Below are 55299 nucleotides of genomic sequence, written 5' to 3' on the forward strand. Positions count from 1 at the left end.
AAACTACAAGGCATTGAGATTAAATTCAAGGAAGAAAGCTATACAAGTGGTTGCAGTGCCTTTGACTTAGAGCCGATAACTAAAAAGACATATGATAAATCTCGTAGAGTAGTAAGAGGACTATTTAAGTCAAGTTTTGGATTGGTAAATTCGGACGTGAATGGTAGTCTAAACATATTAAGAAAAGAAGAAAAATGTATTCCCAAGTTAGTTGAGACTATGAGGGATAAGGGCAAGTGTTCTCGCCCGTTAAGAATAAGGGTTGCCTGCTAAGGTCGAAAGTTAAATACCAAACTTCTTACAAAGAAGCCACCGTTGCTTGTCTCGGTGGTAAGTTCACTAACAATATAGATATGATATTTTTAGTATAAATCACAAAGCCCCATACCAAGGAATATGAAATGGTGGATATTAATCTATTCCCTCTTTGAAAATACATATATGTTATAATGTAGAAAGAAATAATACTTGTATACAAATACGAATAGTAAATAAAGGGGGCATCAATTTGTTTATAGCATCGACTGCTATAACATTATTGTTTACAGGGATAGCAGGATATCTAGGGAAGTTAAAAATACAGAATTCTAAAGACTTTATATTTGGTGGAAATAAGCTGGGAGTAGCAGGAGTTACCAGTATGCTAATGGGGTCAATTATTGGTGGAGCATCTACTGTTGGTACGGCTCAAATGGCATTTACACAGGGCATAAGTGCCATATGGTTTATTATGGGGGTTTGTATTGCCAGTATTATATTGGGACTCATATATGGAAAATATATAGAAAATAAAGAGGTAGAGACTATACCCCAAATTATAGGGTATAGCTATGGTAATTCTGCAAGAACAGCATCAAGTATATTATTGTCCATAGGTATGTTTATACATATAAATGGTCAAGTGATAGCAGTTATAGCTATTTTTACTGCAGTTTTGGGAATGAGCTTTGAAAAGGCTGCAGGAATTGTCATTGTATTATTAATTGTATATGTAGTATTTGGAGGTATGTGGAGTAGTGCAATTGTAGGAGGAATAAAGACTATACTTCTCTATGGAACTAGTTTGATAAGTGGATATATTCTTATACATAATTTAAATGCATTATTAGAAATAAATTCTTTTTTTCCAAAGGAACCATGGTTTAATCTCTTTAGTGATGGGGTCGGACAGGATTTAGCTTTAGGAGTTAGTACTATTACAGGGATATTGTCTACACAGACATATTTTCAAGCTGTAATGGCAGGAAGAAATAAAAAGATATCGAGAAATAGCGGTTTCTTAACGGCATTTTTAGTACTGCCAGTAGGGATTGTATGTACCCTTATAGGGATGTATATGAGAATACATCATCCTTATATACCTCCAAGAGAGGCATTTCCTTTATTTTTGATGGAATATCTGTCTCCTGCAATAGGGGGCATATCTATGGCTACAGTATTGATATCCTCCACAGCAACTGGAGCAGGACTTACATTGGGTATAGCTACCATGTTTGTAAGGGATGTGTACAAAAAGATTATAGATAAGGATGCCAATGATAAGAGGCAATTATTGATATTGAGATTAGTGATTGTATTGATAGGGATATTTACTTTTATAGTAGTGATAAATAATAAGGGATCCTTGATTTTGGAATGGGGATTTTTATCTATGGTGTTTAGGGCATTACCAATATTTATTCCTGTTATGGGGGCTATACTCTTTAAAGAGAGAATAAATCCCAAGGCAGGTATATACAGTATAATAGGAGGGCCTGTAGCCAGTATACTATGGATTGCCTTGGGATATGATAAGTTGAATTCCATATATATAGGGCTTTTAGTGGGGATATTGCCCATTTGTATAAAGGGTCATTCGCAAAGGATTACTAATTCATAACTGATAGATATTCATCTTTTATTTTTTTTAGTATATCAGGGTATTCGATTATATCCATAGCTGTAAGTACCAATGCAGCTATGGTTTTTTTCATACTTTCATAGGCGTAGGGAGTACAAGTGGCATTGGCAAATTCTTTAGTGTGTCCTACCAATTCATTTTCACTTATGGAGAAATAGGGATGTATAGTAGGACATACATGACTTACATTTCCTACGTCAGATGAACCCTTAGGAGGACCTGCGGGATATATTTTTTCTATTCCCAAGTCTTTTAATTTATCTAAATACAGATTAGATAATGTACTGTTAGTAATGAGATTGTCATTAGAATATTCGTAATTTTCTATTTTCACAGTGGAACCAGTAGCCAATGCAGCGGCATTTGCACAATTTTTGACTTTATTACTGGTCTCTATCATGTAATCTTTAGTGGCAGAGCGTATATAGAATTGAGCTATAGCCAATGCAGGTACAATATTGGCAGCTTTGCCTCCCTCTTTTATGATGCCATGGATTCGAGTATCTGATTTTATATGCTCCCTTAGGGCATTTATATTGTTAAATGTCAATATTGCAGCATCCAATGCGTTGATTCCTTTATCAGGGTTAGATGATGCATGGGCGGATTTTCCCTTGAAAGTAAATTGTATAGCCTCCATAGCCAATGTTTTACCGCTTTCCATAAATTTATCACTGGGGTGTGATATCATTGCAATATCTACATCATTAAAAGCACCCTTTTCTGCTAATATTACCTTAGCTCCGTTGGTTTCTTCGGCAGGAGTACCAAATAATATTACAGTGCCTCCTAAATCATCTATAACTTTACTCAATGTGATAGCAGCCCCCGAACTTGTAACCCCTAATATATTGTGTCCGCAGCCATGACCTATACCTGGAAGTGCATCATATTCTGCCAGATATCCAATGGTAGGACCAGACTTTTTGCTTGTATAGGTAGCTTTGAATGCAGTAGGTATATCCATATAATTTTTTTCTATATGGAATCCATATTCTTGTAATAAATCCATATGGGCAGCAGCTGATTTATATTCCATATTTCCCAATTCGGGATTATTAAAAATAAATTCATTTAGTTTAATTAATTCTGATTCTAAAGAATCAATAATAGTCTTGATGTCTTTCATAAAAATTCCTCCTTTAATTTTCCTTTGCTAAAGCCTTGGCATCTGCAATAAATTTTTTAATCATATCTTTTTCTACCAATCTATCTATAGTTTTATTTATCTCATTGACCAGTTGAGTATTTCCTTTTTTGATTGCAACAGCAGAGCCTTCATATGTATTCTCAACTTTTATACTAGATATAGCTAATTGAGGATTTTCTTTTACATAGGATATAGCTACATCCTTTGGAATAATAATGGCATCTGCTTTATCATTGTTTATTAATAAGACTAAATCTGTTACCTTTCCTAACCCCTTTGGCGTACTATCGGGAAGCTGGTTTTTAGCTATTTTTTCCTGTATAGCCCCTTTTTGTACCCCTATTATCTTTCCTGCTAGATCTTCATTAGATGTATATTTTTCTTTATTCTCTGCTTTTATCACTATACATTGTTCTCCATAATTATATACCTTAGAGAAATCCACACTTTGTTTTCGTTCTTCTGTTGGAGTCATTCCAGCCAATACGAAATCCACCTTATTGGTATTTAATGCAGCCAATAGACCATCAAATCTCATATCTTTAATTTCCAATTCAACTCCTAAATCTTTTGCGATCTCTTTAGCTATTTCTATGTCATAACCTACTATGGTGTCCACTCCATTTATGTTTTTGTGAAATTCATTTGGAGGGAAATCTGCACTGGTACCTAAAACGATCTTTCCAGATGCCTTAATTTTTTCTACAGCATTTAATTCTTCTGCTGATGATTCTTTGGCGTTACCATTGGAGTTTGAGCAGCCCGTTGATAAAATTAATATTAATGACAGTATAACAAGGATGAATTTACATTTTTTCATAATATAACCTCCCTATTGATTTTTAAATATTATACAGAAAAAAGAATAAAATTGCAATACTATTTGCAAAAATAATCATAAAAAAATATAAAAATACATAATTGGTAAAGGCTATGGACAGAAATACGATCAAATTCAGTGTTAAAAACAGACAAATTTATGTATAACATATATGGGACTAAAGTATAAATATGCAAAGTCTGAAATATTATAATATTAGAATCTTTTTATAAAATAGGCTTGAAAATCTGATATAATATTTGTAAAATGTAGAATAAAATTAAATCATAGAGGTGCTGATTATGAAGATTATAGTAATTAATGGACCCAATATAAATTTATTGGGCATAAGAGAGAAAGATATATATGGCAGTATGACATATGAGGGTATATTGGAATTAATATACAGAGAATCTAGGTCCATGGGCATTGATGTGGATGTATTTCAAAGTAATAGTGAAGGAGATTTGATTGATAAAATCCAGGATGCAAGAAATATTTATGATGGAATAATAATAAATCCTGGGGGATATTCCCACTATAGTATAGCTATACATGATGCGTTAAAGGGTATAAATATACCTTCGATAGAGGTGCATATCTCCAATATATATGCAAGGGAAGATTTCAGACAGGTATCAGTTACTGCCAAGGCTTGTGAAGCTCAAATTAGTGGCATGGGTGTCTATGGATATATTTTAGCTATTTATGGAATAAAAAATATATTGAAAAATAGGTGAATTATATGAAACTAAGGAATAAAGATTTTTATAAAAATATGGCATCGATAGCTGTGCCTATAGTAATTCAAAACCTTATAACATCTTCTCTTAATATGGTAGACACAGTTATGATTGGTAGTTTGGGAAAATCTAATATTGCAGCAGTAGGGTTGGCTAATCAGTTTTTTTTCTTATTTGTATTATTACTTTTTGGTATCAATAGTGGTGCTGCCATATTTATATCTCAATTTTGGGGAAAGAGGGATATAGTAAATATAAGGAAGGTCCAAGGAATAGCAATGTTATCTGGATTGATATTGAGTATAGGGTTTGGAGGAGCTGCTTTTTTTCTACCAGAACAGATACTTAGAATTTTTTCTACTGATTCTGTAGTGATAGATTTAGGAAGTAGATATATAAAGATAGTATCTATAAGTTATTTTTTAACAGCAATAAGCTTTTCTTATTCATTTGCATCTAGGAGTATAGGACATGCAAAATTACCCATGATGGTAAGTGCCATATCACTGGGAATCAATACATTGTTTAATTATGTATTGATTTTTGGTAATCTAGGATTTCCTGAGCTTAAAATTATAGGAGCGGCAATAGCCACTTTAACAGCTAGGGCAGTAGAACTTACATTGCTTCTATTTATTATATATAGAAGTGGTAATGTGTTGGCTGCTAAAGTGAAGGAACTTTTTGATTTTTCCTATGATTTTATTAGAAAATTTTTCAACACTACATTGCCTGTTATATTAAATGAAGGATTCTGGTCTTTAGGGGTTACGATGTATTCTATAGCTTATGCTAGAATAAGTACAGATGCCATTGCGTCGGTTCAGATAGCTACTACTGTTCAAAATGTATTTATGGTAATTGGTAGGGGTCTTGCGAGTGCATGTGCAGTAATGATAGGAAATAAAATAGGTGCAAATGAAGAGCCTGAGGCTGTGAATTATTCTAAAAGATTTGCAATAATATCTACTGTATTAGGTATAATTTTAGGATGTTTATTATTTTTGTCATCTCATATGATATTGGGACTGTTTAATATATCTCAACAAGTATATATAAATGCTCAAAAGATATTATGGATTATGGCCTTGATTATGGGAGCTAAGATGTTTAATTTGATCCTTATAGTGGGCATATTGAGAAGTGGAGGAGATACAAAATTTTCATTGTTTCTTGAGGCGGGAAGTGTATGGATAGTGGGAGTGCCAATGGCTTTTATTGGTGCTCACTTATTAAAATTACCTATTCATTGGGTAGTGTTAATGGTATCATCAGAGGAGATTGTAAAGGCGTTGATAGGGATACCTAGAGTTATATCTAAAAAATGGGTAAAAAATGTGGTAAAAGATTTATAATCACATTTTTACCCTCTGTATCTATTTTGATTCATTTGATTTTATATACTCTTCTAATGCGTGACATAGTTGGTCGGGACAAGATGTATTTTTAAATCCACATCTAATACCTTTTAGTTTTTTTATAACATCTTTTATAGGCATGTTTTTGACTAGACTTGTTATGCCTAAAAGGTTCCCTGGACACCCTCCATCAAATTTGACATCTGTTAATATATCATTTTCAACCTCGAATGTGATTTTCCTAGAACATACACCTGTGGGAATATATGAGAACATAGTACACTTCCTTTCTTTGTATTAGTCCGAATAAAATATTATTGTATTTTTATTTTATTGTCAAGATATTTATTGGACATGTTAATATATTAAGTAGGTGATAAGGGAGATGAGAAAATGGATAGAAAAAAGAAGATTATGGTTATAGATGATGATAAAAATATAGTGGAACTTATATCATTGTATTTGGAAAAAGAAGGTTATAGTGTAGTAAAATACCATAGTGCTGTGGAAGCCCTTGAAAATTATTCTAAGGATACACCTGAGTTGGTTATATTGGATATTATGCTTCCAGAAATGGATGGGTATGAAATGTGTACTGAAATAAGAAAGATGAGTAATATCCCCATAATAATGATAACAGCAAAGGGAGAAACCTTTGATAAGGTATTGGGATTAGAACTTGGGGCCGATGACTATATAGTGAAGCCCTTTGATGGAAAGGAAATGATAGCTAGGGTTAAAGCTGTTCTCAGGAGATATAGTACAAATAATACGTCCAAAAAGCAATTGGTAATACCAAACCTTACTATAGATATGGCAGATTATTCTATAATTTACCATGGGAAAAAGATGGAATTGCCACCAAAGGAATTGGAACTATTATACACATTGGCTTCTAAACCCAATAGAGTATTTACTAGAGAACAATTGTTAGACAAGATATGGGGATATGATTATATAGGTGAAAGTAGAACAGTAGATGTTCATATAAAGAGAATAAGGGAAAAACTAAATAAAGATAATAATTGGGAGATAAAAACTGTATGGGGCGTAGGATATAAATTTGTTTTGTAAAAGTCAATGAGGTGAATTTATTTTGAAAACATTATTTGGAAAACTTGTAACTATACAGATTGGCGTATTGATTTTAGGATTTATATTATTGACTATGTTTATGTCCAATGGTATTGAAGATTATATGATGAAAGAGAGAGAAGATGAACTTATAAAGCAAGCCAAGAGGATAGAAAACCAATATCAATCAGTTTTTGATAGAGGGATTGTAGATTTAGATAAATTGGGAATGGAAATGGAGATATTAAACAAATATATGAATGCCGATATATGGTTAATAAATAGAAATGGTCAAATATATGTAAACTCAATGGTTGAAGACGTTTCAAAAATACAAAAAGAGTTAAAATTTAATGAAATAGCTAGAGTGTTTAAGGGAGATACTGTAAAACGAAGGGGATATTTTAAAAGTTTTTATAATGAACCGGTATTGACTGTTGGATATCCGATAAAGATAAATGGAGAAGTTGTTCTTGCATTATTTATGCATAAGTCTATACCAGAAATAAATAAGACAGTGTCAGGCATATATAAAATAGCCCTTTTAGCGTTGATTTTTTCTACTGGCATAGCGATAATTATGGTGTTTTTAATGTCGAAAAATATTACAAATAAGATTAGCCTTATAAATAGAGGGGCCAAAAGAATAGCAAAGGGTGACTTTGAGAGTACTATAGAGATAGATGAACAGGATGAATTGGGGGAACTGGCCACTAGCTTTAATGAGATGGCCTCCGAATTGGGAAAGGTCGAAGAGTTAAGGCAGAATATCATTTCCAATATATCCCATGATTTAAGGTCTCCATTGACAAGCATAAAGGGATTTATACAGGCTATGCTTGATGGAACTATAGAAGGAGAAAAGGGTAAGAAGTATCTAGAAATAACTTTAAACGAGACTGAAAGATTGACTAAATTAACTAATGATATATTGGAGATATCCAAAATGCAAGGGGGACAAATAAAATTAAATAAAGAAAAATTTAATATAAATAGTTTGATAATAAACGAATTAGATAAATTTGAAGATAGGATTGACAGTAAAGGCATAGATGTGGACATAAGATTATTAGAGGATAACTATATGGTGTTTGCAGATCAAAATGAAATAAATAGGGTAGTATATAATCTCCTTGATAATGCAGTAAAATTTGTGAAGCCCAATGGTTTAATAGGGATTAAGATGGAAAAGAAAAAAAATAAGATAGCTGTCTCTATTACCAATAGTACCGATCCCATATCTAGAGAGGAATTGAAGCATATATGGGATAGATTTAATAAATTAGATGTATCTAGGGGAAAAGATGTGACAGGTTTTGGTTTAGGGCTGTCAATTGTAAGGGAAATATTAAAAGCCCATGACGAGGATATAGAAGTTTTAACCCATGAAGGAGAATATATTGAATTTATTTTTACACTATCTACAATAGATAAAAAATGATATAAATTATGTTATATAATAGACAATTTGGGTATATAATAAATTAGGAAGTGTTATGAACTAACCTTATCTATAGGGTAATTCAAATATTAAATATAATTTGGAGGTGGTTTTATGTTTGGATTGACACCATATAGAAGGGGTAGAGACAGATTATCTAGGAGGTCAGATATAGGTGACTTTTTTGAAGAAATGTTTGACAATAGTTTCTTCAAACCGTTAGAATCTTTGGCAGAAGATAGTAGAATGTTTAAAGTAGATGTTAAGGAAACCGATGAAGCGTATATGATAGAAGCAGACTTGCCAGGGGTTGAAAAAGAAAATGTTGCAATAGAATATGAAAACAATTATTTGACTATTTCTGCTAAAAGAGAAGATGAATTAAAAGAAGAACGGCAAAATTTCATAAGGCAAGAGAGACATAGAGGAGAAGTCAGAAGGAGTTTCTTCATCGATAATGTGGATGAAGAAAATATAAATGCTAAATTCAAAGATGGTGTATTAAAAATACAGTTAAATAAAATAGATAAGGGCAATAACAAGAGAAAAATTGAAATTGAATAATATTATCATATAAAGACTTAAGGGTTGTCCTTAAGTCTTTATATGTTTTTCAAATGTTAACAAATAGTTCATAATTTATATAAATATATGCATTAATATAATAGATGTAAAGTTGATGAGGGGAAAACAGGAGGTGTACATAATGGATAAATTTGATAACAAAGGAAGCCATTTTTCTAGTTATTACTCTTATGAACACGAAAAGCCACAACAGAAAGTGGAAAAAGAAGAAGAGGTAAAGGAAAAAAAGAGATTTACCTTTAGACAAATAGTTATATTAGTACTTATAGTTTCTATAGTAGGTGGTGGAGCATTAGGAGCAGGATATGGAGTAACTAAGTATTTTCTAATAGATGAAAAAACTGAAGCAGAGGCTAAAAGTTTAGATGGATTTAACAATAAAGATATGTATACCAATTTAAATGATATATATACTCCTAAAAGGGAATCTGCCATAGTCAATATAGCAGAGGAAGTGGGCCCTTCTGTAGTGGCAATAACTAGTAAGGTGACAGTAAGTGATTGGTTTAACAATAAATATACAGAAGAAGGAAGGGGCTCGGGAGTAATATTTGATATAGATAAAGATAGGATATTGATATTGACCAATAACCATGTAATAGACAATGCCCAAGAACTGGTAGTAACGTTAAATGACAATGAAAAGGTCCCAGCAAATGTTATTGGTACAGATAGTGAGACAGATTTAGGTATTATAAAAGTGGATAGAGCTGATATACCTGATGAGGCATATAGAAAAATAAGATCTGTTTCCTTTGGAGATTCAGATGAGTTGAAGGCAGGAGAGACAGCTATAGCTATAGGAAATCCACTGGGATACAATAACACAGTAACTGTGGGAGTGATAAGTGCATTAAATAGAAAGGTAAAATTGCCAGATAAGAATTTGACATTAATACAGACTGATGCAGCTATAAATCCTGGTAATAGTGGAGGAGCCTTAGTAAATATAGATGGAGAGGTTATAGGTATAAATACTGTAAAGATAGCTGATACAGAGGTAGAAGGTATAGGATTTGCAATCCCTATAAACTATGCAAAACCTGTAATCAAAGAGTTAGTGGAAAAAGGATATGTATCTAGGCCATATCTGGGAATAATAGGTCAAAACATAGATGCTAAATCATCACAGCTTTTTGAGATACCCATAGGGGTAATAGTAGTAGATGTTATGAAAAATGGTGCAGCAGACCTATCAGGAATTAAAAAAGGTGATGTAATAATATCGGCAGATGGACAGAGTATAACATCTATGGAACAATTAAGTAATATAATAAGGAATCACGAAGTAGGAGAGAAGATAGAAATAAAAGTTGTAAGAAATGGTAAGGAGAAAAAGGAGTTTTCGGTAGAATTAAAAGAAAAACTTAATTAGCCCCCCACTATTTTAATATATAGTCTCCCTTTATCTATAAGGATAGAGGGAGATGTTTATATTTTTGATTAAGATTTTTGATGTTATAATGAGAGTTGGAATACAAATTTCATTATATAAGGGGGATAAAAATGGAACATAAGATAAAAAGGTCTATAAAGTATTTTATTTTAATTGTATGTATAGTAGCTATAACTATATGTATCTACTTCAAACTTTCTCTGTTTTATGGTTTTTATGTAAGTATTATTGTAACTTATATTACCTTTTTAAAGGAAGGATATTCCAATGGAGAGTTAGTAAAAATGATAAAAGAAGGAGTAATTTCTTGCTGGAGTGTATTTGCAATAATAGTGCTTATGGGTGCAATGATATCTATGTGGATTGCATCGGGAGTAGTTCCCACGATGATCTATTATGGTCTTGAATACATATCCAGATTTAATTTTTTGTTAATGGCTTTTTTGATAACTAGTATGACATCTATTTTTATGGGGACTGCATTGGGCACTGTAAGTACCATAGGAATAGCATTAATGGGTATAGGTATGGGACTTACTATACCTAATTATATATTATTAGGTGCCATAGTCTCTGGGGCATTTATAGCAGACAAGATATCCCCCATGTCTGCATTGGTGAATTTGAACTTAAAGACTACAGAAATTACATATAAATATGGAATAATACAGATGTTAAAAACCACCATACCTACATTGATAGTTACTTCTCTTTTGTATTATTTTTTAGGAAGGGAGTATGGTAATACTATAGATATAGATAGAGTTAATATGATAAAAGAATTTATGGAAGGATATTTTGAAATAAATCCTATACTACTATTATTTCCCACATTGGTAGTTTTTCTTGCAATATTGGGCATTAAAGTAGTTAATAATATGATATTGGGAACTGTAGCAGGTGCAGGTATCGCTATACTTTATCAAGGATTTACTTTAAATCAGATTATTAATCATATATTGTGGGGATTTTCAATGGATAGCAGTGGAGAATTATCTAGTATATTAAAAGGGGGCGGGATTATATCTATGGCAGAAGTGCTTATTACGGTGTTAGGAGTAGTGATTTTAAGTAGTTTATTAGATGGGGCAAATATAGTAAGCCCTATAATCATCAAGGTTACACAAAATATTAGGAATAAGGGAGCCCTTATTGCCAGAACTGGAATATTAAGTGCATTGTTGACTACCATGACATGTGATCAAACTATAGGTATAATAATCCCTGGGAAAATGTTGAAAGAAAAGTTTAAGAATATGGATTTAAGTACAGGTATATTGGCAAGGACCATATCAGATACTGGTAGTATAGTTGCTCCACTGGCACCGTGGAATGTAAACTCTATAGTGATAGCATCACTTACAGGAATAGCTACATTTAAATATGCACCATATGCTATATTTTGTTATATTGCACCTATAGTGACTATACTTTCAGGTTTTTTATTAGAAACGAGAGAAAAAAGAAGTAATGCCTAGAAAACACTATGGGAACTATAGTAATTGAATGATTGAGAATAACATTGCAAGTACTTTCCTTAGAAGGTATAATGAAATAAATAGATAGGGAATAATATATAGAGGATGTTTGTTATGGAGATAATTAAAAAACACCATATAAAGCAATTAATGATAATAGCTGTTATAGACTCTATTTCATCTCTTTTTTATCTTAATTTTCCCATTGAAGGATTTAGGATAACATTTTCCGTAGTATTTTTTCCATGGCTATTGGACATGTATGATGACCTAAATCCTGTTTTAGCATTGGGATTTGCAGCAGTAGTTGAGATTTTCTTTAGAAGTGTAGGTATATTTTTTCAAACAGGAGATTTTATCTATGCCTTTTTTAGCAGTTATCAGGAGATATTGTTTTATTTGATATATGGATTGATTTTTTATTATCTTTATTCAAAACATAATGGACATAAAAGTATAGTAGGCAATTTTATTATATTTTTCCTATGTGATTTTGCTGGCAATTTTGGCGAATTTATAATGAGGATATTTACATTGCCAGAAACAGTGACTTTAAAGACCCTTAAATTTATAATTTATGCTGCATTGATTAGAGCAGCCATAGCGCTATTGACTATAACATTTATGAAGTATTTTGAACTATTGATTGTGAAAGAAGAACATGAAGAGAGATATAAGAAGTTAGTGTCTCTAGCAACAGATCTAAAAGCAGAAACTTATTTTATGAATATGAATGTAGATTATTTAGAAAAGGTTATGAATAATGCATATGTATTGTATGGCAAGATGTCAAAGATGAAAGAAATGGATGATCTAAAAAAACTGTCATTAAATATAGCTAAAGATGTCCATGAGATAAAAAAAGATTATTTGAGGGTTATTAGAGGAATAGAAGAGATAATGAATAATAAAATAAAATATTCAAATATGGAAATTAAGGACATTTTTGAGATATTAAAGCAGAATACAGATAGGTTTCTAACCTTTTCTAATGAAGAAATAGATATAACATTTGATATAAAAGAGAATTTTTACATAAAAGAACATTATTCGTTTATGTCGGTATTTAGAAATTTAATAAATAATGCAATAGAAGCTATAAATGAAAAGGGAGAAAAGGGAGAAATTATAGTTAAACATAGAACTGATGGGGATATGCATATTTTTACCATTTCAGATAATGGTATAGGAATAAAGGAAAAAAATCTTGAATATATTTTCCAGGCTAGATTTTCTACTAAATTTGATAAAAGCACTGGAAATATAAGTAGGGGTATAGGGCTAACTCTTGTAAAGGCTGTAATAGAAAATAAATTTGGAGGTGAACTGGAAGTAGAGTCCCAATATAATCAGGGGACTACTTTTAAGATTATAATTCCAAAGAAAAGGTTAGGGGGTTAAAGTATTGTTAAAAGTCTATATAGTAGATGATGACATTTCTGTTGTAAAGATACTGGAAAATATTATTGAGGATTGTGATTTAGGAGATGTTGTGGGATATTCCCTTGGAGGAGAAGATACAGTAAACGACATATTATTATCAGATCCAGATATAGTCTTGATAGATTTATTGATGCCTGACAAAGATGGCATTGAAATAGTCAAAGACATAAGGGAAGAAGATAATAACATAAAATTTATAATGATATCTCAAGTGAATACTAAAGAGATGATAGGTAATGCCTATGAATCGGGGATAGAATTTTTTATAAACAAGCCTATTAATATTATTGAAGTTAAAAATATTATGGAAAAATTGTCTGAAAAGATAAAAATGGAAAAGATATTGACTCAAATTGAAAGTGTAGTCAAAAAAGATGATCAGAAATCTATTGAAAAGATTTCTAAAAATCCAGTACTTGACGTAATCACAAATATAAAGAAGATATTAAATAAATTAGGCATACTAGGAGAAAAGGGAGGAGAAGACATAATTAGGATATGTCAATATCTACTGAAAACAAAGACATCCATATTTGATTATAAGATTAAAGATCTATGTAATCTTTTGGCAGAAGATAACCAGAAGGCCATGGAGCAAAGGATAAGAAGGGCAATAAATAAGGGGTTAGTAAATTTGGCCAATATAGGTATGGAAGATTACATGAATTCTACATTTACCAAGTATTCAAACTCTATATATAACTTTCAAGATGTAAAGGCTCAAATGGATTATATTAGGGGTAAAAGGAAAACTGGTGGAAAGATAAACGTAAAGAAGTTTATTGATAATATCATGGCATATCAAGAAATAGGAGATATGTGAAAAAATAATCAATTCGTTCAAATGGAAATATTCTAAATATTACACAAATGCTTTAGAGCGTTTGTGTATTTTTTTGTATTTTTCTAATTTGTCGAAATATAATAAATGTTGAAAAGAAAAGAGGAGGAGATATAATGTCAGAAAGTGGCACGAAGCCCAGTGAAATGACTTTTGGTAGAGCAATGATTCCAGTATTATTTTTAATTGGAGCACTATTTGTGGGATTAAATATTTATGGATCAGATCCCCATATACCTATTTTAGCTACAGCTGTAGTTGCTGGGTTAGTAGGATTAAAGTCAGGATATTCGTGGCAACATATGGAAGAGGCAATAATGGATACAATAAAGGTTGCCATGCAAGCAGTTCTTATTTTAATGGTAATAGGAGCACTTACTGGGACATGGATATTGTCAGGGACAGTACCTAGTATGATTTATTATGGACTACAGATAATATCACCAGGGATATTTTTAATAGCTACTACTATTATTTCGGCAATCGTTTCCATAGCTACAGGTAGTTCATGGACTACGGCGGGAACAGTGGGTATAGCCCTTATAGGTATAGGAGAAGGATTGGGAATACCTCTACCTATAGTAGCAGGAGCTATTATATCAGGGGCCTATTTTGGTGATAAGTTGTCACCTCTTTCAGACTCAACAAACTTAGCACCTGCAATGGCAGGAGCGGAATTGTTTGAACATATAAGACATATGCTTTATACAACAGTACCAAGTTTGCTAATATCTTTAGTATTGTATGGAATAATAGGAATGAAATATTCAGGAAGTAGTATAGATACAGAGGGAATTGAGGTTATATTAAATGGACTTTCTTCACAGTTTACTATAAGTCCAATATTGTTAATTCCACCACTGATGGTAATATTAATGGTTATATTTAAGATACCTGCAATACCAGGACTAATTGGTGGAGTATTGGTTGGTGGAATATTTGCAGTTGTATTTCAAGGTCAAAATTTAGGATCTATAATTGATGCGGCCCATTATGGCTATGTTTCAGAAATGGGAATTCCTGCGGTAGATGACTTGCTTACTGGTGGAGGATTAGATGGTATGATGTGGACAGTGTCATTGATACTTTGTGCTATGTCCTTTGGTGGTATAATGGAAAAGACAGGTATGCTAGAGGCTATTGCCAGAAAGATATTGACATTGGCCAATAGTACAGGTTCATTAGTGTTATCTACAATATTGACTGCTATAGCTTCAAACTTTGTGGCAGGAGACCAGTATTTATCAATAGTTATAACAGGAAGAATGTACAAAGATGTATATGATGAAAAAGGGCTTCATCCTAAAAATCTTTCTAGAGTATTGGAGGATTCAGGTACCCTTACATCACCATTGGTACCATGGAATACATGTGGGGCATTCATGTATAAGACATTGGGAGTACATCCCTTTGCATTTGCACCCTATGCCTTCTTGAATTTATTGAATCCAATAATCTCTACTATATATGGATTTACAGGCATAACGATGGAGAAGGTAGAGAAGGAAGAAAAGTCAGAAAAACAAAAAAAGAAAAAATATTCCAAAGAGTCAATAGAAGGCACTATATAATATATAATTAGAATAGAGTTTAATATATTAAGGGAATAGTTAGTAGCTACGAACTACTAACTATTCCCTTATTTTGTTTTTTATTATCAAGTAAGGGTAAAATATAGATTAGAATAGGATTGCAAATGAAAAGGATGTGTTGACTATTGGATAAAAAAAGACAGGTGACAAAAAAAGAATACAATTTTTTAGCAAGTGAAATAAAGTTTATTGAAGAAAAAAATATAATAAATAGGGAACAAAAAGATAAGATATTGGGACTGTATAAAAGGCCAGATGAGACTAATTTTATTAAAATAATATCATTAATAGGTGCAATACTAGTGGGATTGGGGGTATTGACCTTTATAGCTAGTAATTGGGAGATAATATCTAAACCTTTTAAGTTTATCATTATTTTATTGGGATATTTGCTTACTTTCTTTGGGGGATATAAAAGTGAGGATCAATATCCTAAAACAGGTAGGGCACTGATATATATTTCTGTACTCATATTTGGATCGGGAATATTTTTAGTAGGACAGATGTTTAACTATGGAGGAGAGGTAGATAGGGCGTTTTTATTATGGACTATAGGTATATTACCCATGGGAATGTTTCTCATGGATAAATATATTTTAACTTTTTCTATTGGAACATCAATAATGTATTTAATTACTGGAATGGATACATATTTATCCATGGATTGGACAGTGATAGTTTTACTAGGAATAATAATATCTTTATACATATATAATAATAAATTGTTGAATTCAGCTTTAGTAACATTGTCAAATAATCTATTATTATTGCTGTATATCTTGTATTTAGTCATAGAATGGAGGATATCTGCTACTTATGTGATTATACTCTTTTTAGGTATAGGGCTATTTATGTATATCTTTCCTTTTAAAACCCATAATAAGGTATTGAAGATTCAAGGAAATATTGTATTTGGGTTTTCAGGACTATTATTGACTATACCAAATGTATGGGAAGAACTTTCTTATATAGACACAGGCAATATACCAGCATTGTTATTTGCTATATTATATATATTATTTTTGTTTTTCCTTACAAAGAAAGAAAGTCTGATAAGCTTGATATTTATATTTATCACTATATTTAGATATTATTTTGATAGAGCTTATGATTTCATGCCTAAATCTTTGTTTTTTATTATAGGAGGTATTTTATTAATAGGCTTTGGATATTATTTTGAAAGGGCAAGAAAAAGGATAGGTGAAAGAGATGAAATATAATAGAAAAAAAAGATATATATTTGCGGCACTGATACCAATATTAATACTTTTAGGTATGACCGTAATACCTATTTTAACACTGATCAATGGTGAGGAAGTCTTTCTTGAAGCCAATTATTTTACCCCTAGAGATATATTTAGGGGACAGTACCTGGACTTAAATTATAAAATAGAACAGGTAGATATAGACAAATTATCCGATGAGATAATAGAGAATCCAGAAGAATATGAAGATAGACAGTTATATGGAGTATTAAAAGGACAAAATGATTATCATGTACTGGATTATATAACCACAAAGAAACCTAAAGATAAATTATTTTTGAAATGCAGACTAGTATCATATTATCAATTAAAAAACATAAAAAATGATAAAAAACGTGTAAATGATAAAGTTCATATAGAGTATGCATTAGACAGATACTTTATATCAGAAGATGGGGAGTTTGAAGATATATTTAATAGTGGAGATTATAATGTTGTGGTAAAAATGAAGCTATATAGAGGCAGAGCACTGTTAGTAGATGTAATTGAAAAATAAGAAGGATATAGTAAAAAAATGGAGAATTATATAATACAATAAAGAAAATTTTGTGTAAGGAGAAAATTTCATGTTTAAACCTATAAAAAGTAAAAAAATATATGAATATGTTGTAGAACAAATACAACAGATGATTGTAAATGGAGACCTAAAAAGTGGAGACAAGCTGCCATCAGAAAGGGAATTGGCTGAGAGGCTTAAAGTTAGTAGAACCTCTATTAGAGAAGCATTGAGGGCATTGGAAGTGTTAGGATTAATAGAAAGTAGACAGGGAGAGGGAAATTTTATAAAAGAAAGTTTAGATAATGGTTTTTTTCAGCCCCTTTCGGTAATGTTTATGCTTAATAAGGATAATCCATCAGATATACTAGAGCTTAGAATTGCCATAGAGGTTGAGGCAGCATCTTTAGCTGCTAGAAGAATAAATGATGAAGATATACAAGAATTGGAAGAACTCATGGATAAATTAATAGAATCTGATGATGAAAAATATAGTGCCAAATATGATACCGAGATACATTATAAGATAGCCAGTGTCACTAAAAACTATTTGATTATAAATCTGTTAAATGGCATATCTTCATTGATAGAGACATTTATAAAGAATGCAAGGGAAAGTATATTGAGGGAGAATGAGGAGAAGGATATATTAATAAAACAACATAGAAAGATATGTGATGCGTTGATTGAACGGGATCCTGATAAAGCTGCTTCGGCAATGAGAGAGCATCTCATATTTGTCAATGACTATTTAAAAAATCTATAGAATCAGAAAGGGATAAGAGAGTTAGTAGTTTAATAAAGAAATCCATAGCATTTCCACCAAGAACTAAGAACTAAGAGCTAAGAGCTATATTTATACCTTTATAGGGTAAATTAGTAATAGGTTTAATATAAAATTAGAGAGGTGGTATTTTGGCTGATAAGTTTTATAATTTCCAAGATAAAAGGATGAAGATATTTGGAGAGCTAGTCAGAAGGTATTGGGACGGCAATTTAAAAGATAATACAGACTTGAATCAATTAGCCAATGAGATAAGAGATAAATATGGATTTGAAGATGCTGATATGAGTTTTATAAAAAATCATATTAGGATTGCCATGGGATTAAATCCTAATGAAGATGAAGAATTTACCGATGAAATACAAATGATAAATGGGATGTCTAGAGTTAATGAACCTATAGTAAACAAATTAGATGAACCCTGTGAATATTGTGATAATAGTGAGCAATGTGAAGATATATGTAAATATGATGCCCATATATATAGAAGGGGAAAGGGACCAGTTATAGTAAATGACAAATGTCTAAACTGTGGGAGATGCGTATCTCAATGTAGCTTTGGTGCCATAGCCGATAAGATAGAATTTTTACCTATGGTAAATTACCTTAAGGACAAAGATACAAAGGTATATGCAACAGTAGCACCATCTATAGTGGGGCAGTTTGGGGATAAAGTAAGTATGGGAAAGATAAGGACTGCCCTTAGAATGATGGGATTTGAGGATATGATAGAAGTGGCATTATTTGCAGATATATTGACTATAAAAGAGGCATTAGAATTTCATCATTTAGTAAAAGACAAAGATGACTTTTTCTTGACTAGTTGCTGTTGTCCAGTATGGATAAGTCTTACAGAAAAACATTATCCAAAGTTGTTTGAGCATATGTCTCCATCTGTATCTCCAATGGTGGCTTCTGGTAGGATACTAAAAGAATTTTATCCTGATGCCAAGGTAGTGTTTATTGGACCTTGTATTGCCAAAAAAGGAGAGGCTAAAAATGATATGTTTAAGGATGATATAGATTTTGTATTGACATTCAAAGAGCTAGAAGAGATATTTGATGCATTAGATATAGATTTTGAAAATATACCAGCAGATGAAAAGGATCAAGCATCTTATGGAGGTAGAGTATATGCCAGAACCGGTGGAGTAAGCTTTTCTGTAAAAACTGTAGTCAATAGAATTGCTCCCAGAAGGCTTGTGAAATTTAAATCAAAAAGAGTAGACGGTGTAATGGATTGTAAAAATATATTGGACTATATATCTCAAAATGATAATATAGATTTTAACTTTATTGAAGGCATGGGATGTGAGGGTGGATGTGTAGGAGGACCTAAGACCAATATCAATGTAGAAAAGGCTACAACTATGGTCAATGAGTTTGGAGAAGACTCTCTAATAATGACCCCATTTGATAATGGAAATATAATGAAGGTATTTAAGGAGCTAGGAGTGAAACATGTGGATGAATTAATTAATGATAGTAAAATATCTAGACTTCTAGCCAGAGAAAAATTGAACAAATAAGATAAGGAAGGGTTTAAACCCTTCCTTATCTTATTTGTAGGGGTTTTAAAGAATTGTTAACATTTAAACAATTATTGAAACTTTCTGAAAAATGTAATACAATATTGGACAGGTGGTCATACCAATAATGGGGGAGATGTATATATGAATACGTATTTATTATTTGCAATTGGGATTTTGCCAATTGTATTATTGATGTTTTTTTTAGGATTATTGAAAAAGCCAGCATACATAAGTTGTCCATTGGCATTATTATTGACTTTTTTATTAGCTATTATTATATGGGATATGCCACTGATATTTGCCCTTACTGCAGCTATAGAAGGCATAGTTGTAGGGCTATGGCCTATAATGATAGTAATTATAGCTGCTATATTTACTTATAATTTAGCAGTAGAGACGAAGAGTATGGATGTAATAAGAAAGATGTTATCTACTGTTACTACAGATGATAGGATACAAGTACTTATTTTGGCATGGGGATTTGGAGGTTTCCTTGAGTCTGTTGCAGGATACGGTACAGCGGTGGCAATACCTGCTAGTATATTAGCCTCTATGGGATTTGACCCTGTATTTGCTGCAATAATTTGTTTGGTCGCCAATACAGTACCCACTGCATTTGGTGCTGTAGGTATACCAGTAACCACTTTAGCAAAGGTGTCAAATCTAGATGTATTGCCGTTGAGTTATGCTGTAGGAGTGCAACTATTTATATTTATTATATTAATTCCTTTTATATTGATAATAATGACCAGAAGAAATATAAAGGGATTGAAAGGCGTATTTGGAATCACACTTGCTGCTGGACTGTCATTTGCAATACCTCAGTTAGTAGCTTCTAAGTATTTAGGTGCAGAACTACCTGCATTATTAGGAAGTTTATGCAGTATGACTGTCATTATATTTATGGCAAAGGTTTTTCACAAGGATAAGACTTCAAAGCTCGATGATACTATTTCAGCCAAAGAATGTATATTAGCTTGGATGCCATATATGTTGATATTTTTATTCATCATATTGACCAGTCCGCTATTTCCCGGCATATATGAGTTTTTTTCAAAAATAAAAAGTGTTATACCCATATATAGAGGTGAAGGAGCTAAAGCTGTCACAATAAAGTGGATATCTACACCTGGAATGCTGATTATTTTTGCTACTTTTATTGGAGGATTGATTCAAAGAGTAAGCATTGCCAAGATGTTACATGTTTTTGTAGATACTGTGAAGCAGCTTAAAAAGTCTATAGTGACAGTGCTTTCTATTGTAGCCATGGCAAAAATCATGGGATATAGTGGTATGATAGCCTCTATAGCAATAGTATTAGTCAACATAACAGGCAAATTTTTTCCATTCATATCACCTATTATAGGAGCAATGGGGACCTTTGTTACAGGTAGTGATACTTCATCAAATATATTATTTGGTGCACTTCAAAGAGAAGTTGCTGATTCCATTGGGGCCAATCCATATTGGTTAGTAGGAGCCAATACTTCAGGGGCTACAGCTGGAAAGATGATATCGCCTCAGAGTATTGCAGTAGCTACATCTGCTACAGGAATGATAGGAGCTGAAGGGAAAATTTTTAATAGTACTATTAAGTTTTGTATAAGTTATATTTTAGTATTAGGCGCATTAGTGTATATAGGAAGTTTATTTTTATAAGTTTATGATATGACCATAATACCTTTTAGGAGGGCAAATATGAAAAGTATAAAAATACCTTATCATAAGACGTATAAAGAAGTTCAGATATCTGAAAAAGATATTGCAGGGATTTTGGAGTCTGAGGTAAACCAGTATAGAACTGATTTAAATGAAATACAGTTGATAAACAGGGCGTTAGATAATCCCATATCAAGTTCAAAACTAGAAGATTTAGTAAAGGGTAAAGAAAGTATTCTAATAATAACCAGCGATCATACGAGACCAGTGCCCAGTAGATTGACAATGCCCTTATTGTTGGAAAGAATACGCAAAGGCAATCCTTCTATTGATATAAAAATTCTTATTGCTACGGGATATCATAGGGAATCTACTAGGGAAGAATTGATTGATAAATTTGGTCAACAGATAGTAGATAGAGAAAAAATATATATGCATAGGTCTAGAGATAAAGAGAGTTTGATAAATATAGGGACTTTACCCTCTGGAGGAGAATTATGGGTAAATAAGATGGTTAAAGAGTCAGATTTAGTAATTGCAGAAGGGTTTATAGAGCCCCATTTCTTTGCTGGATTTTCAGGTGGTAGAAAGAGTATTTTACCCGGTGTTGCAGGTGCAGAAACTGTATTGGCTAATCATTGCTCTGAGTTTATAGATAGTCCCTATGCACGAACTGGTATATTGGAAAAGAATCCTATACACAAGGATATGCAATATGCTGCTACAAAGGCAAATTTAGCATTTATATTGAATGTTGTGCTTAATGAAGACAAAAAGGTTATAAATGCCTTTGCAGGACATATGGAAGATGCCCATAAAAGAGGTTGTGAATTTCTGATGGATATTGCCAGTGTAAAAAAGGTAGAGGCAGATATAGTAATCACTGGAAATGGAGGATACCCTTTAGATCAAAACGTATATCAATCGGTAAAGGGAATGACTGCTGGAGAAGCAGTATGTAAAAAGGGTGGAGTAATTATTATGATTTCTGCATGTAATGATGGTCACGGGGGCAAGTCATTCTATGAGAATTTGGCTAAAGCGTCAGGACCTGATGAGGTATTGGAAAAGGTATTGAAGATACCTAGAGATAAAACCATACCAGACCAATGGGAGTTTCAGATTCTTGCTAGAATATTGAAGCATCATAATGTAATAATGGTTACAGATATGTGTGATCCTCAGATGATAGAAGATATGCATATGAAATGTGTAAAAGATATAAACCAAGCATTAAAGATTGCAAAGGATATAGTTGGTGATGACAGTAAAATAGTTGTAATTCCCGATGGTGTATCGGTAATTGTAAGATAATCTTTTCAAAAATATAAAAGTATGAGGAGGAAATGCATATGGATATTCTTGTTTGTATAAAACAGGTACCAGGTACTTCGGAAGTAGAAGTGGATGAAAAGACTGGAGTGTTAAAAAGAGATGGGGTGGATTCTAAGATGAATCCCTATGATTTATATGCCATAGAGACGGCATTAAAAATAAAAGAAGAAAAGGGTGGAACTGTAAATGTAATAACTATGGGTCCTCCACAGTCTGCTGAAGTAATAAAAGAGGCATATATGATGGGGGCAGATAATGGAACCCTTTTAACCGATAGAAAATTTGCAGGGGCTGATGTTTTAGCTACTTCATACACTATTGCACAGGGGATCAAAAAGACTGGCAATATGGACTTGGTAATATGTGGCAAAATGACTACTGATGGAGATACTGCCCAAGTAGGACCTGAAATAGCAGAGTTTTTAGGTATTCCCCATGTGGCAAATGCGAGAAAGATAATAGAGGTAAAGGAAAAATCCATTGTGGTAGAGATGGATATGCCCAATACTATTGAAATAGTAGATATACAATATCCTTGTCTCATAACGGTAGAAAAGGATATATTCCAACCTAGATTACCATCTTTTAAGAAGAAGATTGCTACAAAGGATAAAGAGGTAAAATTTTTATCATTAGAGGATTTTGAAGATAAGGACGAAAATAAATATGGTCTAAATGGTTCTCCTACCCAGGTGAAGAGAATATTTCCTCCAGAATCCAATACGGATAAGGAGATATGGAAGGGAACGGCTGAAAAATTAGCAGATAATCTATATGGAAAATTAGTAGAATTCAAATTTCTAGATAAATAGGGGGTAAAATTATGGCTAGTATTATAGTACATCAAGAAAAGGTTAAAAATCCAGAGGAACTTATTAAGATCTGTCCCTTTTCTGCAATAGAATATAATAATGGAGAGATTGAAATATCGGCAGCATGTAAAATGTGTAAGATGTGCATCAAGAAAGGACCTGCTGGAGTATTCGAATTTGTTGAGGGCAAAAAGAAGTCTATAGATAAAAGCAAATGGAAGGGTATAGCTGTGTATGTGGATCATGTTGAAGGGGATATACATCCAGTGACCTTTGAGCTTATAGGTAAGGCTAAAGAAATGGCAAAAAAGATTAATCAACCAGTCTATTGTATTTTTATGGGTCATAATATAAGGGATAAGGCAGAAGAGCTATTGTATTATGGTGTAGATGAAGTATTTGTATATGAAGATGAGGAATTAGAAAACTTTAGAATAGAGCCATATACTAAGGTCTTTGAGGAATTTATTAATAATGTAAAACCTACAATAGTATTGGTAGGTGGCACTACCATAGGTAGGTCATTGGCACCTAGAACGGCAGCCAGATTTAGAACGGGACTTACCGCAGATTGTACAATATTAGATGTACAAGAAAATACTGACTTAGATCAAATAAGACCTGCATTTGGTGGAAATATAATGGCACATATATATACTCCCAATAATAGACCACAATTTGCTACCGTAAGATATAAGATATTTTCAGCACCAGAAAAGATGGAAGATTATAATGGAAAGATTACTTTATGCAATATATCTAAAGAGGATTTAAAGTCAAATATAAAGGTCTTAGATGTAAAACAAAAAGAACAGGAACAGAGTATAGAAGATGCAGATGTAGTCATAGTTGCAGGCAGAGGTATAAAAAAAGAAGAAGATATGAATATGATACAGGAATTGGCAGAATCATTAGGGGCACAGATAGCAGGTACTCGTCCTCTAATAGAGGCAGGATGGGTAGACCCTAGAAGGCAGATAGGTTTAAGTGGAAGGACAGTAAAACCAAAACTTATTATAACCTGTGGAGTTTCAGGTGCTATTCAATTTGTTGCAGGGATGAATAATTCTGATGTAATAATAGCTATAGATAAAGATGAAAATGCAAGTATATTCAATGTTGCCCATTATGGAATAGTGGGAGATATCTACGAAGTTATCCCTAAATTAATGAATAAGGTTAAAGCTGTAAATTAGGAGGCTGCTAATATGTATAAAAAGATAGATAAAAAAGATATAGATTATTTAATTTCACTATGTGGTAAGGACAGAGTATTTACTGGAGATGAAATAAATGAGGATTTTAGTCATGATGAGTTGGCAGGAATAAAAAAATATCCAGATATATTGGTAAATGCGATAAATACTGAAGAAGTGTCAAAAATAATGAAATATGCATATGAAAATAATATTCCTATAACTCCAAGAGGTCAAGGAACAGGACTTGTTGGGGGTTCTGTGGCTATAAATGGTGGAATAATGTTAAATCTAAGCGAAATGAATAAGATATTGGAATTGGATGAAGAAAACTTGACATTAACTGTTGAACCAGGGGTACTACTTATGGAGATTTCTAAATATGTAGAAGATAAGGAGCTTTTCTATCCTCCAGACCCAGGAGAAAAGAGTGCCACTATAGGAGGAAATATAAATACCAATGCTGGTGGAATGAGGGCAGTAAAATATGGAGTAACTAGAGACTATGTAAGGGGATTAGAGATAGTTCTTCCCAATGGAGAAATTATGAATGTTGGAGGGAAGGTAGTAAAAAATAGTTCTGGATATAGCATAAAGGATTTAATAGTGGGATCAGAGGGGACATTAGGTATAGTAACTAAGGCTATATTAAAACTATTACCATTACCTAAAAAGGCTATAAGTCTATTAGTGCCATTTCCAGATTTAGAGATGGCCATAGAGACAGTGCCTAAAATAATAAAGTCAAAGGTAATTCCAACTGCTATAGAGTATATGGTAAAAGACGTAATATTAGATTCAGAAGAATTCTTAGGTAAAAAGTTTCCAGACTCATCTTCAGATGCATATCTGTTATTGACCTTTGATGGAAATAGTAAGGAAGAGATAGAAAATGCCTATGAAGGTGTTGCACATATATGTTTAGAATCAGGGGCATTAGATGTATTGATATCTGATACCTCAGAAAGACAGGAATCTATTTGGACTGCAAGGGGGGCATTCTTAGAGGCCATAAAAGCATCCACTACTGAAATGGATGAATGCGATGTAGTTGTACCAAGGAATAAAATAGCTGAATTTGTGAAATATGCTCAAGAATTAGAAACAAAATTTGATATAAGAATAAGAAGTTTTGGACATGCAGGAGATGGCAATCTTCACATATATGTATTGAGAGATGCATTATCTCAAAGACATTGGGAAGAAAAACTAAATAATGTATTTGAGGCTATGTATTGTAAGGCTGATGAGTTAGGTGGAATGGTATCAGGAGAACATGGAATAGGTTATGCTAAAAAGCCCTTTTTACAAGAATCCATGGGAGAAGATACTATGGAATTGTTAAAAAGTATAAAGAAGGCATTTGATACTAAGAATATACTAAATCCCGGTAAAGTCTGTTAATACAGAATAGCGTTGGTAGTTTTTAGGAGGATAGTGGAAGAGAATGCATTTCCTTTTGTTGTATCAAAAAACCAGTGGAAAATTTATTTTCCACTGGTTTTTTAAAAAGCTTAAAACTTTATGTATCCGAACATTATTAAAAATGCAAAGAAGATTTTTCGGCATAGAATTATGCATAAAATACATAATTATACAAAAAAAGAATAGCATTGTATACGAATTATTTAATATTAGTATATTGAAAATGTTTGTTTATTAGTATATAATAAAAATTATAATTACTTAATTATAATATAAACGTGGTAAATATGCAAATATTTTAACAATAATTAATATTTACAATAAAAGGGAGTGATGATAGTGGTCAAAAAATTCAAGAGAGTTTTGGTGGCCAACAGGGGTGAGATAGCAATAAGGATATTTAGGGCATGTACAGAATTAGGCATAAGAACTGTGGCCATATACTCCAATGAGGACAGATGCTCATTATTTAGGACTAAAGCAGACGAATCATATCTTATAGGCAAAAACAAAGGGCCAGTAGAGGCGTATTTGGACATAGATGAAATAATTAGCTTGGCTCTTAAGAAGGGTGTAGATGCAATTCATCCTGGATATGGTTTTTTATCTGAAAATCCTGAGTTTGCAAGGAAATGTCAGGATGCAGGTATAGAATTTATTGGTCCAACCCATGAGATGATGGAAAAAATGGGAGATAAAATCAAGTCTAAGATTGTAGCCAAAAAGGTAGGAGTACCTACTATTCCTGGAGTTGAAAAGCCTATTACTTCTGATGAAGAGGCCATAGAATTTGCAAAGGCTTCAGGATATCCAGTTATACTAAAGGCTGCTGCCGGTGGTGGCGGTAGAGGTATGAGGATAGTAAGAGATGAAAAAGATTTATTAAAAGAATTTCACAGTGCTAAAAGTGAAGCAAAAAAGGCATTTGGTATTGATGACATATTTATAGAAAAATATTTAGAAAGACCTAAACATATAGAAGTACAGATTTTAGGAGATAAGCATGGTAATATAGTACATCTTTATGAAAGGGATTGTTCTATTCAAAGAAGACATCAAAAGATTATAGAGTTTACACCATCTCTATGTCTAACTGAAGAGAAAAGGGAGGAAATTTGTAATGATGCCCTTAAGATAGCCAGAGGTGTTAATTATAGGAATGCAGGGACAGTGGAATTTCTAGTAGATGCCAATGGAAACCATTACTTTATAGAAATGAATCCTAGAATCCAAGTAGAGCATACCGTTACAGAGATGGTGACAGGGTATGATATAGTTCAGAGTCAGATATTAGTTGCACAGGGATATACATTGAATTCTCCAGAAATAGGAATATATTCTCAGGATGATATAAATACTAGAGGATATGCCATTCAGTGTAGAATAACTACAGAAGATCCCTCTAATAATTTTGCACCAGACACAGGAAAGATTGATGTATATAGAACAGGAGCAGGATTTGGCGTAAGACTAGATGGTGGTAATGGATTTACTAATGCAATAATAAGTCCATATTATGATAGTTTATTAGTAAAGACTACAGCATGGTCTAGAAATTTTGAAGATGCCATAAGAAAGGCTATAAGAGCTATAAAGGAAAATAGGATATCAGGAGTAAAAACTAATGAGGCATTTTTAATAAATGTATTGAATCATCAGACATTTAAACAAGGAAGATGTGATACAGGATTTATTGGTGATAACCCTGAATTATTCGAAATAACTCCTAAAGCAGATAAGGAGTTAAGACTTCTAAAATATCTAGGAGAGAAGATAGTAAATGAGACTCAAGGAGATAAAAAAGAATTTGATGTGCCTGTGGTACCCAATATAGAGATACCAAAGGAATTAACAGGTACAAAACAAATATTAGATGCTAGAGGTCCTGAAGGACTTGTACAGTGGATAAAGGAACAGAAAAAACTCCTTCTTACTGATACCACAATGAGGGATGCCCATCAGTCACTTATGGCTACAAGGGTGAGGACTAGAGATATGATAAAAATTGCCAAGGAAACCTCAGTATTGGCTAAAGACCTATTTTCTCTTGAGATGTGGGGAGGAGCCACTTTTGATGTGGCATTTAGGTTTTTAAAGGAATCTCCATGGGATAGATTAGAAGAATTGAGAAAGAGGATCCCAAATATTATGTTCCAAATGTTAATAAGGGGTTCCAATGGTGTGGGATATAAAAACTATCCTGACAATGTAATAAGAGATTTTATTGATGAATCCTCTAAAAATGGAATAGATGTATTTAGAATATTTGACTCTCTAAATTGGTTAAAGGGAATGGAAGTAGCAATAGACCAAGTATTGAAAAATAATAAGGTAGCTGAGGCATGTATATGTTATACAGGAGATATATTAGATGAGCGAAAGGATAAATATAGCTTAGATTACTATGTGAAGATGGCAAAAGCAATAGAGAAGACAGGGGCACATATATTGGGGATTAAAGATATGTCAGCATTGCTTAAGCCCTATGCTGCTGCAAAACTTATTAAGGCCCTTAAAAATGAGATATCTATTCCTATACATCTTCATACCCATGATACCAGTGGTAATGGTGTAGCTACTGCATTGATGGCAGCTGAAAGCGGTGTAGATATAATAGATACAGCACTTAATAGTATGTCTGGACTTACTAGTCAGCCAGCACTAAACTCTGTAGTTGCTGCGTTAGAAAATACAGGTAGAGATACAGGCATAGATTTAGATAACATACAAATGCTTTCTGATTACTGGGATGCTGTAAGACCAGTATATAGTAAATTTGAGTCTGGTCTTAAATCAGGTACAGCAGAGATATATAAGTATGAAATTCCAGGGGGGCAATATTCCAACCTTAAACCACAGGTTGAGAGCTTTGGACTAGGTCATAGATTTAAAGAAGTTAAAGAGATGTATAAGAAAGTAAATGAAATGCTAGGAGATATCATAAAGGTAACTCCATCTTCAAAGGTAGTAGGAGATATGGCAATATTCATGGTTCAGAATAATTTAACACCAGAAAATATATATGAGAAGGCTAAAGGAATGGCATTTCCCGATTCAGTAGTATCTTATTTCAAAGGAATTATGGGTCAACCAATGGGAGGATTTCCTGAAAAATTACAAAAACTTGTTTTAAAGGGAGAAAAACCTATAACATGTAGACCTGGAGAATTGTTACCAGCACAAGAGTTTGAAAAAGACAGAGAATATCTACAACAGAAATTTAATATGGAGCCTACGAAAAAAGATTTGTTGAGCTATGCACTATATCCTAAGGTATTTGAAGACTATCTAAAATATATTAAAGAGTATGGAGATTTAGGTAGGATGGGAAGCGATGTATTTTTCCATGGTCTAGCTGAAGGAGAGACTAGTGAGATAGAGATAGAAGAAGGAAAAATATTGGTAGTGAAACTCCATGAGATAGGAGATGTAGATAGAGAAGGATATAGAAATCTATTATTCGATATAAATGGCAATAGAAGAGAAATAAGAATAAAGGATAAAGCAGCAGGTGATATGGTAGTAGGAGAGTTTACTAATATGGCAGATCCTGACAATGAAAAGGAAATAGGTGCAGGAATTCCTGGAAAAGTTTCTAAGGTAGTGGTTAAAGAAGGAGATAAGGTTGAGGAAAATCAAACCCTTGTAATTCTTGAAGCTATGAAGATGGAGACTGATGTAAAATCAACTATTTCAGGAGAAATTGAATCTATATTAGTTGAAGAAGGACAACAAGTAAAATCAGGAGAATTATTAGTTAAGATTAAGTAATAAGTTCGTAGTTGGTAGTTCGTAGCATAATGAAAAAAATCTGCAGGATTTTTACAGACTGCTACGGACTACATGCTACCAATTACGGACTACTTATTTTTAGAAAAAATCTTTGTAATACCTTTGATTACTTCTACTACAATCTTTATATATGTAATTATATCATCAGAGGTGTCTTGGATTTTTGTAACTGTATCCGTCACACCATCTTCCACTGCTTCTACAGTGTAATTTACCTTTTCTACAGATGATTTTACATTATCTACTATAGCAGGAACGTTTTCTGAAACCTTGTCCATATTTTTTCTTACACTTGTAGTTATATTCTTAGCATTATCAACTATATCTGGAACGGTATCAATAGTTTCATTTATAGCCTTTTCATTATCTTCTATAATCTGATTTGTTCTTTTTAAGATATCGTTTATTTTTTTTACAACCATTATTAAATATATTCCTAATATTATACCTACTAATATCAACAAAAATAATAAATGCTCCATTTGAAAAGTTATATACATATGAAAAACCTCCTAGAATTTAGTAATAATTTAATTCCTCGACTATATGCCGAGGAAATATTAAATTTATTACTTGTCTTTTTCTACAATGTCGTCTTCTTCTCCTTCAATTATTTCTTCATTTTTTATATTTTCCATTTTTCCTTTAAGATTATCCTTTAATACTGCACTCTTTTCTTTAGCATTATCGACAGAGTCTTTTAGAGTAGTTTTGACAGTTTTCACTGTGTCTGTAGTTTTGTTGGCTATATCCTTTCTAGTTTCTGAACCTGATTTGGGGGCAAATAATAAACCTGCAAGTGAACCTAAAGCTGCACCTAAAGCCAATCCTGTTCCAACTTTTTTTACATTTTTAGCCCTTTCTCTTTTCTCTTTTTCTCTTCTAGCTTTTTCAATCATACCTTTAATTGCCATAAAAAAACCTCCTATAATAAATTTGAAATTGTCATAATGTATTATGAAAAATATGCATATACAAAAAATATTCCAGACCGTGGTCTATTTATACCCAAATACAATAAAAATATTTAAAAAAAATTAAAAGAATTGTATAGAATATAGTCGATTTGACGAGATATTGCATAAAAATTATACAGATTTATAGAAAAAAACATTTGATGATTTTGAAAAATTTGATACTATATACATATAAGATAAATTTTTTAAAAGGAGAATTATCTATGTTTAAAAATATGAGAAGACAAAATAAGCTTATGGAAGAGAAAAAAGCTAAACAACTTCTTGAAGATGGAGACTATGGTGTATATTGTACCATAGGAGAGAATGGGTATCCTTATGGAGTACCTTTAAATTATGTTTATATGAATGGTTCTATATATTTTCATTGTGCAACAGAAGGTCATAAGATTGATAATATGAACTACTGTGACAAGACTTCTTTTACGGTTGTTCATGATTATAATATTGTAGGAAAGGAGTTTGATACCCATTATGAAAGTATAGTAGTATATGGAAGGTCAGAAATAATAGATGGGGAAGAAAAAAGAGATGCATTAATAGGATTAATAAATAAGTATTCTAAGGATTATATTGCAAAAGGGATTAAATACATAGATAGAGCTATAAAAAATACTACTGTAGTAAAAATTAATATAGAACATATAACTGGTAAGCATGGAGAATAGTATTGTAACCTATTGGACAAAGTTATAAGGAGATGGTATCTATATATAAGGTAGAAGCTATAATAAAAAATAAGAGGGCCTTTGATGCGACCACTGTAGATTATTTTGTAAAAACAGCATCAAGGTTTAGAAGCGAAATCAAAATAATTAAAAATGGAAATATATACAATGCAAAAAGTCTTATGGGAATATTGACCATGTTAGCAGAAAGAGGAAAGAATCTTATTATAGCAGCAGAAGGAAAGGACGAGGTACAAGCAACAGAAGCCTTACATGTATTTATAGAGAATAAAATATAGTGTAGTCTGTAGATAGTTTAATCAATAACATATCAGTTAGTAGCTAATATTAGTTACTAACTGTTTTTTAAATCTAAAACATTATCGTTCTCAAATGAATAGTATAAAGTGAAAACTTATATTAAGAGGGGATGATAATAATGGAAGAAATCATTTATACAGTTCAACCGGGAGATACTTTATATTTAATAGCAAGAAAATATAATACTACTATAGAGGCTATAATGAAATTGAATAATTTATCAAATACCATGCTGATGGTTGGACAGAAGCTTATGATACCATTATATTCGGAGGTAATGGTTGATAGGGAGAGGGTCAATATAAGGGTTGGTCCAGCAACAACATACCCCGTTATGACTCAAATGGTGAGAGGGGCATTACTACCTGTGATTTCTGATACAAATAACTGGTATAAAGTGAGACTCTATGATGGGAGGGAAGGATGGGTATATAAAGAATTGGTGGATTTTAGAACCTATGGGGGAGAAAAACCTATATCAGATATTTTAGGCTATTATACTTTAGAAGAAGGTCCAACATTACCCAGTTCATATGAGTCTTTTGTAAATAATCCTCAGCTTATATCTCAAGTAGCCCCATTTTTATTTAGAATATCTTTGGAAAATCCTACTAGAATAGAGAAGTTTGGAGAATTCACTGATGAATATTTAAAAGAGATAGTGGATATAGCACACAATAATAATATAAAGGTATTGCCTGTAATCCACAATCTTCTTTATAGTGGTGGAGATACTAATATATCAAAACAAGTAGTAAGTGTATTGGTTTCTGATAGACTGAATAGGCAGGCATTTATAGCCAATACTATAGAGTTAATAGAGAAATATGGTGCAGATGGTGTAAATATAGATATAGAAGATGTGTATTTAAAAGATAGTGATAATTTGTCTAAATTATTCCAAGAATTAGGAGAAGCATTGAGAAAGAGGGGATATTATTTATCGGCATCAATACCTTCCAGGGTGAGTGATGAACCCTTTAATCCATTTTCAGATCCCTTTGATTATGAGGTCATAGGGGATGCAGTAGATGAATTTGTAGTTATGCTATACAATGAGCATGGATGGCCTGGCAGTGGACCTGGACCAGTAGTTTCCATAGGATGGATGGATAGAGTATTGGATTATACAGTAACAAAAATGCCAAAGGAAAAGATTATGGCTGCTGTATCAGTATTTGGATTTGACTTCAATGTAACCACTGGGAGAAATAGCTATATAACCTATGAAGGTGCAATGGCCTTAGCGGATAAATATGGAAAGACAATAATGTTTGATGAAAATACTAAAACACCTATGTTTTCTTATGTAGATGAACAGGGTAATTATCATGAAGTATGGTTTGAAAATGCTCAAAGCATATATGAAAAGATTAAATTGGCATGGGACTATGGCATAAAAGGTGTAGCATTATGGAGATTGGGTATGGAAGATAATAATATTTGGAATATGTTAGACGAGGATGTGGTGGTTTCAAGATAGTCAAATATAGTCTGTAGTAAAACGAAAGTTAGTATCTAGTAGTTGGTAGTTACTAACTACCAACTACGAATTAATTCATTTTTCAATATAGTTGTAACTATTTAACTATAGTATTATAATATCTATAACTATTAAGATAAAGAGTGGAGGAGATATATATGTTATTTAAGTGGAAGGATAAATATACTACCAATGTGGGAGAGATTGATAAGCAACATAGAAAATTATTTGAGATAGGTTCAAGACTATACTATATAATGATATTAAATGATGATATAGATCATTATGATGAAATAATGGCTATAGTTGAAGAACTTAAAAATTATACTATATATCATTTTGATTATGAAGAAAAACTAATGGAATCCCATGGATATGAAGACTTAGCTGAACACAAAAAAAAGCATACAATATTTGTGAATAAAATAAAAGAAGTAAGTGCTAAAGATATAGATGAGCAACAAAAAGGTATAACTATGGATATTATTATGTTTATTGCCGATTGGATAGAAAAACATATATTGGGTACAGATATGAAATACAAAGAATTTTTCAATAGTAACGGAGTATATTAAAAATTGTCATGGAATATATAAAGGGAAATATGCATATATATAGTGATTTTGATATAAGGGTAATAGCAGAAGAAGACGGAAATATAGATTTATTTATTCCCATAGACTATAGAACTTTAAATTTGGAGATGGATAGACTGCCAAACTATATTGTATCTAGATTTCAATTTTTAAAGGTTAGAGGCATAATTATAAGGTTTAATATCTCCAATGGAAACAACAACTGTACTATACATATATTAAGAAATATAGACTTACAATCAGCCATATCAAATTTCGAAGTAGATTATTTTAATAGGGATATAATAATAAAATTGGATTCCTATGCAGTCTATATGGCATTTAAAGAAAGGGGATAAGATTTTGTCTAAAATTAGTGCTTTTTTTGATATTGATGGAACTCTATATAGAAATTCATTAATGATTCAACATTTCAAAAAATTGATAAAATATGAGATGATAGATCCAGCTATTTGGCATAATAATGTAAAACACACATATTCGGAATGGGAAAAGAGATATGGAGATTTCGAAGATTATTTGGAAGAGTTAGCGGAATTTTATGTAAAAGAATTAAAGGGAATAAATAAAGATTATATAGATTTTATAGCAAGTCAGGTAATAAAGGTAAATGGAGATAAAGTATATAAATATACTAGAAATAAGATAGAATGGCATAAGTCTAAGGGGCATCAAATATTTTTTATATCAGGAAGTCCAGACTTTTTAGTGGAAAAGATGGCGGGGAAATATGGTGTAACCCAGTGTAGGGGTAGTAAGTATCTTGTAGATGAAAATAATAACTTCACTGGAGAAATATTTAAGATGTGGGACTCTGAAAACAAGCAAAAGACCATAGACGAATTTGTAGAAAAATACAATGTGGACTTGGACAATAGCTATTCATATGGTGATACTGTAGGTGATTTATCTATGCTAAATATGGTGGGAAACCCCATAGCAATTAATCCCAACAAGGACTTATTAAAGGCAATAAAGGAAGATAGGAATTTATATAAAAAAACTACAATAGTAGTAGAAAGAAAGGATATAATATATAAATTATCTCCAGATGTAGAAGTTATAGAAATGTAGTTTAGTCCGTAGCATGTAGTCTGTAGCACAATGAAGAAATCCCATGGATTTCATCCATCAGCTACGAACTACGGACTACGAACTACTAACTTCTCCCCACTGATTCTACTATTTTCTTAGAAATAAATAATCCCAGTGCTAATCCTATTGCTAAAAAAATATAATTTTTTATAACTATATCATAAGGAGCAAAAACTAAAGCAAATGTCATAGCAAGAGAAATGGAAAAGCCAATTATGAACACATTCTCCAAGGGTTTGAACATTGTAAAATTGCCATTTAACTCTAAGGCATTTTTTTTATATATATGTATAGATATAAGAGAAAATACAATAGTTAGAACTAATAATGTTATACATTTAGGCATAAAGTTATCATAAATTATTAAATCTTTACTTAAAATGTTGTGCTCAGGATTAAAATAAAAACTGTGCTCACTGGTATTATATAATGCGAATACCAATTTTTCTATTATATTGGAGGGTGATAAATCACTGTAATTGATAGATGTCAGTCGCACTATAGTTTCTTCACCCATTTCTATAAACCAAAGTGGGAATAAAAGCATTATGGGAGAGATTATACTTGCCGCCGATACATTCCCCATTAAACTTTGTATACCCATAAAAAATGCAAATCCTGCAGTGAATGTTAGAGTATTTATCAGGAACCATTGAAATAATTGTGACACGCTTATATATGGACCTAAGATATCTGAATTAGAAAAATATGAAATAATAATAAATATGAAACTAATGAGCATGGTGGAAATAATAGCTGTAAATCCTAAAAATAGCTTATTTACTATTATTTCTTCCCTTGTAAAGGGCATAGATGATATTAAATTAGCGTTTTGATTTCTCAAATCATAAAATAAAAAAGCCGCTATAAATATGAGTATTCCAAACATGAAAAATTGAATATCAAAAATATTAAATACATTCTTGGCAAATAAATTTGCTATTTCTATATTTGTAATATCTGGCATAAATTCCTTATAGTTCTGAATATTCATGATTATTTTTAAATTTTTTAATACGAAAGTCAATCCCAATAGAGAAGCGAATAACCATTGGGTCCTTTTCCATTCTTTATAAATCAATGCTTTGTTTAACATGAATTTACCTCCTACTAAATATTATCGCACCTCTAAATTTCCCTCTGTAGAATACATAAACATATCCTCTAAACTCAAATTAATTTCTTCTATAAATTCTACATTGGTGTTTTTCAGTTTATTATAAAAATCTACACTATAATTATTGGTTACTATATAAAACACTCTGCCTATTTGAGATACATCTAATACTTCAGGCCATTCCTTAAGATTATCTGGTGGAGATGACCTAAACACTACTTGGAATTTTCTTATCTGCTTTTTCATATTATCTAAAGAACTGGCAAACACTATATGACCATTATCAATAATAGCTATATCATCGCATACTCGTTCTAGTTCTCCTAGGTTATGGGAAGATATTAGTACTGTGGTCTTACGTTCTGCGACATCTTCTAAAACCATATTTAGCACATCTCTCTTTGCTCTAGGATCTAATCCTGAAGTGGGTTCATCCATTATAAGTATATGGGGCATAACACTTAAATTTAGCATTATAGATACCCTCATCTTCATTCCCTTAGATAAATTTTTTATATGTTTATTTGTATCTATATTAAAGGAACGATTTAATTCATTGAATCTTTCTATATTAAAATTGCTATAAGCGTTCTTAAAAAAATCTATCAAATTTTTGACTTTGAAATTTTTATAAAAGTTGTTTTCATCAGCTATGTATCCCATTTTCATCTTTAATTTAGCATTCTCAAATACGGTTTCATCGTCTATCTTTATATTACCTTTGTCATTTTTATATATACCAGTAAGACATTTAATCAATGTGGTTTTACCAGAGCCATTGGGACCTATTAATCCCAAAATAGTACCTTTTTTAACATTTAAATTTATATCTTTTAATATTTCTTTATCGGATATATTTTTATATAATGATTCTATTTGTATCATGATTTCAATTTCCCTCCAATTCACCATAGATTTTATCTATGATACTCAATAGTCTATCCTTATCTATACCTATATAATGGGCCTCTACTATAATTTTTTTAATCATTTTAGTCAATTGCACAATCCTATCCTCCTCCATTTTGGGATTATAATCTTTAGATACATATGTGCCTCTTCCCTTAATGGTGACTATAACCTTCTGTCTTTCTAATTCACTATAAGCCTTGCTTACTGTATTGGGGTTTATCAATAATTGAGAAGACAAATTTCTTACAGAGGGCAATTTATCCTGTGGTTGAAGTATACCCTTTAGTATATTTTCTTTTACTGAATCCACTATTTGTTCATATATAGGTTTGCTATTACTGGGATCTATATTAATCACAATGTTCACCTCCATCAAAGACCTAAATGTACTAATACAACTAATACACTTAATACAGTATTATTATAAACATTATTTTCAAAAAAGTAAAGGGTTTTTTAATTTTTATTGAAAATATTGGTATAATATATATTAGGTAAAAAAATAGATAAGGAGAAGGAATTATGAAAGAAGCTATATTTTTAGATAGAGATGGAGTGTTAAATGACAATAAGAAACCTGTAAATAGTCCAGAGGATTTAGTATTATATCCTAATGTAAAGGAAGCCCTAAATAAGTTGCAAAATGCAGGCTATGAACTTTTTGTGGTTACTAATCAAGGTGGAATAGAGTTGGGATACATATCTGAAAAAGATTTAGAAAAAATTCACAAAAGGTTACTGGATGAATTGAAACAATATTGCAAGATAACAGAGATAGCCTATTGTCCCTATTATCATAAAAAATCCTATGATAGAAAACCCCAACCGGGAATGATATTAAAGCTTTCTAAAAAATATAATATAAACTTAAAAAGAAGTTGGATGATAGGGGATATGAACACAGATGTAGAAGCAGGAATAAGGGCTGGGTGTAAAACGGCCAAAATAGGAAAGAATTTTCACAAGGCAGATGTAGTGGGAAAAGATTTAATGGAAGTTGTGGATAGGATTCTTACTTGACAAAACCAGTATATTTGGTATATTATTAATCAAAATGTATATGTTAATTGCTATGATGGGGATAGTATTAAAGAGAGGATGTTTACAGAGAATTAATCGTTATATGGTGAGAGATTATGACTGATTCCTTTAAGAAGATCACCCTTGAGCTGGATGTCTGAAAGCATGGTCAATTAGGATGTCACGGTTAATCCGTTATATTTCAATGAGAGACAGGGTGTATTTTGCCCTGTAATCAGGGTGGTACCACGGCTAATTCGTCCCTAAGTCTTTTGACTTAGGGACTTTTATTTTATGGAGTGAAGAACAGTCGTTAGTTGGTAGCATAATGAAGAGAACCTACAATTCTCTACCAACTACCGACTACCAATTGCCAACTGTGAACTAAAAATAGAAAGGGTGAAAAAATTGGCTAAATTTAAAGAATTATATAATTCTTCAATAAGTGAAAGCGAAAAAAATATCTCAGACTTTTGGAATGATATTGATATTTTGCAAAAGAGTATAGAAAATAGGGACGGTAAAGAGCCTTTTATTTTTTATGAGGGGCCTCCTACAGCCAACGGTAGACCTGGTATTCACCATGTTATGGCTAGAACATTGAAGGATTCAGTATGTAGATATAAGACTATGAAGGGTTATCAAGTTAAGAGAAAAGCAGGATGGGATACCCATGGACTTCCTGTAGAAATCGAAGTGGAGAAAAAGCTTGGATTAAGTGACAAACAGGACATAGAGAATTATGGCCTTGCAGAATTTAACAAGAAATGTCGAGAGTCTGTATTTGAATATGAAGGTCTATGGAGAAAGATGACAGAAAGAATGGCATATGCCATAGATTTGGATAATCCTTATATAACATTGAACAATGACTATATAGAGTCTGTATGGTGGATTTTAGATAAGTTCAATAAAGAAGGATTCATGTATGAGGGACATAAGATACTCCCTTATTGTACTAGATGTGGTACTGGATTGGCATCTCATGAGGTTGCTCAAGGATACGAAGAAATAAAGACTGTGACTGTAACTGCAAAGTTCAAATTAAAGGATAAGGATGAATATTTTCTAGTTTGGACTACTACTCCATGGACTTTGGCATCAAACGTGGCATTGACAGTACATCCTGATGTTGACTATATAAAGATAGCAGCTCAAGATGAGGTGTATTATGTAGCTAAAGACTTAGCAGACGAAGTAATGGGAGATATAGAGTACAAAGTATTGGAAGAAATGAAGGGTAAGGATTTGGAATATATAGAATATGATCAAATAATGCCCTTTGTTAAACCAGATAAAAAGGCGTTCTTTGTAACATGTGCCGATTATGTAACTACTGAGGATGGAACAGGTATAGTTCATACAGCACCTGCATTTGGTGAGGATGACTATAATACAGGAGTTAGATATAATCTTCCAGTAGTACAGCCTGTGGGAGAAGATGGAAAGTATAACGACACGCCATGGAAGGGCATGTTTGTTATGGATGCCGATATCGAGATTATAAAATGGCTATATGAGGAAAATAAGCTATTTAAGAAAGAAAAAATGGCCCACAATTATCCCCATTGTTGGAGATGTAAGACTCCTCTTTTATACTATGCAAAACCTAGTTGGTATATAGAGATGACTAAGTTGAAGGATCAGCTCATAAAGAATAATAATGAAGTAGAGTGGTATCCTGATTTTGTGGGAGAAAAGAGATTTGGAAATTGGCTTGAAAACTTAAATGATTGGGCTATTTCTAGAAGTAGATATTGGGGAACACCTCTTAATCTTTGGAGATGTGAATGTGGTCATGTAGAGAGTGTAGGCTCAAGGAAAGAACTTGTGGAAAAGGCCGTTGAAGATATAGATGAAAGTATAGAGTTGCATAGACCATATGTGGATGATGTCCATATTAAGTGTTCTAAATGTGGAGGAACTATGACAAGGGTACCTGATGTAATTGACTGTTGGTTTGATAGTGGATCCATGCCATTTGCACAACACCATTATCCCTTTGAGAACAAGGAAAACTTTGATGAACTATTCCCAGCAGATTTCATCTGTGAAGGTATAGATCAAACTAGAGGATGGTTCTATTCTCTTTTAGCCATCTCCACATTTGTAACTGGAAAATCTTCGTATAAGAGGGTATTGGTAAATGATCTTATATTAGATAAAGATGGAAAGAAAATGTCTAAATCTAGGGGAAATACTGTTGACCCATTTGAATTATTCGACAAATATGGGGCGGATGCATTGAGATGGTATCTATTATATGTATCTCCTGCATGGACTCCAACAAAGTTTGATGAAGACGGACTAAAGGAAGTATTGAGTAAATTCTTTGGAACTATAAAGAATGTATATAATTTCTTTGCATTATATGCCAATACTGATGATGTAGATCCTAGAGAATTTTTTATAGAATATAAGGACAGACCAGAACTAGATAGATGGATATTATCTAAATATAATTCCATGGTTAAAGCAGTGACTGAGAATTTAGAGGTATTTGATTTGACTAAGGCAGTAAGAAGAGTTCAAGACTTTGTAAATGAAGATTTATCTAATTGGTATATAAGAAGGTCTAGAAGAAGATTTTGGGATACAGATTTAGATAGTGACAAAAAATCAGTTTACAATACCACATATGAAGTTTTAGTTGGTATATCTCAATTAGTAGCACCTTTTGCACCTTATCTTTCAGAAGAAATATATAAGAAATTGACAGGAGAAACATCAGTACATTTAAGTGATTACCCTGTGGCTAAAAAAGAATTGATTGACACAGATTTAGAATATAAGATGGACCTTGTTAGAGAATTAGTAGGATTGGGAAGGGCATCTAGGGAATCAGTAAGGATTAAAGTAAGGCAACCATTACAAAAGGTATTAGTTGATGGAAAATATGAAGAGACTATATCCGATGTAGTACCTCTAATCAAGGAAGAATTAAATGTAAAAGAGGTAGTATTTGCCAAAGACCTTAAACAATATATGAACTTCAATTTAAAGCCAAACTTTAGAGTGGCAGGTCCTGAATTGGGACCTAAGATTAAAGTATTTAGCAAGGTATTGGCATCTTTAGATGGATCCGAGGTAGTACCTAAGATAGAAGCTGGTGAAGGAATAGTAGTAGATCTAGATGGAGAAGAATTTAAAGTTACCAGTGAATATGTGGAAGTAAATATAACAGCAAAAGAAGGATTTAATGTATCTATGGATGATAATCTGTTCGTTATATTGGATACTACGTTGAATGAAGAATTACTTAATGAGGGATTCGCTAGAGAATTTATATCTAAAGTTCAACAGATGAGAAAGAACAATGGATATGAGATGATGGATAATATTAAAATATATTATCATGGAGATGAAGATATAGTTAAAGCTGTAGATGTTTACAGAGATTATATTATGCAGGAGACATTAGCTGTTGAAGTGATTGAGGCAGAGGATAGTGATTTTGAAAAATATAATTTAAATGACCATGAGACAGGATTAAAACTTGAAAAAGTAAACTAAAAAAAGAGGGTATACCCTCTTTTTTTTAGTTGTTAACTACTTATTTTAAATGACATATATAATTGATAAATGCAAATATTAAGCATATATGGTATATTATATATTGAAACAGATATAATGAATAAAGTAAACGGGAGATGAAATAGTGGGAGAGATAATAAAGGCTTTTATATTTATATTTGTAGCTGAGATGGGAGACAAGACTCAAATATTGGCGATGACCTTTGCTACCAAATATTCTGTAAAAAAGGTGTTATTGGGAGTGTTTTTAGGGTCACTGTTGAACCATGGAATAGCAGTAGCGTTGGGTTCCTATCTATCTAATAAAATTCCTCTAAATCTAGTGCAACTATTTGCTGGAATATTGTTTATAGGATTTGGGCTTTGGACCTTAAAACCAGAAGGTGATGAAGATGATCAAGATGCGAAGGGAAATGGTTTAGGCCCTGTATTGACAGTAGCTATGGCTTTTTTTATAGGAGAGCTTGGAGATAAAACCCAGCTCACTGCAATGACATTGGCAACTGAATCATCATATCCTCTATTTATATTGATGGGTACAGTATTGGGGATGGTATTTACCAGCAGTATTGGTATATTTGTGGGAAGTAAGATTGGAGATAAGATCCCTGAGATTGCAATAAAGATAGTGTCAGCATTTATATTTATATTATTTGGAACTATAAAACTCTATCAACAGACACCAGAAAGATTTTTAAATACATATACTGTTTTGGGATTTTCGGCAATATTGTGTATAATTATAGCAGTACTTCTTAGGTCAGTATTTAAGTCTAGAAGAAATAGAATAACTTCATTGAAAGGGGCAGCAACATCCCTATATATACATACTACTTATTTAAAAAGAGCTGTCAATCACATGTGCCTTGGTACTGAAAGGTGCAAACACTGTCAGGGGATCAATTGCCCCATTGGATTTACTAAAGAGGTATTGAATGAGTCAGAAAAGACCCACAGATATAAAGTGTCTAAAAAGTTCAATATACTACCTAAAAATAATAAGAAGCCCTTTGAAAGATATGAAGCAATAAAAATATTGGCCAAGACATTGGGCTATATCGAACTATATAATGTGGGAAATGATGAGGACCATGTATTTAATAAGGCTAGGGAGGCAATGGAGATTATACTCTTTGACACCCATTTATACTTTTCAGGAGATATAAAAGAGTATTTGAATACCATAATAAAGCTCGATAATAAAGTAGGAAAAGAAGTAGAGATGTTAGTTAGTATTTAATAGCTACAGCTCTGAAGTACGGACTAGAAAGTAAGGAGATGGAGAAAATATGAAGGATATAGTACAATCAGTAGATAGAGCATTGTCCATATTAGAGGTTTTATCTGAGAATAGCTCAGGATTGGGAATAACAGAGATTAGCAAAAAAATAGATTTACATAAGAGTACAGTTCATAGACTATTGTCCACATTAATCTATAAGGATTATGTTGAACAGGATCATGAAACAAATAAATATAGGATAACATTAAAGGTTTTAGAATTGGGAAACAATAGACTTAAAGATCTAGATATAGTTACTGTATCTAGGCCTCATCTTACTGAGCTGATGAAAAAGACCAATGAAGTTGTACATTTAGTTATATTGGAAAAAGAAGAAATTGTATATATAGACAAAGTGGAGTCTGAAAATACTATTCGGATGCATTCCACCATAGGAAAGAGAAGTCCCGCATACTGTACTGCTGTAGGAAAGGCTATAATGTCCCATATGACAATGGAAGAGGTATTGGAAATATGGAATAATAGTCAAATAAAAGAGCATACCCAATATACTATAACAGGGGTAGATGAAATGAAAGAAGAGCTAAAAAAAATAAGGGAAAGAGGATATAGCGTAGATGATGAAGAAAATGAGATAGGAGTAAGATGTGTTGCAGCCCCCATATTTAATTGGAAGGGAGATGTAATTGCAGCCATAAGTATATCTGGACCTACCATGAGGGTTACTAAGGAAAAAGTGGAAGAGTTCTCTATATTAATAATTGAATATGCCAGAAGAATATCTTTGGAATTGGGATATAACAATAAATAAAAAAACAACTCTAAGTTTTGGATTTAATAGACGAAGCTTAGAGTTGTTTTTTTGAAAAACTTTAAAATACAAAGTATATAAGAGATATATTGAATAAGAACAATATAATTTGATTAGATAGTTTCTAATAGTCTTTGAATATTAAAGAAAAATTCCATATAATGAAACCAAAGTTTGAAATACGGAACAAAATAATAGGAGGGATTACTGTGACCCCAAAATATGAAACATTAAAAAGAATTTCTGATGTTGGAATAGTAGCTGTAGTTAGGGCTGAAAGTCCTGAAAGTGCAGAAAAGATAGCTAAGGCTTGTATAGATGGAGGAATTCCAGCAATAGAGATTACATTTACAGTGCCAGGAGCGGATATGGTTATAAAAGCTCTTAAAGAGAAATTTACTAGGGATGAATTGATTGTTGGAGCAGGTACAGTATTGGATAGTGAAACAGCTAGATTGGCCATATTGGCAGGAGCAGAATACATAGTAAGTCCTGCATTTGATATGGATACAGCTAAATTATGTAATAGATATCAAATACCATATATGCCAGGATGTATGACTATAACAGAGATGATTAGAGCAATGGAAGCGGGTGCCGATATAATAAAAGTATTCCCAGGTAGCGCCTTTGGACCAAGTATAATAAAAGCTATAAAAGGACCGTTGCCTCAAGCAGTACTTATGCCTACAGGAGGGGTAAGTTTAGATAATGTGGCAGAATGGATAAAAAATGGATGTGTTGCAGTAGGAGTAGGTGGCAAACTTACTGGTGGAGCAAAGACTGGAAATTATGATGAAATTACTGCAACAGCAAAGGAATTCATTAAGAAAATAAAAGAAGCTAGACAAGGATAAAGGAGGATACTTATTATGAAAAAAGTAGTGACTATGGGAGAAATAATGCTTAGATTATCTACACCAGGATATAAGAGATTTACACAATCTGAATCCTTTGATGTAGTATATGGTGGTGGAGAAGCCAATGTTGCTGTGTCCCTTGCCAATTATGGATTAGATGCCTATTTTGTAAGTAAGTTACCAGAAAATCCTATTGGTCAAAGTGCTGTTAATAGTCTAAGAAGATTTGGCGTGAATACTGATTATATAGCAAGAGGTGGAGATAGAGTAGGTATTTATTTCCTTGAAACAGGGGCTTCAATGAGACCTTCAAAGGTTGTATATGATAGGGCTCATTCTGCAATATCAGAAGCAGATGTAGAAGATTTTGATTTTGATGAAATATTTAAAGATGCAGAATGGTTCCATTTCAGTGGCATTACTCCTGCATTAAGTGACAAATCTGCTGAACTTACTTTGGCTGCTCTTAAGGCTGCTAAGAAACATGGAGTAACAGTGAGTGTAGACTTAAACTATAGAAAAAAACTGTGGAGTCCTGAAAAGGCGAAGAAAGTAATGACTGAGCTTATGGAATATGTAGATGTATGCATAGGAAATGAAGAAGATGCAGAGACAACTTTAGGATTTAAACCAGGAAAGACAGATGTAACTAAGGGTGAATTAGAGCTTCAAGGTTACAAAGATATATTCAAGCAAATGAAGGATAAATTTGGATTCAAATATGTAGTATCGACTTTAAGAGAAAGCTATTCAGCATCAGACAATGGCTGGTCAGCATTGATATATAATGGTGAAGAATTCTACCACTCAAGAAAATACGATATAAGAATCGTAGATAGAGTTGGAGGAGGAGACTCCTTTGCTGGTGGTTTAATATATGGTTTAGTTAGTGGAAAAGACTTTAAAGATGCATTGGAATTTGCTGTGGCAGCTTCTGCTATGAAGCATACAATTCCAGGAGACTTTAATATGATGAATGTAGACGAAGTGATGACACTTGTCGAAGGAGATGCATCTGGAAGGGTACAAAGATAAGATAGCTAAGATTCAAATTTTAAATATATAAAATCTTCCTCAAAATTTTATATAATATCTAAGGCCTTAAGAATATTCTTAAGGCCTTAGATTATTGGTGGAAAACAGTTATTAGTTATTAGTTCGTAGTTATTAGTTGATGGTGGAAATCCTGGGGATTTCTTCATTGAACTATTAACTATTCCATTTTCACATTATTTATGATATAATGATTTGATAGGTATAGTGTTTCCTTGGAAACCCACTTTTAAAAAACAAGGAGGAATTAGTATGAAAATTACAACTGAAAAAATAGTGAAGATAGGTGTTATAGCTGCAGTATATGCAGCAGTGACTATGTCATTACAACCCATAAGCTATGGGGCTATCCAATTTAGGTTATCGGAGATTATGGTATTATTGGCATTTATAGACCCTGTATATATTCCAGGATTGGTATTGGGATGTGCAATAGCTAATGTATTTAGTCCATTGGGGATTGTAGATGTAGTAGTAGGTACTTTTGCTACATTTTTAAGTGTGTATATGATAAGCAAGAGTAAAAATATATTTATGGCCAGTATTTGGCCTGTAGTAATGAATGGCGTATTTATAGGGGGAGAACTGCATTTTCTATTGAACTTACCATTTTTAGAGTCTGCTTTATATGTGGCATTTGGAGAATTTGTAGTAGTGGCTCTGTTGGGATGTCCCATTTTTTACTATCTTTTAAAAAGAGAGAGATTAGTACAATATTTAAAGTTCAATTTAAATATTAGCAAATAAATTAGATACGGTTATTGATTGTGTTAATTATCAGTTAGTAGTTAATAGTTAGTAGTTAGTAGTTTAATGAAGAAATCCATAGGATTTCCCCCATCAACTATTAACCGATAACTACGAACTACTAACTATTTTTTTCTACGATGAAGGTAAAATTAGGAGGGTGATAACTGTTAAATAAAACCTATAAAAATATATAAAACCCTATTGAATATTTATAGATTATATATTAATATAATTATAGAGGTGATAAGATGAAATATTATTCAATAGGTGAATTTGCAGATAAAATAGGGAAAAGTATTCAGACTCTAAGAAATTGGGATAAAAAAGGAACATTAAAACCGTCCCATGTAACAGAAGGTGGGACTCGATATTATTCTCAAAAACAACTTAATCATTTTTTAGGACTTAAAGGAGAAGAACAACTAGATAAAAAAGTGATAGGCTATTGTAGAGTTTTTTCAAACAAGCAAAAAGACGACCTAGAAAGACAAGTAGAAAATGTTAAAACTTATATGATTGCAAAAGGCTATCAGTTTGAGGTAATAACTGACATAGGTAGTGGTATTAACTATAATAAAAAAGGGTTGAATAAATTAATAGATATGGTAACTAATTCGGAAGTTGATAAGATAGTAATTTTATATAAAGATAGGTTGGTTAGATTTGGTTTTGAATTAATAAAAAACTTGTGTGATAAGTATGGAACTACCATTGAAATTATAGATAATACCGAAAAGACAGAGGAGCAAGAGTTGGTCGAAGATTTAATTCAAATTGTTACGGTCTTTAGTTGTAGACTTCAAGGCAAGAGAGCAAATAAGGCTAAAAAGATGATTAAGGAGCTAACAGAAGATGATTAGAACATATAAGGTTATGTTAAAACCTAACAATAAACAAAAAACAAAACTATTTGAATGTGCAGGACTAAGTAGATGGGCTTACAATTGGACTTTAGGAAAACAAAAAGAAAACTATAATAATGGTGGAAAGTTTCTTAAAGATAGTGTTTTAAGAAAAGAATTAACTAAACTGAAGAAAATAAAAGAATATAGTTGGTTAAATCAATATTCTAACAATATAACAAAACAAGCCATAAAAGACGCTTGTAATAGTTATAAAAGGTTTTTTAAAGGGTATAGTAGCTTCCCTAGATTTAAGTCTAAAAGGAAATCTAAACCTAGTTTTTATCAAGACAATATTAAAATTAAGTTTACTAAAACCCATGTTAAACTTGAAAAATTAACTACAAGTAAAAAGAAGAATAGGCAAAAGTTTAACTGGATTAGATTAGTTGAAAAAGGAAGAATACCAACAGGTGAAGATATCAAGTATTCTAATCCAAGAGTAGGGTTTGATGGACTTAATTGGTGGATAAGTGTAGGTGTAAAAATAGAAGAAGTTAAAGAAGATAAGCCAAAGTCAGAGCCGATAGGCATAGATTTAGGGGTTAAAGATTTAGCAATAATAAGTAATGGAGAGAAATATAAAAATATCAATAAATCTAGTAAAATGAGAAAATTGATTAAAAGATATAAGAGATTGCAAAGACAAATATCAAGGAAATACGATATGAGTAAAACTAAAATAGAAGGAGGTGAAAACTGTTACAAATACCATAAAACTAAGAATATTATAAAAGCTGAAAATAAACTAAAAAGACTCTATAAGAAGATAAAGGGTTTAAGGGACAATTATATTCATCAAGTTACAAATTCTTTGGTGAAAGCCAAGCCAAATTATATTGTAATTGAAGATTTGAATATAAGTGGTATGCTTAAAAATAAAAAACTATCTAAGGCTATACAAGAGCAGTCTTTAAGAGAGTTTAGAAGGCAACTTGAATATAAGTGTAAATGGAATGATGTTAAATTAATAGTTGCAGATAGATATTATCCTAGTTCTAAACTATGTAGCTTATGTGGATATATTCATAAAGACTTAAAACTATCAGATAGAATTTATAAATGTCCTAAGTGTGGAAATAAAATAGATAGAGATTATCAAGCAAGTATAAATCTTAGAGAATACCCTAAATCAGTAGCATAATCACTTAAAAGATACTACTGATATGTACCCATTCGTTAGTGGGGAATTTAAGCCTTGGGAGAGTTATAACAAACGAGAGTAGTAATTTTTATAATTATGAAATCGGACTCGTTGAATGAGGAATAAAGCATGGAATTTATAAATGCTTGGTTTATTTATAGATTTTAGTAGGTATTTTGTAACGGATAAGATATGCAAAAAAAACAACAAAAAAATAAAGAAAATAAGAGGAAAAATCAAAAAGATGTATGCAAAGAATGTGGTGCAAAGATGAGACCAGAAGGCGGATGTTTTGTATGCCCCAATTGTGGATACAGTCCATGCCATATATAGATACAGTTCTTATGTCAATATAAATTTATATTGACATAAGAAAAATATATGATAGAATGTAAAACATAAATGAAAATGTTTTCAGGTGATTAGATTTGAAAAAATTATTTGAGCAGTTTACTATTGTGCCTTCTATAAGGATGTTAAAGGATTTAGATTATGTTCTAGAATCTTCGTTACCTGTAGTACTATTGTCAGAGGTACATATAGGCAATTTAAAATCCTTGGTACAGAGATGTCACAATAAAAATAAAAAGGTACTGGTAAATGTAGACTTGATAGGTGGTTTTTCTCCTGATAAGATAGGAGTCAAATTATTGGTTGATTTATTTAAAGTAGATGGAATATTCACATCGAATATTATAACTATTAATATGTGCAAATCTGTTGGGTTATTTACGATACAAAGGTTTTTCTTGATGGACTCCAAGGCTGTTGATTCCAGTTTAAAATCTTTGAAGAAGTCTCAAGCAGATGCCATAGAGCTTTTGCCATCTCCTTTAGTACCTGAATTTTTTAATAAGATAGTTAAGAAAAAAGATATTCCCATATTGGCAGGTGGATTTGTAAACGATGTAAACAGTGTAAAAGAGTTTAAGAAACTGGGACTCAAAGGAATGACCACCAGCTGTAAGGATATTTGGAAGTTAAAATAAAATAGAACTATGTAGGACAGCGAATAGAAGAAGCCCTACTTGAAAGAGAATCTTAAGATTCTCTTTTGAGTGGGCTTTTTTATTTTTATATATTTAAAAAATTCTAAAAATTAAAATGAGGAGGTAGTACTATGGAAGTTATTAACACAATTATTAACATGGGTCCATCTGTAATGATGCCAATAATCTTTTTCATATTAGCGTTGGCCTTTGGTGTAAAGATAGGAAAGGCTTTTAAAGCTGGTATGCTGGTAGGTATTGGTTTTGAGGGTATTGGATTAGTAATAGGTCTTTTATTAAATAGTTTAGGGCCTGCTGCCGAGGCCATGGTTGAAAGATTTGGTCTGAATCTAACAGCAGTAGATGCAGGTTGGCCTGTGGCTGCGACAATAGGCTGGGGTTCTCCTATTGTACCATTTGTAGTATTTGGAGGATTATTATTAAATGTACTTCTATTGATATTAAATTTAACCAAAACTGTGAATATAGACATATTTAACTATTGGCATTTCTTGCTTACGGGAGGAGTTATATACGCAATTACAGGAAACATAGTCATAGCTTCAGTTGGAGCACTAATTAATTTCTTAATAGCCTTAGTAATTGCAGATAAAACAGCTCCAAAGGTACAAGAAGCCTATGATATCAAAGGAGTTTCCTTTGCCCATGCAACTTCTGCCATATATGTACCAGTGGGTATAGTGGTAAACTGGATTATAGAAAGAATCCCTGGATTAAGCAAGATAGAAGCAAACCCAGATACCATAACAGAAAAGTTTGGAGTAATGGGTGAGCCTTTAACATTGGGAACAATACTTGGTATATTATTGGGAGTATTGGCTGGATGGAATGTGACAGACATATTAACACTAGCCATCAAGGTTGCAGCAGTTATGGTACTTCTACCAGCAATGATAAACGTATTGGTTGAAGGATTAGTAACTGTGAGAGATGCTGCCGAGAGTACATTGAAGAAAAAATTCCCCAACAGAGAATTTTACATAGGTTTAGACACAGCATTACTTGTAGGGGATCCAGCAGTATTGGCAACAGGATTATTGATGATACCAGCGTCATTACTATTAGCAGTTATATTACCAGGAAACAAGGTGTTGCCCTTTGTGGATTTAGCTTCATTAGTTTTCTTGATTGCCATGGTATCACCGTATTGTAAAAAGAATATGGTCAGGATATTTATAACAGGATTGGTAGTAATCACTTTAGTTCTATATGCAGGAACAGATATAGCACCTTATTATACTAAGGCTGCAAAACTTGCCGATGTAGCATTACCTCAAGGTGTTGGCGCAAATGCCGAGATGTCAGGTATTGTTGGTGGGGCAACCACACCTGTTGGTTGGATTTTGATTAAATTATCTGCTTTATTTAATTAATAATGGAAAATAAAAAATATTGATTGTTAGGGGGAGCTAATAATGGAAAAATATTTGATTGGTATTGATAATGGTGGCACCATGTCTAAAGCAGCTTTATATAATTTACTAGGTGAAGAGGTAGCGGCATCTTGTTATAAGACCAATACAATTATGCCTAGTCCTGGATTCACCGAAAGAGATATGGAGGAAATGTGGCAAGCAAATGTAAAGGCTATAAAGGATGTAATAAATACAAGTAAAATAGATCCAAGGGATATAGTAGGTGTTGCTACTACAGGCCATGGAAATGGTATGTACTTAGTAGATGAGGAAGGAAAACCTTCTTACAATGGAATAATATCAACAGATACTAGGGCAAAAAAGTATGTTGAGAAGTGGTATGAAGATGGGACATTTGAAGAAGTATTGCCTAAAACTATGCAATCTATATGGGCAGGGCAGCCAGTTGCATTGATCTCTTGGTTTAAAGACAATAAACCAGAGGTTTTAGAAAAGACAAAATGGATTTTTATGTGTAAGGATTATATACGATATAGATTGACAAATGAAACTTATGCAGAGATAACAGATATGTCTGGAACAAATTTGATGAATGTAAGAGATGTTAAATATGATAGAGATTTGTTGAAGAAATTTGGTATTGAAGAAATCATGGACAAATTACCACCAATAAAATATTCTTCAGATATATGTGGATATATAACCAAAGAAGTTGCAGAAATAACAGGTCTAGTTGAAGGGACACCTGTGGCAGGTGGGTTATTTGACATAGATGCATCAGCCATAGCTACTGGACTAATAGAAGAAGAAAAACTTTGTATAGTAGCTGGAACTTGGAGTATAAATGAATATATAAGCAAGAAACCTGTAATATCAAAGGATCTATTTATGACTTCTATATATTGTATGAAGGACCATTGGTTGACTACAGAGGCAAGTCCCACTTCAGCCAGCAATTTAGAATGGTTTATAAGTGAAATTATGGAAGGTGGTGATAAAGAAAATTGTTGCGTATATGACAATGTCAATGATCTAGTTAAAGGGATTTCGCCAGAAGATAGTAATATAATATTCTTACCATTTTTATATGGAACCAATGTAGATGCAGATGCAAAAGCTTGTTTCATTGGATTAAGTGGATGGCATAAAAAGCCACATTTATTGAGGGCTATATATGAGGGAGTAGCATTTTGTCATAGGGCCCATATAGATAGATTATTAAAATATAGAGATAAGCCAGAGGCCATAAGGATAGCAGGAGGTGCAGCTAAATCTGAGGTTTGGATTCAAATATTTGCTGATATATTACAAACCCCTATAGAAGTTACAACAAGTACTGAACTGGGAGCATTGGGAGCAGCCATATGTGCAGGAATAGCAACAGGTGATTTTGAGTCTTTCAAATCCGCTTCTGATTCCATGGTTAAAGTGGCGTATACATGTTATCCAAATAAAGATAATAAAGAGATATATGATAAAAAATATAATTTATATAAAAAATCAATAGAAGTATTAACTCCGTTATGGAGTAATTTATCTAACTAGGAGTGATTATATATGGACTTAAAATTGAAGGGCAAATCTGCAATAGTAACAGGAGGATCAAGAGGAGTAGGCAGAGGAATATGCCTAGCATTGGCAAAAGAAGGAGCTAATGTTGTAATAAACTATAATAGCAGCAATGAATCAGCATTAAAATTAAAGAATGAGATAGAAAGCTTAGGTGGTAATGCTGTTACAGTAAAGGCCAATTTAGGCAATCCAGAAGATTGTAAAAATTTGATAGAAGAAGCTGAAAAGACATTTGGTAATGTAGATATACTAATAAATAATGCTGGAGTATGGCCACAAAATTGGGTACAAGACATTCCATTGGATGAGTGGAATAAAACTATAGATATAAATCTGACTTCTGTATTTTTAACGAGTCAAGCATTTGTAAGAAAAAATATAGATAAGAATAGACCAGGTAAAATATTAAATATAACTTCTCAAGCGGCATTTAATGGTTCTACCACAGGACATGCCCATTATGCAGCAAGTAAGGCAGGAGTAGTTTCTTTGACAGTATCAATGGCTAGAGAAATGTCCAAATATGACATAAATGTAAATGCAATAGCATTGGGAATAGTTGAGACAGATATGACTAAAAAGGCATTAGAGTCCAAAGAGGATTATTATTTGAATAGAATACCAATAGGAAGAGTAGCCACTCCAAAGGATATAGGAGATATAGCATTATTTATGGTATCAGAACCAGCATCATATATAACTGGTGCAACAATAGATGCTACAGGTGGAATGTTAATGAGATAAGGAGGAATATTAAATGTTAGTAAATTTAAATGAAGTATTGATAAAGGCAAGAAAAGAAGGATATGGAGTTCCTGCATTTGATTGTACAGAAGATGTATTGATAAGGACAATACTAGATACTGCTGAAGAAAAAAAATCTCCAGTGATATTGATGGCATTAGAACATGATTTGAAGGGAAAGGGTATAGATTATATAACTTCATTAGTCAAGGGAGTTGCAGATAAGTATGATATACCCATAGTATTACATCTAGACCATGCCACTAATTTTGAAATAATAGAAAAGGCTATAGACTATGGATTTACTTCTGTAATGTATGATGGATCTATGTTACCTATTGAAGAAAATATAGCCAATACTAAAAGAGTTGTAGAGATGGCCCATCCCAAAAATGTAACTGTAGAGGCAGAATTAGGTCATGTTGCTGGTAAAGAGATAGATGGGTCTTATGCAGGAGAAACTATGCTCACAGAACCAGACGAGGTTCTAAAATTTGTAAATGAAACAAAAGTAGATGCCTTAGCAGTTTCTATAGGAACTGCCCATGGAGTTTATGTTTCTGCTCCTGAATTAAATATTGATCGACTAATAGAAATAAACAAGATTAGTCCTGTACCATTGGTACTTCATGGTGGCTCAGGAACTCCGATAGATCAAGTACAGGAATCTATAAAGAATGGAATATCAAAGATTAATCTATACGCAGATCTAAGGATAGCAATGTTTAAAGGATTGAAAGTATCTGCTAAATCTCATGATAGAGTAGATCCACTACCAGATCAATTATACAAACCTATTAGGGATGCCTTAAGAGAAACTATAATAGATAAAATGGAAATGGTTTTTTCAGAAAACAAAGGAATATAATCTAAAGAGGTGATTTAAATGAATTTATTAGCTATTGCAGACAATTTTATAGATGCAGAAACAATGCATAGAGGACTTGAGGGGTTAAAAGATCTAGGCGTGAATATAGAAGTAAGGAATTGGTACCATGAAGACCAAGAGGCACTCCAAAGAGATAATTTACTTATAGAGCAGAATGGACCAGAAGCAGTAGAACTTTCGGAAAACTTAATGAAAGATATGGATAAATTTGATATAGTAATTGTTCAGTTTGCTCCAGTATCTAAGAAATTAATAGACAAAGCAAAAAATTTGAAGATAATAGGAGTTTTAAGGGGAGGAATAGAGAATATAGATAAAAAATATGCTGAAGAAAAGGGCATAAAGGTGTTAAATACTCCAGGGAGAAATGCTAGAGCTGTAGCTGAATTTTCTATGGGAATGATACTAAGCGAAACAAGAAATATAGCCAGGTCCCATTATGCATTGAAAAATGATCAGTGGAGAAAAGACTTTCCAAACAGTAGTTATATTCCAGAGTTAAATGGCAAAACAGTAGGTATAATTGGATTTGGACATATAGGTCAATTGGTAGCAGGATATTTAAAGGCCTTTGGGTCAAATATATTAGCCTATGATCCATTTTATAATGGAAGTTTTGAAGGTGTGGAAATTACAGATTTGGAAAGACTTTTAAAGAATTCAGATATAATTACTATACATTCTAGGTTAACTGAGGAGACTCATAATTTAATAGATGAAAAAGAATTTTCTTTGATGAAAGAGAATGCAGTATTGGTAAATACAGCCCGTTCAGGTTTGGTGAACCAAAAGGCATTAGTAAAAGCATTAAAAGAAAATAAGATATTTGGAGCCGCAATAGATGTATTTGATGACGAACCTATACCTGAAGATGATGAGATATTGAAGCTAGATAATATTACAATAACACCCCATATAGCAGGATCAACAAAAGATGCATTCTCCAATAGTCCTAAAATGATGGCAAATATTTTAAAAGATATAATAAAATAAATACAGTAAGTAGTTGAATGATGAAATCCTATGGATTTCATCATTCAACTAAGAACTAAGAACTAAGAACTAAGAACTAAGAACTAAGAACTAAGAACTAAGAACTAAGAAC

Annotated in this window: 50 protein-coding genes, 2 pseudogenes and 1 other annotated feature; of the genes and pseudogenes, 44 read left to right on the forward strand and 8 right to left on the reverse strand. The window is 32.3% G+C overall.

From position 1 onward, the window contains the following. Positions 1-273 (forward strand): annotated as a pseudogene (locus tag Q326_RS18660) (RNA-guided endonuclease TnpB family protein); the annotation flags it as partial. A gap of 235 nt (positions 274-508) precedes the next feature. Then, positions 509-1879, forward strand: coding sequence for a sodium:solute symporter family protein (locus Q326_RS16740; RefSeq protein WP_051531160.1), 1371 nt, complete (start codon positions 509-511; stop codon positions 1877-1879). Here the strand turns inward: Q326_RS16740 and Q326_RS0104925 are convergent. Together Q326_RS0104925 and Q326_RS0104930 are read right to left on the reverse strand one after the other, a co-directional pair. Then, positions 1869-3029: a M20 family metallopeptidase gene (locus Q326_RS0104925; RefSeq protein ID WP_026894353.1), complete on the reverse strand. Its 1161-nt coding sequence runs from the start codon at positions 3027-3029 to the stop codon at positions 1869-1871. The genes Q326_RS16740 and Q326_RS0104925 overlap by 11 nt on opposite strands. 13 nt (positions 3030-3042) lie before the next feature. After that, positions 3043-3870 (reverse strand): transporter substrate-binding domain-containing protein, encoded by an 828-nt coding sequence (locus tag Q326_RS0104930; protein ID WP_026894354.1) that lies wholly within the window; start codon positions 3868-3870, stop codon positions 3043-3045. Positions 3871-4172: 302 nt separating this feature from the next. Here Q326_RS0104930 and aroQ point away from each other — a divergent pair, with 302 nt between their 5' ends. Together aroQ and Q326_RS0104940 are read left to right on the forward strand one after the other, a co-directional pair. Continuing rightward, positions 4173-4610, forward strand: coding sequence for a type II 3-dehydroquinate dehydratase (gene aroQ, locus Q326_RS0104935; protein ID WP_026894355.1), 438 nt, complete (start codon positions 4173-4175; stop codon positions 4608-4610). 5 nt (positions 4611-4615) lie between these two features. Further along, positions 4616-5968: an MATE family efflux transporter gene (locus Q326_RS0104940; RefSeq protein ID WP_026894356.1), complete on the forward strand. Its 1353-nt coding sequence runs from the start codon at positions 4616-4618 to the stop codon at positions 5966-5968. Positions 5969-5989: 21 nt separating this feature from the next. Here Q326_RS0104940 and Q326_RS0104945 read toward each other — a convergent pair. Beyond that, positions 5990-6253 (reverse strand): annotated as a pseudogene (locus Q326_RS0104945) (TIGR03905 family TSCPD domain-containing protein); the annotation flags it as partial. 111 nt (positions 6254-6364) lie between these two features. Here Q326_RS0104945 and Q326_RS0104950 point away from each other — a divergent pair. From Q326_RS0104950 to Q326_RS0105040, 18 genes are all read left to right on the forward strand, one after another. Beyond that, positions 6365-7045 (forward strand): response regulator transcription factor, encoded by a 681-nt coding sequence (locus tag Q326_RS0104950; RefSeq protein WP_026894358.1) that lies wholly within the window; start codon positions 6365-6367, stop codon positions 7043-7045. 22 nt (positions 7046-7067) lie between these two features. Next, positions 7068-8486, forward strand: coding sequence for a sensor histidine kinase (locus Q326_RS0104955; RefSeq protein ID WP_026894359.1), 1419 nt, complete (start codon positions 7068-7070; stop codon positions 8484-8486). Positions 8487-8600: 114 nt separating this feature from the next. Continuing rightward, on the forward strand, positions 8601-9050 hold the full coding sequence (locus Q326_RS0104960) for an Hsp20/alpha crystallin family protein (protein ID WP_026894360.1): 450 nt from the start codon (positions 8601-8603) through the stop codon (positions 9048-9050). 142 nt (positions 9051-9192) lie between these two features. Next, a complete protein-coding gene (locus Q326_RS16745) occupies positions 9193-10446 on the forward strand; it encodes a S1C family serine protease (RefSeq protein ID WP_051531162.1) in 1254 nt (417 codons plus the stop codon). Positions 10447-10577: 131 nt separating this feature from the next. Then, on the forward strand, positions 10578-11945 hold the full coding sequence (locus tag Q326_RS0104970) for a Na+/H+ antiporter NhaC family protein (RefSeq protein WP_034601191.1): 1368 nt from the start codon (positions 10578-10580) through the stop codon (positions 11943-11945). Between the two features lie 114 nt (positions 11946-12059). After that, the gene (locus Q326_RS0104975) at positions 12060-13346 is read left to right on the forward strand and encodes an ATP-binding protein (protein WP_051531164.1); all 1287 of its coding nucleotides are present in this window, start codon (positions 12060-12062) and stop codon (positions 13344-13346) included. Positions 13347-13350: 4 nt separating this feature from the next. Beyond that, positions 13351-14211: a DNA-binding domain-containing protein gene (locus tag Q326_RS0104980; RefSeq protein WP_026894363.1), complete on the forward strand. Its 861-nt coding sequence runs from the start codon at positions 13351-13353 to the stop codon at positions 14209-14211. A gap of 134 nt (positions 14212-14345) precedes the next feature. Beyond that, positions 14346-15800 carry a Na+/H+ antiporter NhaC gene (nhaC, locus tag Q326_RS16750; protein WP_051531167.1) on the forward strand — a complete coding sequence of 485 codons (1455 nt, stop codon included), beginning with the start codon at positions 14346-14348 and terminating at the stop codon, positions 15798-15800. A gap of 146 nt (positions 15801-15946) precedes the next feature. Then, positions 15947-17041, forward strand: coding sequence for a DUF2157 domain-containing protein (locus Q326_RS0104990; RefSeq protein WP_026894364.1), 1095 nt, complete (start codon positions 15947-15949; stop codon positions 17039-17041). Continuing rightward, entirely contained in the window at positions 17031-17582 is a 552-nt protein-coding gene (locus Q326_RS0104995) for a GDYXXLXY domain-containing protein (RefSeq protein WP_026894365.1), read from the forward strand. Before Q326_RS0104990 ends, Q326_RS0104995 begins: the two co-directional genes overlap by 11 nt. Before the next feature lie 70 nt (positions 17583-17652). Further along, positions 17653-18348, forward strand: a complete 696-nt coding sequence (locus Q326_RS0105000) for a FadR/GntR family transcriptional regulator (protein WP_026894366.1) — start codon at positions 17653-17655, stop codon at positions 18346-18348. A gap of 149 nt (positions 18349-18497) precedes the next feature. Continuing rightward, entirely contained in the window at positions 18498-19895 is a 1398-nt protein-coding gene (locus tag Q326_RS0105005) for a [Fe-Fe] hydrogenase large subunit C-terminal domain-containing protein (protein ID WP_026894367.1), read from the forward strand. Between the two features lie 144 nt (positions 19896-20039). Further along, positions 20040-21557: an L-lactate permease gene (locus Q326_RS0105010; RefSeq protein ID WP_026894368.1), complete on the forward strand. Its 1518-nt coding sequence runs from the start codon at positions 20040-20042 to the stop codon at positions 21555-21557. A gap of 39 nt (positions 21558-21596) precedes the next feature. Continuing rightward, positions 21597-22871 carry a nickel-dependent lactate racemase gene (gene larA, locus Q326_RS0105015; protein WP_026894369.1) on the forward strand — a complete coding sequence of 425 codons (1275 nt, stop codon included), beginning with the start codon at positions 21597-21599 and terminating at the stop codon, positions 22869-22871. A gap of 38 nt (positions 22872-22909) precedes the next feature. Further along, positions 22910-23704, forward strand: a complete 795-nt coding sequence (locus tag Q326_RS0105020; RefSeq protein ID WP_026894370.1) for an electron transfer flavoprotein subunit beta/FixA family protein — start codon at positions 22910-22912, stop codon at positions 23702-23704. Between the two features lie 11 nt (positions 23705-23715). Next, on the forward strand, positions 23716-24900 hold the full coding sequence (locus tag Q326_RS0105025; RefSeq protein WP_026894371.1) for an electron transfer flavoprotein subunit alpha/FixB family protein: 1185 nt from the start codon (positions 23716-23718) through the stop codon (positions 24898-24900). 12 nt (positions 24901-24912) lie between these two features. Next, a complete protein-coding gene (locus Q326_RS0105030) occupies positions 24913-26304 on the forward strand; it encodes an FAD-binding oxidoreductase (protein WP_026894372.1) in 1392 nt (463 codons plus the stop codon). 354 nt (positions 26305-26658) lie between these two features. Then, complete coding sequence (locus Q326_RS0105040) at positions 26659-30096, forward strand: pyruvate carboxylase (protein ID WP_156936249.1); 3438 nt, start codon at positions 26659-26661, stop codon at positions 30094-30096. 89 nt (positions 30097-30185) lie between these two features. Here the strand turns inward: Q326_RS0105040 and Q326_RS0105045 are convergent, their stop codons facing one another. Further along, complete coding sequence (locus tag Q326_RS0105045) at positions 30186-30617, reverse strand: DUF948 domain-containing protein (RefSeq protein ID WP_026894375.1); 432 nt, start codon at positions 30615-30617, stop codon at positions 30186-30188. Between the two features lie 69 nt (positions 30618-30686). After that, positions 30687-31031 carry a YtxH domain-containing protein gene (locus Q326_RS16755; protein ID WP_051531169.1) on the reverse strand — a complete coding sequence of 115 codons (345 nt, stop codon included), beginning with the start codon at positions 31029-31031 and terminating at the stop codon, positions 30687-30689. A 266-nt stretch (positions 31032-31297) separates the two neighbouring features. Between Q326_RS16755 and Q326_RS0105055 the strand changes: the two genes are divergently transcribed. The 6 genes from Q326_RS0105055 (at position 31298) to Q326_RS0105080 (ending at position 35236) form a co-directional block, all read left to right on the forward strand. Continuing rightward, positions 31298-31762 (forward strand): pyridoxamine 5'-phosphate oxidase family protein, encoded by a 465-nt coding sequence (locus Q326_RS0105055; RefSeq protein WP_026894376.1) that lies wholly within the window; start codon positions 31298-31300, stop codon positions 31760-31762. A gap of 32 nt (positions 31763-31794) precedes the next feature. Then, on the forward strand, positions 31795-32061 hold the full coding sequence (locus tag Q326_RS0105060; RefSeq protein WP_051531172.1) for an HPr family phosphocarrier protein: 267 nt from the start codon (positions 31795-31797) through the stop codon (positions 32059-32061). Between the two features lie 140 nt (positions 32062-32201). After that, entirely contained in the window at positions 32202-33566 is a 1365-nt protein-coding gene (locus Q326_RS16760) for a glycosyl hydrolase family 18 protein (protein WP_051531174.1), read from the forward strand. Positions 33567-33724: 158 nt separating this feature from the next. Further along, complete coding sequence (locus tag Q326_RS0105070) at positions 33725-34141, forward strand: bacteriohemerythrin (protein WP_026894378.1); 417 nt, start codon at positions 33725-33727, stop codon at positions 34139-34141. An 8-nt stretch (positions 34142-34149) separates the two neighbouring features. Continuing rightward, positions 34150-34500: a hypothetical protein gene (locus tag Q326_RS0105075; protein ID WP_026894379.1), complete on the forward strand. Its 351-nt coding sequence runs from the start codon at positions 34150-34152 to the stop codon at positions 34498-34500. Between the two features lie 4 nt (positions 34501-34504). After that, complete coding sequence (locus tag Q326_RS0105080; RefSeq protein ID WP_026894380.1) at positions 34505-35236, forward strand: HAD family hydrolase; 732 nt, start codon at positions 34505-34507, stop codon at positions 35234-35236. Positions 35237-35321: 85 nt separating this feature from the next. Here Q326_RS0105080 and Q326_RS0105085 read toward each other — a convergent pair whose 3' ends face one another. Genes Q326_RS0105085 through Q326_RS0105095 form a run of 3 tightly spaced genes read right to left on the reverse strand, consistent with a single transcriptional unit; the run spans position 35322 to position 37644 of the window. Further along, complete coding sequence (locus Q326_RS0105085; RefSeq protein WP_026894381.1) at positions 35322-36353, reverse strand: hypothetical protein; 1032 nt, start codon at positions 36351-36353, stop codon at positions 35322-35324. Positions 36354-36374: 21 nt separating this feature from the next. Then, positions 36375-37259, reverse strand: a complete 885-nt coding sequence (locus Q326_RS0105090) for an ABC transporter ATP-binding protein (RefSeq protein ID WP_026894382.1) — start codon at positions 37257-37259, stop codon at positions 36375-36377. 4 nt (positions 37260-37263) lie between these two features. Further along, positions 37264-37644, reverse strand: a complete 381-nt coding sequence (locus Q326_RS0105095; RefSeq protein ID WP_026894383.1) for a GntR family transcriptional regulator — start codon at positions 37642-37644, stop codon at positions 37264-37266. Between the two features lie 164 nt (positions 37645-37808). Here Q326_RS0105095 and Q326_RS0105100 point away from each other — a divergent pair, with 164 nt between their 5' ends. The 16 genes from Q326_RS0105100 to Q326_RS0105175 all read left to right on the forward strand — a co-directional run bounded on the left by Q326_RS0105100 (position 37809) and on the right by Q326_RS0105175 (position 55187). Further along, a complete protein-coding gene (locus Q326_RS0105100; RefSeq protein ID WP_026894384.1) occupies positions 37809-38306 on the forward strand; it encodes a D-glycero-alpha-D-manno-heptose-1,7-bisphosphate 7-phosphatase in 498 nt (165 codons plus the stop codon). 43 nt (positions 38307-38349) lie between these two features. Next, positions 38350-38574: a binding site (T-box leader), on the forward strand. A gap of 140 nt (positions 38575-38714) precedes the next feature. Further along, a complete protein-coding gene (gene ileS / locus Q326_RS0105105; protein WP_026894385.1) occupies positions 38715-41819 on the forward strand; it encodes an isoleucine--tRNA ligase in 3105 nt (1034 codons plus the stop codon). Between the two features lie 145 nt (positions 41820-41964). Beyond that, the gene (locus Q326_RS17880) at positions 41965-43080 is read left to right on the forward strand and encodes a TMEM165/GDT1 family protein (protein WP_051531182.1); all 1116 of its coding nucleotides are present in this window, start codon (positions 41965-41967) and stop codon (positions 43078-43080) included. A gap of 49 nt (positions 43081-43129) precedes the next feature. Further along, positions 43130-43894 (forward strand): IclR family transcriptional regulator, encoded by a 765-nt coding sequence (locus tag Q326_RS0105115; protein ID WP_026894386.1) that lies wholly within the window; start codon positions 43130-43132, stop codon positions 43892-43894. A 209-nt stretch (positions 43895-44103) separates the two neighbouring features. Continuing rightward, complete coding sequence (locus tag Q326_RS0105120; RefSeq protein WP_034601201.1) at positions 44104-44751, forward strand: bifunctional 4-hydroxy-2-oxoglutarate aldolase/2-dehydro-3-deoxy-phosphogluconate aldolase; 648 nt, start codon at positions 44104-44106, stop codon at positions 44749-44751. Between the two features lie 15 nt (positions 44752-44766). After that, positions 44767-45789: a sugar kinase gene (locus tag Q326_RS0105125; RefSeq protein ID WP_026894388.1), complete on the forward strand. Its 1023-nt coding sequence runs from the start codon at positions 44767-44769 to the stop codon at positions 45787-45789. A 270-nt stretch (positions 45790-46059) separates the two neighbouring features. Then, positions 46060-46554, forward strand: a complete 495-nt coding sequence (locus Q326_RS0105130; protein ID WP_026894389.1) for a QueT transporter family protein — start codon at positions 46060-46062, stop codon at positions 46552-46554. A 251-nt stretch (positions 46555-46805) separates the two neighbouring features. Further along, entirely contained in the window at positions 46806-47417 is a 612-nt protein-coding gene (locus tag Q326_RS0105135; protein ID WP_026894390.1) for an IS607 family transposase, read from the forward strand. Further along, positions 47410-48603, forward strand: a complete 1194-nt coding sequence (locus Q326_RS0105140) for an RNA-guided endonuclease InsQ/TnpB family protein (protein WP_026894391.1) — start codon at positions 47410-47412, stop codon at positions 48601-48603. The genes Q326_RS0105135 and Q326_RS0105140 overlap by 8 nt, the downstream gene beginning before the upstream one ends. A gap of 192 nt (positions 48604-48795) precedes the next feature. Next, a complete protein-coding gene (locus Q326_RS18465; protein ID WP_156936250.1) occupies positions 48796-48936 on the forward strand; it encodes a hypothetical protein in 141 nt (46 codons plus the stop codon). 95 nt (positions 48937-49031) lie between these two features. Next, the gene (locus Q326_RS0105150) at positions 49032-49592 is read left to right on the forward strand and encodes a glycerol-3-phosphate responsive antiterminator (protein WP_026894392.1); all 561 of its coding nucleotides are present in this window, start codon (positions 49032-49034) and stop codon (positions 49590-49592) included. Positions 49593-49723: 131 nt separating this feature from the next. Continuing rightward, positions 49724-50986, forward strand: a complete 1263-nt coding sequence (locus Q326_RS0105155) for a PTS galactitol transporter subunit IIC (protein ID WP_026894393.1) — start codon at positions 49724-49726, stop codon at positions 50984-50986. Between the two features lie 42 nt (positions 50987-51028). Next, a complete protein-coding gene (locus Q326_RS0105160) occupies positions 51029-52534 on the forward strand; it encodes an FGGY-family carbohydrate kinase (protein ID WP_026894394.1) in 1506 nt (501 codons plus the stop codon). 12 nt (positions 52535-52546) lie between these two features. Next, positions 52547-53305: an SDR family NAD(P)-dependent oxidoreductase gene (locus Q326_RS0105165; protein WP_026894395.1), complete on the forward strand. Its 759-nt coding sequence runs from the start codon at positions 52547-52549 to the stop codon at positions 53303-53305. Positions 53306-53318: 13 nt separating this feature from the next. Continuing rightward, positions 53319-54173: a class II fructose-bisphosphate aldolase gene (locus Q326_RS0105170; RefSeq protein ID WP_026894396.1), complete on the forward strand. Its 855-nt coding sequence runs from the start codon at positions 53319-53321 to the stop codon at positions 54171-54173. An 18-nt stretch (positions 54174-54191) separates the two neighbouring features. Further along, positions 54192-55187 (forward strand): 2-hydroxyacid dehydrogenase, encoded by a 996-nt coding sequence (locus Q326_RS0105175; RefSeq protein ID WP_026894397.1) that lies wholly within the window; start codon positions 54192-54194, stop codon positions 55185-55187. Positions 55188-55299: the final 112 nt, after the last annotated feature.

The sequence above is a fragment of the Clostridiisalibacter paucivorans DSM 22131 genome (genome assembly GCF_000620125.1).
Taxonomy (GTDB): domain Bacteria; phylum Bacillota; class Clostridia; order Tissierellales; family Clostridiisalibacteraceae; genus Clostridiisalibacter; species Clostridiisalibacter paucivorans.

Coding starts and splice junctions, on each gene's coding strand:
- Q326_RS0105130 (WP_026894389.1), top strand. CDS start 46,060: ATGAAAATTACAACTGAAAAAATAGTGAAGATAGGTGTTATAGCTGCA.
- Q326_RS0105025 (WP_026894371.1), top strand. CDS start 23,716: ATGGCTAGTATTATAGTACATCAAGAAAAGGTTAAAAATCCAGAGGAA.
- Q326_RS0105165 (WP_026894395.1), top strand. CDS start 52,547: ATGGACTTAAAATTGAAGGGCAAATCTGCAATAGTAACAGGAGGATCA.
- Q326_RS0105060 (WP_051531172.1), top strand. CDS start 31,795: ATGGTATCTATATATAAGGTAGAAGCTATAATAAAAAATAAGAGGGCC.
- larA (WP_026894369.1), top strand. CDS start 21,597: ATGAAAAGTATAAAAATACCTTATCATAAGACGTATAAAGAAGTTCAG.
- Q326_RS0104975 (WP_051531164.1), top strand. CDS start 12,060: ATGGAGATAATTAAAAAACACCATATAAAGCAATTAATGATAATAGCT.
- Q326_RS0105100 (WP_026894384.1), top strand. CDS start 37,809: ATGAAAGAAGCTATATTTTTAGATAGAGATGGAGTGTTAAATGACAAT.
- Q326_RS0105090 (WP_026894382.1), bottom strand. CDS start 37,259: ATGATACAAATAGAATCATTATATAAAAATATATCCGATAAAGAAATA.
- Q326_RS0105040 (WP_156936249.1), top strand. CDS start 26,659: ATGATAGTGGTCAAAAAATTCAAGAGAGTTTTGGTGGCCAACAGGGGT.
- Q326_RS0105030 (WP_026894372.1), top strand. CDS start 24,913: ATGTATAAAAAGATAGATAAAAAAGATATAGATTATTTAATTTCACTA.
- Q326_RS0104930 (WP_026894354.1), bottom strand. CDS start 3,870: ATGAAAAAATGTAAATTCATCCTTGTTATACTGTCATTAATATTAATT.
- Q326_RS0105020 (WP_026894370.1), top strand. CDS start 22,910: ATGGATATTCTTGTTTGTATAAAACAGGTACCAGGTACTTCGGAAGTA.
- Q326_RS0105075 (WP_026894379.1), top strand. CDS start 34,150: ATGGAATATATAAAGGGAAATATGCATATATATAGTGATTTTGATATA.
- Q326_RS0104960 (WP_026894360.1), top strand. CDS start 8,601: ATGTTTGGATTGACACCATATAGAAGGGGTAGAGACAGATTATCTAGG.
- Q326_RS18465 (WP_156936250.1), top strand. CDS start 48,796: ATGCAAAAAAAACAACAAAAAAATAAAGAAAATAAGAGGAAAAATCAA.
- Q326_RS0105125 (WP_026894388.1), top strand. CDS start 44,767: ATGAAAAAAGTAGTGACTATGGGAGAAATAATGCTTAGATTATCTACA.
- Q326_RS0105055 (WP_026894376.1), top strand. CDS start 31,298: ATGTTTAAAAATATGAGAAGACAAAATAAGCTTATGGAAGAGAAAAAA.
- Q326_RS0105010 (WP_026894368.1), top strand. CDS start 20,040: ATGAATACGTATTTATTATTTGCAATTGGGATTTTGCCAATTGTATTA.
- Q326_RS0105170 (WP_026894396.1), top strand. CDS start 53,319: ATGTTAGTAAATTTAAATGAAGTATTGATAAAGGCAAGAAAAGAAGGA.
- Q326_RS0104925 (WP_026894353.1), bottom strand. CDS start 3,029: ATGAAAGACATCAAGACTATTATTGATTCTTTAGAATCAGAATTAATT.
- Q326_RS0105155 (WP_026894393.1), top strand. CDS start 49,724: ATGGAAGTTATTAACACAATTATTAACATGGGTCCATCTGTAATGATG.
- Q326_RS0104970 (WP_034601191.1), top strand. CDS start 10,578: ATGGAACATAAGATAAAAAGGTCTATAAAGTATTTTATTTTAATTGTA.
- Q326_RS0105160 (WP_026894394.1), top strand. CDS start 51,029: ATGGAAAAATATTTGATTGGTATTGATAATGGTGGCACCATGTCTAAA.
- Q326_RS0105115 (WP_026894386.1), top strand. CDS start 43,130: ATGAAGGATATAGTACAATCAGTAGATAGAGCATTGTCCATATTAGAG.
- Q326_RS0105135 (WP_026894390.1), top strand. CDS start 46,806: ATGAAATATTATTCAATAGGTGAATTTGCAGATAAAATAGGGAAAAGT.
- Q326_RS0105000 (WP_026894366.1), top strand. CDS start 17,653: ATGTTTAAACCTATAAAAAGTAAAAAAATATATGAATATGTTGTAGAA.
- Q326_RS16745 (WP_051531162.1), top strand. CDS start 9,193: ATGGATAAATTTGATAACAAAGGAAGCCATTTTTCTAGTTATTACTCT.
- Q326_RS0104995 (WP_026894365.1), top strand. CDS start 17,031: ATGAAATATAATAGAAAAAAAAGATATATATTTGCGGCACTGATACCA.
- Q326_RS0105175 (WP_026894397.1), top strand. CDS start 54,192: ATGAATTTATTAGCTATTGCAGACAATTTTATAGATGCAGAAACAATG.
- Q326_RS16755 (WP_051531169.1), bottom strand. CDS start 31,031: ATGGCAATTAAAGGTATGATTGAAAAAGCTAGAAGAGAAAAAGAGAAA.
- Q326_RS0104940 (WP_026894356.1), top strand. CDS start 4,616: ATGAAACTAAGGAATAAAGATTTTTATAAAAATATGGCATCGATAGCT.
- Q326_RS0105070 (WP_026894378.1), top strand. CDS start 33,725: ATGTTATTTAAGTGGAAGGATAAATATACTACCAATGTGGGAGAGATT.
- Q326_RS0105140 (WP_026894391.1), top strand. CDS start 47,410: ATGATTAGAACATATAAGGTTATGTTAAAACCTAACAATAAACAAAAA.
- Q326_RS16760 (WP_051531174.1), top strand. CDS start 32,202: ATGGAAGAAATCATTTATACAGTTCAACCGGGAGATACTTTATATTTA.
- aroQ (WP_026894355.1), top strand. CDS start 4,173: ATGAAGATTATAGTAATTAATGGACCCAATATAAATTTATTGGGCATA.
- nhaC (WP_051531167.1), top strand. CDS start 14,346: ATGTCAGAAAGTGGCACGAAGCCCAGTGAAATGACTTTTGGTAGAGCA.
- Q326_RS0105085 (WP_026894381.1), bottom strand. CDS start 36,353: ATGTTAAACAAAGCATTGATTTATAAAGAATGGAAAAGGACCCAATGG.
- Q326_RS0104950 (WP_026894358.1), top strand. CDS start 6,365: ATGGATAGAAAAAAGAAGATTATGGTTATAGATGATGATAAAAATATA.
- Q326_RS0105045 (WP_026894375.1), bottom strand. CDS start 30,617: ATGTATATAACTTTTCAAATGGAGCATTTATTATTTTTGTTGATATTA.